A 55,902-nucleotide genomic window follows, 5' to 3' on the forward strand; every position below is an offset into this window, starting at 1 on the left:
CCGCCGACGGAGCCGCCGCTCCGGCCGATGGCGCAGCGCCCGCCGATGGCGCGGCCCCCGCGGACAATAACTGATCCCGCATTTCAAATGGCCTTGCGGCCTCCCGCGAAAGCCCGGCCTGTCCGGGCTTTTCTTTTGACGGTTTGCGGCCTACCTGTCTGACACATTTCTGAAGCTTGGGAGCCGCGTCATGGCCGGTTACGACTACGATCTTTTCGTCATCGGCGGCGGTTCGGGCGGGGTCAGGGCGGCGCGTGTCGCCGCGGCTCTCGGCAAGCGTGTCGGCATCGCCGAGGAATACCGCTATGGGGGCACCTGCGTCATCCGCGGCTGCGTGCCGAAAAAGCTCTATGTCTATGCCTCGCAATTTCCCGAGCACTTTGCCGACGCCGCCGGCTATGGCTGGACGGTGCCGGAAGCCAGTTTCGACTGGCAGACGCTGGTCGCCAACAAGGATCGCGAGATCAGCCGGCTGGAGGCGATCTACGTCAGGAACGTCGAGGGCGCCGGCGGCGAGACCTTCCACTCGCGCGCCATGATCGTCGATCCGCATGTCGTGCATCTCCTGGGTGAGGATCGCACCGTCACAGCAGACCAGATCCTGATTGCCACGGGCGGCCGCCCGGCGCCGCATCCGGCGCTGCCCGGCCATGAACATTGCATCTTTTCCAACGAGGCTTTCGACCTCAAGGAATTGCCCAAGGCGATCATGATCGAGGGCGGCGGCTACATCGCTGTCGAGTTCGCCAACATTTTTCACGGTCTCGGCGTCGACACCACGCTGGTCTATCGCGGCAAGGAGATCCTCAGCCGGTTCGACATGGACCTGCGGCGCATGCTGCACGAAACGATGGAAAAGAAGGGGATAAGAATCCTCTGCCATTCCGTGTCCGAATGGATCCGCAAGCGGCCGGACGGCCGGCTCGACGCGCTCGTCAGCGGCGGCGAGGTGCTGACCGTCGACCAGGTGATGCTGGCCATCGGCCGCATTCCCAACACCGAGAATATGGGCCTGGAAGGAATCGGACTGGAGATGACCAAGACCGGCGCCATCGCCGTCGACCAATATTCCCGCACCAACATCGACAGCATCTGGGCGATCGGCGACGTCACCAACCGCGTGCAACTGACGCCGGTGGCGATCCACGAGGCGATGTGTTTTATTGAAACCGCCTTCAAGGGAAATCCAACCGCGCCCGATCACGAGACGATCGCGACCGCCGTCTTTTCACAGCCGGAGATCGGCACTGTCGGCGTGTCGGAGGACGACGCCGTCAAACGCTTCCCCGACATCGAGATCTACCGCGCGACATTCCGGCCGATGCGGCACACCCTGTCCGGGCGGGATGAGAAGATGCTGATAAAGCTGGTGGTCAACGGCGCGTCGAAGAAAGTGCTTGGCGCCCACATATTGGGGCCGGACGCCGGCGAGATGGCGCAGCTTCTCGGCATCCCGGTGAAGGCAGGCCTGACCAAGGACGATTTCGACCGCACGATGGCCGTGCATCCGACAGCGGCGGAAGAACTGGTCACCATGTACAAGCCGACCTACCGCGTGAAGGACGGCGCGCGGGTGGATTGACGGCAAAGCCGGACTGCGGGACTCCGCCGCAGCAAGGTATTTGCCACGGCGGAGATAAGGAAGCGGCTACAGCAGCGTGCCGCGCAGGATCACCAGCGCCACCGAGAAGTAGATCACCAGCCCGGTGACATCGACCAGCGTGGCGACGAACGGCGCCGATGCGCTGGCAGGGTCGAAGCCGATACGTTTCAAGGCGAACGGCAGCATCGACCCCGACAGCGAACCGAAGGTGACGATGCCGACGAGGGCCGCGCCCACCGTCGTGGCGATCAGCGGCCAGTGCGGGCCATAGTCGTAGAAGCCCATATATTGCCACAGCGCAATGCGGCAGACGCCGACCACGCCGAGCATGGCGCCCAGCACGAGACCGGTGGGCAGCTCGCGCAGCGCCACCCGCCACCAGTCGCCAAGACCGATCTCGCGCAGCGCCAGCGCACGGATGACCAGCGAGGTCGCCTGCGAGCCGGAATTGCCGCCCGAGCTCATGATCAGCGGGATGAACAGCGTCAGCACGATCGCCTTCTCCAGCTCGCCCTCATAGCTCTGCATCGCGTTGGCCGTCAGCATCTCCGAGATGAACAGCGCGCACAGCCAGCCGCCACGTTTCTTGATCATGGCGAGGAAGCTCATCTTCATGTACGGCTCGTCCAGCGCCTCCATGCCGCCGAAACGGTGCACATCCTCGGTCGTCTCCGCGATCATCGTGTCGATGATGTCGTCGATGGTGACGATACCGAGGATCTTGCCATGGTCGACGACCGGAACGGCGAGCAGATCGTATTTGGAGATCGTCTGCGCCAGGGTTTCGCGATCGGTCAGCGGTCCGACCGTCACCGGAAGATGATCCGGCGCCACCGTTATGATCGAATCGCCGGGCTCCCCGGTGATCAGCCGGCGCAGACCCGTCGAGCGTACAAGCAGGTGCGTCTGCGGATCGACGATATAGATCGCATAAACGGTCTCGCGCGTCCGCTCCACCTTGCGGATGTAGTCTAGCGTTTGCCCGACGGTCCAGTCCGAGGGCACGCTGACGAACTCCGTCGTCATGATCGATGCGGCGCTGCCTTCGGGATAGCCGAGGATGGAGAGCAGCGTTGCGCGCAGCGGCGGCGCAAGCCCGCCAAGCAGCTCGGAACGGGCGGGCTCTTCCAGCTCGCGCAGGATGTCGGCGGCACGGTCGACCGACATCGCGGTGAGCAGCTTGCCCGCCTTGGCGCGCGGCAGCGCCTCCATGAGTTCGGACGCGCCGTCGAGTTCCGGCTGGTCGAAGATCTCGACCAGACGCTCGAACGTCACTTCACAAAGCAGTTCCGTCGCGGTCTCTCGAGGCTCCCTGTTCAGGGCCTCGACAATGTCGGCGACGTGATCGTTGGCTAGGATACGGGCAATCGCGACGGCCTCGTCGCTGGCTACGGCGGTAAATTCGTTCATGGCTCACTCCTTGCCGTCCGGCAGGACATGAACCATGTGAGGTCACGTCAGGGCGGACGGCTGTTGCGTTCGACTGTGACTGTCGCCAGGCATGGCGCGGTGACCTTTCCGCTTGCGGGTTCGCGTTTTTACTGTCTGCAAGCGGGCGCAACATAGGAGCGCGCCTTGCCGTGTCAATCGCGATGAGGAGGGAAAACGCCGGCGCGCGGCCAAGATCGCGAGACTGTGATCGCCGGCCGCCGTGCGACTACGCAGACCGGGGTGGAATAACCGTTATTTCTGCTTCAGCCGGCGCGAGAAGCGCAGCCACTTGTCCTCGACCGGCCTTGGGGCCGGCCTTGGCTGCACGAGAATGGTGGTGAGCTCGACGGGCAAGGTCGGAACCAGCGGCTTCTTGGTGGCGACGCCGTCGGCGATCGCGACGATGCTGTGATAGAATTCGCTGCCCGTCATCGATCTTGGCGCAACCGCCTCGTGCATGACGCTGATCACCGTGACATCGGGGCAGTTGTCCTTGATGGCCTGGTGGAAGGCGACCTTGCCGTCGGGGTCGAGCGCCCCGGTCGCCTCGTCGAGGAACAGCAGCCCCGGCTGCTGCAGCACGATGCGGGCCACCACCAGCTTCTGTTTCTGGCCGCCCGACAGCACCTGGTCCCAGCTTTTGCCTTCGCGGCTTTCGTCGGCCATATGCTCGATAAAGTCGCCGAGCCCCGCCTTGTGCAGCGCCGACGCGACCTGCGCGTCGCCATGGTCGCGCTCGGAGCCCGGAAGGCAGACCAGTTGCTTCAGCGTCACCTGCTGCAGCTTGACCTCCTGGGCGGCATAGAAACTCTTGACGCCCTCGGGGAAGACGATGGTGCCGCGGCCATAGGGCCACAGGCCGTTGATCGCCTTGATCAGCGAAGTCTTGCCGCAGCCGGACTCGCCCTTCAGGAAAGTCCATTCGCCGCGCCGGAAGCGCAGATTGGCGGCGCTGAGGAAGGGCGTCGCATCCTCGCCTTGATGCGCCAGTTCGAGCTTCTGGATGGTCAGGCCAAAAACCGGGTTCTGGCTGGTGTAGTGGAAATCGGAGCGGCCGGTCTGGCTGTAGAATTCCTGCGGATGCTGGACATTCTCGATCGCCTGCGCCAATTCGATGACGCGCTGGCTGTTGGCGCGCAACGTTGCGATGTTCGGCATGACGTGGATGAACCAGGAGCATTGACTGATCAGCGAATTGACCAGCTCGGAGCCGGTTATGTAGCCCTTGAGATCGAAACCGTTGTGGATGAACGGCACCAGGCCAGGTCCATAGGCGACAATGCGGGCGCCAATGAAATTATAGATCAGCTCGAACGAATTGTAGCCTGTGTTGACGATATTCAGCCGCGCCCAAGTGCGGTCGATGTCGACATAAAGTCGATTGTGCATCGTCTTCTGCACATCCTCGCCTTGCGAGGCCGCGACATGGAAGCTGCGACGCAGGAAAGTGGTCAACTCGCCGCGATAGCTGCCTTCGGATTGCTGCATCCTGACGTTGAGCCGTTCCAGCAGACGACCCAGTTTGACCGCGATCCAAGTGTTCAGCGGCACGTAGGTGGCGACCGCCAGGAAAGCCAAAACCGCACTGCCGTAGCTGCCGAGAAATTCCAGCCCTTTCACTTCCGCCGAGTTTTCAAGCAATTTCTGGCCGACGAAATAAAGCGATGTGGCAACACCCAGGACGCCCATGGCGAGGCCGATGGCTCCGCCGGTCATGTCCTTGATCGATTCCTGGACGCGCTGATCGATGTTGTCGGGAGCGGCATTGCCGGACGAACCATGCTGGGCGTGGAAATGCGTATGATTGGTGTCGAGCAGCGCTTCGTTGAAGCGGCTGTCCAGCCAGCCGCGCCATTTGCGGTGCAATGTCGCTGACACGAGACTGCGGATGCCGGTGAAGCCGGCGTCCTTGAGCACGACCAGCAGCACCAGGACGCCGGCATTGACCAGCAGCGAGCGAAGCGGCGTGGCGTTGGCGGCGTCATGGAAGAAGGCGATCGAGTTGACCAGTTCGCCGGAGGCTTCGGCGAACCAAACACCGGCCTTGCTGGACAGCGCCGTGAGCAGTGCGATCACCAGCGTCAGCGTCCAGGCTTCCTTCCAGCGGTCGGAAACCCAGTAGGCCCGCATCAGGCCCCAGAAGCTGCGCATCGACGACACCGGCGTCAGAAGCGATCGCCCTGCGGCATCGCGAGGTGTTTTTTCCGGTACTGACTCTTGCGATGGTCTACCGACCCGAATCACGATCCCGCCCAAACCTTTTTTCTTTTGTTACAGATGGTAACACCAATTGATCATTTTCCATTAATTTAAAACCGGGCCGATTGGATTGCGCCGGCAGCCGTGGCCGTGAGGCAACAGATTACATGCTGAAATATAGCGACAACGATAGGCAAAAATCCGAATATTGCTTTTGATTTCAAATGCCTGATACATAGGGGCGTGACGTTAGCGCGGCTTCCCTTAGGGAAGGTTTTCACACGGTTTTGTGAACTCAAAATCGTCCGGACCGAGCGCTTTTCTCAAAGCAGGTTGACCCGAACACCCGAAAATTTGCCGTTCGCGACCTCGCCGGGCGTGCCGTTGTCGTCCTTGCCGGAGGCAGGAGGTGACCGGAGAATCGGCCGAGCGGCGCTTCCTTGTCGGATCGGCTGAGGGACTGTGTTTGACAATTCATCCGCTTGGGATTGAACCTTGCCTGGCATCGTCGACACTCATGCATGTTCGGTTCTCCAACAAGGAAGCTCCCAATGCTTGCACGCGCGGCCGCAATCCTGTCCCTCTTCGCCTGGCTGCCCCTCGTACCTTTGGCGCATGCCGGCCAGCAGAGCATCCCGGCCAGCGCCGAAGGCCAGATCGAGTTCAACACGCCGTCCGGCAACATCGGCTGCATCTACACACCCAAAGGCGGCACCGGCACCTATGAACCAAGGGATGGTGGCCCGGAGCTGAGCTGCTCGCGAGTCGAGCCAAGCTACGTCACGATTATCCTGGGTCCGAAGGGGCCAGCCACGCTGATCAAGAACCCCGGCGAGCAGGGCTGCTGCAGCGATGTCGACAAGCTTGGCTACGGCAACAGCTGGAGCGCCGGGCCGTTTTCGTGCCAGTCGTCAAGCAAGGGACTGTCCTGCACGGCCACGAACGGCCATGGATTTTTCATCAGCAAGGCCAAGGCGACGGTGAAGTAACGCTTGCTGCTGTCGCGGAGAGGAGAGGGCGGTCGGCTCAGCCGGCCTTTTCCAGTTCGCCGCGCGCCTTGGCGGCCGCCACCTGGCGAATGGCATCGGCCAGCGTGTCGGCATCCTGCGCGCCCATGACCGCGTATTTGTCCTCGAGCAGGAAGCACGGTACACCAGAAATGCCCATGCGCGACGCGGTGGCGATCTCGGTGCGCACCGCCTCGACATCGGCCTCGGTCGGCAAAAGCGTGGCGACCACGGACGCATCCATGCCGGCCTCGCGCGCCGCCTCGACCAGCACGGCATGATCGCCAATGTTGGCGCCTTCCTCGAAATTCAACTGGAACAGCCGGCGCACAAGCCTGTTCTGAATGGCTTCGCCGGCGGCACCTGCCCAGCGGATCAGCCGGTGCGCATCCAGCGTGTTCGGCGCCACCTTGATGGCGTCGAAGGCGAACGAGATGCCTTCGATTTCGCCCAGCGGCTCGATGCGGGCGTGAATCTCGCGGATGCGCTCGTCGCTGCCGAATTTTGCCAGCATGTATTCGCGGCGGTCCTTGCCATCAGACGGAATGGTTGGATCGAGCTGGAACGGCCGCCAGCGGACATGCACGTCGACATCGCCGACGGCGGCAATCGCCCTGTCGAGCCGCTTCTGGCCGATGAAGCACCAGGGGCAGACGACATCGGACACCACATCGACGGTGATGGCGCTCAATTCGCTCATCTCGACCTCCTGATCCCTCAGTTGGGCTTGCGCCACCATGTTGGCAGTTGATACCCGAATATGGGCGTCTTTTGCGGATGTTCCAGGTAGTTCCAGTAGGCGATCCATTGCTGCGTGTTGTACTGCATCGGCACCATGTAGTTGCCGGAGATCAGCAGCCGGTCGAGAACGCGAACTGCGGCAACATAATCCTCCTTGGAGCGGGCGCGCAGCATCGCCTCGATCGCCGCGTCCACAGCCGGATCGGCGACGCCGGCGAGATTGAACGAGCCTTCCGTCCTGGCCGCGGCGGAACTCCAGCGCCCGCTCTGCTCGATGCCGGGCGACAACGAATTGTTGAAGCCGCTCGATCCGACCAGGACCTCGAAGTCGAAGCGCTGCTTGCGCGACTGGATCTGATCGCCGTCGAGGCTGCGAATGGTGAGATCGATGCCGATCTTCTCCAGCGTGCGCTGGTAGATGCCGGCAAGGCGCTCCTCGTCCTGCGACGCGGTCAGGATTTCGAAGCTGAAGGGTTTGCCTTCGGGATCGAGCATCGTTCCATTCTGCACGTGGTAGCCGACACTTTTCAAAAGATCGAAGGCTGCCTTCAGCACGCGGCGGTCCTGGCCCGATCCGTCGGTCACCGGCGGCCGCCATGTACCGTCCATGACATCGGCCGGCACGCGGCCGGGGTAGGGCGCCAGAAGCGCTTTCTCCTTGTCGTCCGCTGGATGGCCGAGCGCGGAAAGCTCGGAGTTTTGCCAATAGCTCATTGTCCGCGCGTACTTGCCGCCGAACAGGTTCTTGTTGGCCCATTCGAAGTCATAAAGCATACCGAGCGCGCGCCGCACGACCGGGTTGGCGAATTTCGGCAACCGCGTGTTGAACAGGAAACCAGTCACCACGGGCGGAATGCCGGTGTCGAAGGTCTGCGCGACCACATCGCCCTTGTGGAAGGCCGGAAAATCGAGATCGCGCTCGCGCTTCACCGGATCGCTATCGTCGTCGATGGCGCAAAGGCCTTTCTTGAACGCTTCGAGCTTGGCGTTAGCGTTGAGGAAATACTCGATAGTGATCTGGTCGTAATTGTCGAAACCGCGCTTGGCCGGGACGTCCTTGCCCCAGTAATCCGGGTTGCGCTTGAACACGATGCGCTGGCCGGGCTGCACCTGCGCGATCGTATAGGGGCCACTGCCGATCACCGGCTTGAGCGTCGTCCTGTCGAAAGTCTCCTTGTCGAAGGCATGCTTCGGGATGATTGGGGTCAGCGCGATGATCAGCGGGAATTCGCGATCGGCCTTGTCGTTGAAGGTGAAGCGCACGCTGTGATCGCCGGTCTTTTCGAGCTTGGCGACCCTGGCCATGCGGTCGCTGTAGGGCGGTCGCCCTTTCTCGGTGTAGACATCGTAGCTGAACAGCACATCTTCCGGCGTCACTGGCTGGCCGTCCGACCATTTGGCCTTCGGGTTGAGATGGAATTCGATGCTCTTGCGCTCCGGGTCCATGTCGGCGCTGTCGGCCAACAAACCGTAAAGCGTGAAAGCCTCGTCGGCATTGCGCTGCATCAACGGCTCGAAGACCAGATTGCCGAAGATCGTGTCCATCATGCCGCGCGCCGTCGTGCGCAGGCTCTTGAGGATGAAAGGGTTGAGGTTGTCGAAGCTGCCGACGACGCAATACGTGATCGAGCCACCCTTCGGCGCATCGGGATTGACGTAATCGAAATGCGTATAGCCGGGCGGCAGCGCCGGCTCGCCCTGCATGGCGATAGCGTGCTTCGGCTCCGATGCGGCCGGCTGATGCGAAAGGGCGAGAAACGATATCCCGGTAATCAGCCAAACAACAACGCGGCCCATGACCGTCTCCTTATTGGGTCGGCTTGATGATTCGGTGTGCACCCTAGCATGGGGCGGCTGCGCGCCGGCCAACCGCGCGTTCAACAATTGCTGACGCCGGGCTGGATTCGGCCTCGCTTGCAGTGTAACACGCCCTCCGAAGTCATTCTGTTGCCTCATTTCGGCAACAGGTAGCTGGACCACACGGCACGAAGAAGCCGGTCCCGGGATCATTTGAGAGGAAGTGCACGACATGACGAGCCTGAACAGCAACGCGTACCGCCTCTCGGTCATGGCCGCTGGCGTGGTCGGCTTTCTCGGCGCAGGACTTCCCGCCGCTTCCGCACAGCAGCAACAGCAGATTCCGCAAGGCTGGTTCAAGGCCTGCACCAAGCAGGAAGACGTCGACATCTGCAATGTCCAGAACATCACCACCGCCGGCAACGGCCAACTGGTCACCGGCGTCAGCCTGATCGAGCTGAAGGGCAAGGTGAACCGCAAGGTGTTCCAGGTGACGGTGCCGACCGGCCGTCTGGTGCCTCCCGGAATCGGCCTGCAGATCGACACCGGCAAGGCGCAGAAGCTCGATTATGTGATCTGCTTCCCGGATCGTTGCGTGGCCGAAGTGCCGCTGACCGATCAACTCGTCGCGGCATTCAAGAAAGGCCAGGCGATCACGCTGACTTCCGTCAATTTCCAGAACCAGCCCAATCCGATCAAGATCGCCCTGCAGGGCTTCAGCGGCGCCTATGACGGCCCGGCGCTGCAGCAGTCGGACATCGAGGACCGGCAGAAGAAGCTTCAGGACTTCGTCGCCAAGAACAACCAGGATTTCGCCAAGAAGCTCAAGGAAGAGCAGGACAAGGCGAAGACCGCCAACTGATCGGCCGATATCGTCCGGCCAACAAAGAAGCGGGGTCATGCCCCGCTTTTTTTGTGCCCGTCTCTCCGCGGGTTAGTGCCTTGACTGCCGTTTCGGCTGGTAGCCGCCGTCCGGCCTCTTGTCGAACATCTCCTTGATCTGCGGATGCCGGACTGGCTCACCCGACTGATCCTCAAGCAGATTCTGCTCGGAGACGTAGGCGATGTATTCGGTCTCCGAATTCTCGGCGAGCAGATGATAGAAAGGCTGATCCTTGCGCGGCCGAACGTCGGCGGGGATGGCTTCGTACCATTCGTCGGTGTTGGCGAATTGCGGGTCGACGTCGAAAATAATGCCCCTGAATGGAAACAGCCGGTGGCGAACCACCTGTCCGATTGCGAATTTGGCTGTTTTCATCGTACTCACCACTGAATTCCTTGGGCTTATTTGGCGCAGACCGCGCATCAATTCAATCCCGAGGCGCTTGACGCCCTATCAAGCAACGGGCTAGCCCGGCGCCAGGGTTTCGGACCAGCATAAAAATGTCTGACGTCATCGGTCTTGTTCTTCCGTTCTTCGGCTTGATTTTTGTCGGGTTTCTCGTGGCGCGCATCACCAGGCAGCCGCTGGAGGCGCTCGGCTGGATGAACACGTTCATCGTCTATGTCGCGCTGCCCGCACTTTTCTTCCAACTGCTTGCCAAGACGCCGTTCGAAGACCTGACGGAATGGCGCTTCATCTTCGGCTCGGTCGTCTCGACCTTCATGATATTTTCCTTGATGTTCATGGGGTCGGTGCTGACCTCGCGCGGCGAGATAGCGCAATCGACCATCAAGGCGCTCGCGGCCGCCTATGGCAATATCGGCTATATGGGGCCGGGCCTGGCATTGCTGGCCTTCGACGAGGAGGCGGCAGTGCCGGTCGCCCTGATCTTCTGTTTCGAGAACATCATGCATTTCGCCATCGCGCCCATGATGATGGCGCTGTCGGGCGACGAGAAGACCACTCCTCTCCGGCTTGCGCTGGGTGTCGTGCGCAAGATCGTGCTGCACCCGTTCATCATCGCAACCGCCCTGGGTGTCGGCGCCGCCTATATCGGCTTTCGACCGCCCGTGCCGGTGGAGCGACTTCTGGAACATCTTTCCCGGGCGGCCGCACCTTGCGCGCTGTTTGCCATGGGCGTCACCCTGGCGCTCAGGCCGCTCAATCGCGTCCCGCATGAGATGGTTCCGATTGCGGCGCTGAAACTGATCCTGCACCCGTTGCTCTGCTATGTCGTGCTGAGCTGGATCGGCAATTTTTCTGAGACATGGGTCTTCTCGGCGGTGCTTCTGGCGGCATTGCCGACCGCCACCAACGTCTTCGTCATCGCCCAGCAGTATGGCGTCTGGGTACAGCGCGCGTCGGCCAGTGTGCTGATCACAACCTGCCTGTCGGTCGTGACCGTCACCGGGCTGCTCTACCTGATCCGGCACAATATCCTAGCGCCGGACCTGTTTCCCTAACCCGCCAGCAAGCGCGGCAAAACCGCTGCCGGGACGAAGTCCCTCGCGCATGAAAAAAGCCCGAAGCGGCGCGAAGCCTCCGAGCACACCGAGCCCGGCAACGCGGGCCATCTGCGCCGGCAGCATGTCGGAAAGCAGCGACATGTTGAGCAGGTTGACCACGCTGCTGCGCGCCAGAATATCGGGGCGGCGCTTGAAATCGTAGGCTGCAAGCGCCTTGGCTGCACCTGGATCGGCTCTATTTTCACGAGCGATTCCAATTAGATCGTCGACGTCCCTGATGCCGAGATTGAGGCCTTGCGCACCAATCGGGGGAAACACATGGGCGGCTTCGCCGACCAGCGCCACCCGATCTCGGGCGAAACGCAGTGGCGTCACCGCCGAAAGCGGATAGATCTGCCTGCCCGGCTCGACCGTTACCCGGCCCAGCATCGACTGCATCTGCTGTTCGACCCGCTGAGAAAGCGTCGCATCGTCCAGTGCGGCGAGGTCGGTCGCGGTCTGGGGCTTGACCACCCAGACCAGGCTGGAGCGATTGCCGGGCAGCGGGACCTGCGTGAACGGACCGGTCTCGGTGTGGAATTCGGTCGAGGTGAAGGCATGGTCGCCGCCATGGCCGAAATTGAGGACGAGAGCTGCCTGCGGGTAGGACCGGGCCGAGGTCGAGATGCCGGCCGCCTGGCGCGCCGGTGACAACCGCCCATCGGCGGCGACCGCCAGCGCTGCGTCGACCGTGCTGCCGTCGGACAGGACGGCACGGGCGCGCTCGGCATCGAGATGCCAGTTCGCCACCATCGGCATCCGCCGGTCGATGCCGGCATGCGCGGCAACGGCGCTGGCGAGTGCCGGGTTGAGCACGCTGTTGGGAAGGTTCAGCCCGAACTGGTCCTCGTCGATCTCGCTGGCACGGAAGGTGACGACCGGGCTGCGGATCAGCCGGCTGGTGGCGTCGACGATGCGCATCACTTTCAGGGCCGCCGCCTTGGATTTGACGGCTTCGAGCACGCCAAGCCGGTCGAGCACTTTCAAGGCAGGGTTCATCAGGGCCGTCGTGCGGCCATCGGGGGCGGTGGCCTCCGGCCCGACCAGTGTCACCGGGAAACCCTCGGCGGCAAAACCGAGCGCCGCGATCAGTCCTGCCGGCCCCGTGCCGGCAACCAGTATCCGCGCAGTTTGCTGATGCTCCAAGATCGGCTTCCGGCTTGCAATGCGAGGCGGTCCACCCGACCTGCCGTTCGATGAGCATATAGGTCAGATCATGCCGCTTGATCAACGCGGCGATTCGGCCCATTCGGATGTCATGACCGGCCAGCAGGACGACTTCAGGCATCTCGACCGCGCCGGCCGCGCCATGGCCGGCATCGCGCGCAGTCCTCGCGTCACGGTAAACGTCGTTGTCGGCGCTTGCATCCTGCTTGCCTGGCTGACCCTTGCCGCGATGGCAATCCGCGGCGCCGAAGGCGGGATTGCAGGCGTCAGCGCCCCCGGCGACACGATCCTGCGCAGCCTGCCGCAACTGCCGCTGCCCGATTTCTTGGAACGGTTCTTTGTGCTGTGCCTCTCACCGGTGCCTTTGGACACAAGTCTCGGCTTGCAGGCCGGCGCGCTCGTTTTCATGTGGTTCCTGATGGCGATCGCGACGATGCTGCCTTCGGCGGCGCCGATGATCCGCACCTATTGCGAAATCACTGACACGGCTCGCATCAAGGGCGAACCGGTCGTTCACCCGCTGGTGCTGGTCGCCGGCTACCTCAGCGTCTGGCTCGCCGCTTCAATGATGTTCGCGGCGCTGACCCTGGCCGCCCATGCATTCGCCTCGTCAGCCGGGATGCTGGATCCGGTCGTCGGCGTTGCCGGTGCGCTCGCTCTCCTGATTGCCGGCCTCTACCAGTTCAGCGGCCTGAAGGAGGCTTGCCTGAAGAAATGCAAGAACCCGTTCTCGGTCCTGTTTTCGAACTGGAGCGCGAGGCCCCTTAACATCTTTCGGCTCGGTGTCGCGCAAGGTCTGTGGTGTCTCGGCTGCTGCTGGGCCTTGATGCTGGTGATGTTCGCCGTTGGCGTCATGAACATTTTCTGGATGGCGTTGATCGGGCTGTTCACCCTGATCGAAAAACAAACCGCCAGCAGGGTTCCAACCCGGCTGGCCGGTGCGATACTGCTTGTCTGGGCAGCCGCGCTGCTAGTAGTCTCGCTGTGAGTGGGGGAAAATCGATGGCAGACCAGAGCTGGGCGATGAAGGGAGAGCTCGTACTCTCCTGCAATTGCACGGTTTTTTGCCCCTGCGTGCTGTCGCTTGGCAATCATCCGCCGACCGAAGGCTATTGCCAGACCTGGGCGGGATTTCGCATCGATGCCGGCCATTTCGGTGAAGTAGATCTGTCCGGCCTCAATCTCGGGCTGGTCATGGAAATTCCCGGCTACATGAGCCGCGGCAACTGGACCGCGGGCCTGTTCATCGACAGCCGCGCCTCTGTCTACGCGGTCAAGGCGCTGACAAAGATCTTCACGGGCAAGGCAGGCGGAACCACATCGCTGCTCTCCATCCTGGTCGGCAAATTCCTCGGCGTCGAACAAGTGCCGATCACCTATGAGACGCGTGACAAGACGCGTATCTTCCAGATACCGAGGATCATCGACGGGGCGGTGACACCCATCCCCGGCAAGGATCGCGACAAGGATACGGTGATCAGCAATTCGGAATACTGGATCGCGCCTGAGATCATCGTGGCAAGGTCCGACAAGAGCAAGATGCGGGCTTTCGGCCGCAACTGGAATTTCGCCGGCCGTTCGGCCGAAATCTGCAAGCTGGATTGGCGGGGCCCGTGAGCAAGAACACAACGGCCCGAAAAGCCGCCAAAAAGATCACGGACCGGATTCCGCGCCCGAAAAAGAAGGTCACCTGGCCACAGGCGAGGGCGTTCTCCGTCCACCTCTTGACCGCCTCGGGGTCGTTCCTGGCCTTCCTGTCGCTGGTAGCGGCAAGCGAAGAGCGCTGGACGGCGATGTTCTGGTGGCTCGGGCTGGCATTGTTCGTCGACGGCATCGATGGGCCGATCGCGCGGAAGCTCGAGGTCAAGGAAATCCTGCCGACTTGGTCGGGCGAACTGCTCGACAACATCATCGACTACGTGACCTACGTGCTGATCCCGGCCTTCGCGCTCTATCAGCGCGGCTTCATGGGCGAGGGCCTGTCATTCCTGTCTGCGGCGATCATCGTCGTCTCCAGCGCCATCTACTATGCCGACACCGGCATGAAGACGAAGGAGAATTTCTTCAAGGGGTTCCCCGTGGTCTGGAACATGGTGGTGTTCACCCTGTTCGTCATCGAGCCCGGACAATGGGTTTCGTTTGCGGTGGTAGTGGTGGCCGGCGTCCTGACTTTCGTACCGATCAACTTCATCCACCCGGTGCGGGTGGTGCGGCTGCGGCGCATCAACCTTGGGATGACTCTCTTGTGGTGCGCTTTCGGCGCGCTTGCCCTGGCCCAGGCGGCACTCGCTGCCTTCTACGATCAGATCGGCGTGCTGGGCGAGCAGGTCAGCACCTTCACCAAGATCGGCATCACCATCACCGGGCTTTACCTTGCCTGCATCGGTGGCATCATGCAGTTCTTTCCCAATCTCGGTGCCAAAAAGGCCTGATCAGCCACTCCCACAGAGAGCCTAGCCCCACAGGAAGCCTAGCAATGTCCAAAGCGATCCGCATTCACGCCAACGGCGGCCCGGAAGTCCTGACCTACGAGGACGCCGACCTCGGTCAGCCGGGATCCGGGCAGATCCTGGTCCGGCACACCGCGATCGGCCTCAATTTCATCGATGTCTATCATCGCTCTGGCCTCTATCCGCCGCCCGGCGGCTTCCCGCTCGTGCCAGGCAGCGAAGCCGCCGGCATGGTGCTGGAGGTCGGCCAGGGCGTCGACTGGCTGAATCCGGGCGATCGCATCGCCTATGCGGTGACGACGGGGGCTTATGCGCAAGAGCGCGTCATCGATGCCAGCCGGGTCGTCAAGGTTCCGGATGGCATCAGCGACGAACAGGCCGCCGCGATGATGCTGAAGGGCATGACGGCGGAATATCTGCTGCGCCGGACGTTCAAGGTGAAGGCAGGCGACACGATCCTGTTCCACGCCGCGGCCGGCGGCGTCGGGCTGATCCTCGGCCAATGGGCAAAACACCTCGGCGCGACCGTCATCGGCACCGCCAGCTCGTCCGACAAGATCGAGCTCGCCAGGGCGCATGGTTTCGACCATGTCATCAACTACAAGGAACAGGATTTCGTTGCCGCCGTCGCCGCCATCACCGGCGGCAAAAAATGCGATGTCGTCTACGATTCGGTCGGCAACGACACATTTCCGGCTTCACTCGACTGCCTGCGGCCGCTTGGCATGTTCGTCAGCTTTGGCCAGTCATCGGGACCCATACCGCCGTTCAGCATGTCATTGCTGGCCCAGAAGGGCTCGCTGTTCGCAACAAGGCCGACACTGTTCGTCTACAACGCAAAACGCGAGGACCTCGATGCTTCTGCCGCCGCTCTGTTCGAGGTCGTGCTCAGCGGCGCGGTCGAAATCAAGATCAACCAGCGCTACTCGCTCAAGGATGCCGGCAAGGCGCATTCCGACCTCGAGGGCCGCAGGACGACAGGGACGACCATTCTCATCCCTTAGTCCGTTCTGCCTTGCTATCCCTTGAATTTCCGCTGAAATTCTTGAAGCTCTTTCAAGACGCGTGCCGCTTTCCGATGAGAGCCGGCCGCGCCTACCATGCCTGCGGGAACACAGAACATGTCTGGCTAACCAGATGGGAGGCACTGTGAGTGCAAATCAGGACGGCACGAACCTGCTCGAGGTGCGTAGCCTCACCAAGATATTCGGCACGCTGACGGCGTGCGATCACATCGATCTCGACATCGCCAGAGGTGAAATCCACGCTTTGCTCGGCGAAAACGGCGCCGGTAAGTCGACACTGGTCAAGATGCTGTTCGGCTCGCTGGAGCCCAATTCCGGAGAGATCTTCTGGAACGGCCAGGCGGTCAGGATTTCCAACCCCGGCGCCGCGAAAAAACTCGGCATCGGCATGGTGTTCCAGCATTTTTCGCTGTTCGAGGCGCTGACCGCGGCCGAAAACATCGCGCTATCGCTGGACGACGGCTCGCCGATCAGCAGCATCGCGGCCAAGGCGAGGGCGCTTTCCTTCAGCTATGGCCTGCCGCTCGATCCTGAATCGCTTGTCGGCGACCTGTCGGTGGGTGAGCGCCAGCGCATCGAGATCATCCGCTGCCTGCTGCAGACGCCGCAGCTCATCATCCTCGACGAGCCGACCTCGGTGCTGACGCCGCAGGAAGCCGACAAGCTGTTCGAGACGCTGGAGCGTTTGCGCTCGGAAGGCAAATCCATCCTCTACATCTCGCACCGGCTCGAGGAGGTCAAACGCATCTGCGACCGCGCCACGGTGCTGCGTCACGGCAAGGTGGTCGGCCACTGCAATCCGCGTGAGGAAACAGCCTCTTCGCTGGCTCGCATGATGGTCGGCAACGAGGTGCAGGCCGTGGTGCGCGCGCCGGTCGAGGGCATCGACAAGGCGCCACCGCTGCTCGAAATCCGCAATCTCAATCGCAAACCGGCAACACCGTTCTCGATACCGCTCAAGGGCATCAACCTGAACGTCCGCGCTGGCGAGGTGATCGGCATCGCCGGCGTCGCCGGCAACGGCCAGGGCGAGTTCTTCGAATCCGTTTCAGGCGAAGTGCTGCAGCAGAATGCCGCCTCGGTGCGCATTCGTGGCAAGGATGCGGGAGGCCTCAGCATCACCGGACGCCGACTGCTGGGCGCCGCCTTCGTGCCGGAGGAGCGCCTCGGCCACGGTGCGGCACCGCGCATGAAGCTTTCTGAAAACCTGCTGCTGTCGCGCCATGCCACCGACGGCAAGGCGTTCGTCGGTTCCGGCGGGATGGTGAAGAGCGGTGCCATCCAAGCCGCCTCCCAGCGCATCATCGAGGCGATGGATGTGCGCAAGAGTGCGCCGGATCCGGAGGCTGCGGCCCTTTCGGGTGGCAATCTGCAGAAATTCATCGTCGGCCGTGAACTCGACCGCCGGCCAAGCGTCATGGTGGTGAACCAGCCGACCTGGGGCGTCGACGCGGGCGCTGCCGCCCACATCCGCCAGGCCTTGATCGAGCTGTCGCGCAGCGGATCGGCGGTGCTGGTGATCAGCCAGGATCTCGACGAGCTGTTCGAGATATCGGATGCGATCGCGGTCATGCACAATGGCGAGCTGTCGAAGCCGATGCCGATCGCCGAGGCAACCTTCGAAAAGGTAGGTTTGCTGATGGGCGGCGCCGAACCAGGCCACGCCGAACACTCGCTGGAGACGGCATGATGCGCCTCGAACTCGTCAAACGCCCGCAGCGTTCCATGCTGTTTTCGGCCCTGTCGCCGTTCATCGCCTTCGCGCTGACCATCATTGCCGGCGCCGTCATGTTCGCGCTGCTCGGCGTCAATCCGCTGACCGCGTTCAATATCTATTTCATCGAGCCGATCAGCCAGGTCTGGCAGTTGCATGAGCTGGCGATCAAGGCAACGCCGCTCATCCTGATCGCTGTCGGCCTGTCGGTCTGCTACAAGGCCAACATTTGGAACATCGGCGCCGAAGGCCAGTTCATCCTCGGCGGCATTGCCGGTTCGATGATTCCGGTGCTGTTTCCGCAGTTCGAAGGTCCGCTGGTGCTACCGCTGATGCTTTTGCTCGGCATGGTCGGCGGCGCGGCCTATGCGGCGATCCCTGCTCTGCTCAAGACTCGCTTCGGCACCAACGAGATACTGACCAGCCTGATGCTGGTCTATGTCGCGCAGCTCTTCCTCGACTGGCTGGTGCGCGGACCCTGGCGCGATCCGCAGGGTCATGGTTTCCCGCAGACCATCCAGTTCAACGATTCGGCCGTGTTGCCGGAGCTGATGCCGGATGCCGGGCGGGCAAACTGGGGTTTTGTCTTCGCGCTGATCGCCGCGGTGCTGGTCTGGATCCTGATGAGCCGCATGCTGAAGGGTTTTGAGGTGCGCGTGCTGGGCTCAAGCCCGCGGGCAGGGCGCTTCGCCGGCTTCGGCCTCAACCGCATGGTGTTTTTCGCCTTCCTGCTGTCGGGTGCCCTGGCGGGTCTTGCCGGCATCTCCGAGGTCTCGGGCGCCATCGGGCAGTTGCAGCCTGTCATTTCGCCCGGCTATGGCTTCACCGCCATCATCGTGGCTTTCCTTGGCCGCCTCAACCCGCTCGGCATCGTTGCCGCCGGTCTGGTGCTGGCGCTGACCTATCTCGGCGGCGAAGCGGTGCAGAGCGCGCTCGGCATCTCCGACAAGGTGGCGCGGGTGTTCCAGGGCATGCTGCTGTTCTTCGTGCTCGGCTGCGACACGCTCATCCACTACCGCATTCGCCTGGTCGGCCTGGCGCTGACCAGACCGGAAGGTGCCGCGAAACGCGAAGCCGCACCGAAGCTGAAGGAAGCCCGTTGATGGACATCACCGTAAACATCCTTCTGACCATCGCCACCGCGGCGACGCCGCTGTTGATCGCGGCAATCGGCGAACTGGTGGTCGAGCGCTCCGGCGTGCTCAATCTCGGCGTCGAAGGCATGATGATCATGGGCGCCGTCGGCGGCTTCGGCGCAACCTATCTCACCGGATCACCCTGGATCGGCCTTCTGGCGGCCATCGCCATGGGCGCGGTGTTCTCGCTGCTGTTTGCCGTCATGACGCTGTCGCTGGCCACCAACCAGGTGGCGACCGGCCTGTCGCTGACGCTGCTCGGCCTCGGCCTGTCCGGCATGATGGGCACCAGCTTCGTCGGCCAGCCCGGCGAAAGGCTGCCCAACCTCTACATTCCCGGCCTGACGGAAATCCCTGTGGTCGGCAGGCTGCTGTTCGGGCAGGATCCGATCTTCTACATCTCGATTGCGCTCACCGCGGCCGTCATGTGGTTCCTGTTCAAGACAAGGACCGGACTGACGCTGCGTTCGATCGGCGACAGCCACACCTCGGCGCATGCGCTTGGCATCAAGGTGATCCGCTATCGCTACCTCGCGGTCATCTTCGGCGGCGCCTGTGCCGGTCTCGCCGGCGGCCATCTCTCACTGGTCTACACGCCGCAATGGGTGGAGAACATGAGTGCCGGCCGCGGCTGGATCGCGCTGGCGCTGGTGGTGTTCGCCTCCTGGCGGCCATGGCGGGTGCTGGCCGGCGCCTACATCTTCGGCGCGGTGTGGATCGGCCAGCTTCATGCACAGGCTTTTGGCATTCCAGTGCCCTCGCAGTTCCTTTCTTCGCTGCCCTATCTGGCAACCGTCGTGGTTCTCGTTCTAATCTCGCGCAACAAGCGTCTGACGATGATGAACACGCCGGCTTCCTTGGGGCAGCCATTCGTTCCGGATCGTTGACAATAAAAACAAACGGGAAGCTCCAAGGCTTAACTCAGAGAGGTAACACGATGAAAAAACTGCTTATTGCCCTGATGACCACGACCGCCGCCATGTCGCTGGCAGCGACGGCCGAGGCCGCGGACAAGCTGAAGGCCTGCTGGGTCTACACCGGCCCGATCGGCGACTTCGGCTACTCCTACCAGCACGACCAGGGCCGTCTCGAGGTGGAGAAGGCGCTCGGTGACAAGGTCGAGACCGCCTATCTCGAAAACGTCTCGGAAGGCCCCGATGCCGACCGTGCTTTCGAGCGCCTGGCACGCGAAGGCTGCAAGATCATCTTCGGCACCTCCTTCGGCTTCATGGACCCGGAAGTGAAGGTCGCCAAGAAATTCCCGAAAGTGATGTTCGAGCACGCCACCGGTTACAAGACCGCTGACAATCTCGGCATCTACAATGCGCGCTTCTACGAAGGCCGCTACATTCTTGGCCAGATCGCCGCCAAGGAATCGAAGGCAGGGGTCGCCGGCTATATCGTTTCCTTCCCGATCCCCGAAGTGGTGATGGGCATCAACTCCTTCATGCTCGGCGCGCAGTCGATCAACCCGAATTTCAAGGCCAAGATCGTCTGGGTGAACTCCTGGTTCGATCCGGGCAAGGAAGCCGACGCTGCCAAGGCGCTGTTCGACCAGGGCGCCGACATCATCGTCCAGCACACCGATTCCACCGCTGCCCTGCAGGTGGCCGAGGAGCGCAAGCTGAAAGGCTTCGGCCAGTCCTCAGACATGATCAAGTTCGCGCCGAACGCGCAGTTGACCTCGCTCACCGACGAATGGGGTCCCTATTACATCAGCCGCGTCCAGGCCGCGCTCGACGGCACCTGGAAGCCGGACAATGTCTGGCTCGGCATCAAGGACGGCGCCGTCAAGATGTCGGCCTACACCAACATGCCCGACGACGTGAAGGCGATGGCCGAAGCCACCGAAAAGAAGATCGCCGGCGGCTGGAATCCCTTCACCGGACCGGTTGCCAAGCAGGACGGCACGCCGTGGCTGAAGGATGGTGAAGTCGCCGACGACGGCACGCTGCTCGGCATGAATTTTTATGTGAAAGGCGTCGACGACAAGCTGCCGAAATAAGCAGCGCGAGACATGAGACGGAGGGGCGCCGCGAGGCGCCCTTCTTCATTCAGCGGGCTGTGCGCCGGCAGAGGGGCGACGAAACCGCGTTCGTCCGGCATCGACCGCGCGGCCGAGCCAAAACCTGAGCAACCGCTGTACCGGTTGTTCGCAGGTGCGCCAGATCGCCCACGAAATGAAAAGCATGAGCACGACGCAACCAAGAGCGGCAATCCATTTGCCGACAAGGGGCGTTGCCGCATTGATGGCGAGATAGCCGATCTCCTGATGCAGCAGATAGAGCGGATAGGTCAGCCCGCCCAGCGCCAGGGTGAGCGCCGATGCCCTGACACGGTGGCGCAGCAGCACCGCGCCGATCAGGGCCGCGTGCATGACGGCATTGGCGACGACGAGATTGGCCGAGGAGACGGCAATGCCGTAGTGGTCGAGCATCCAGCGCTGCGTCACCGACAGCGTGCCGCAGGAGATCAGGAACGCGGCGGCAAGCAGCAGCAGGGCCGGCACAGAACGGCCATGCGAATGGATTTGGTGGACCAGCACGCCGGCGGCGAAGAACGGGCCGAACTCGGTGAGGAACAGCAGCCTGGCTCCGCCGCTGCCGATGAAGAACTCGTTCAAGGCCGAGATCGCCAGCCAGATGAAGATCAGCTCCAGCTTGCGTTTCTGGAAGAGCCCGGTGAACAGGGCCAGCGTGATCCATCCGTAGAACACCAGTTCAAGCACGATCGACCAGTAGACGCCGTCCATGAAGGGCTGGCCGAAGGCCGGCGCGAACATCGACAGATTGGCGGCATACTGAACGAAAGAGGCCGAAAGCAGCGGCGACCCGGCAAGGAAGACAATCGCGAAGGTGATCGTCATGCAGAGCAGGAAGCCCGGATAGAGGCGAACGAACCGCGCGATCGCAAACTGATCCCAGCTCCGGTTTTCCGCCGACCAGGCAATGACGAAACCGCTGATCAGGAAGAACAGATTGACGCCGAGATAGCCGTAGAGGGCGAATGGTGCGGCAAGCCGATAGCCTTGCGCAAGGTAGCCTTCGGCGGCAGCGCCGCGAAAGAAATAGTGGAAGAACACGACGGCAAGTGCTGCCGCCAGCCTGAGCAGGTCCAGCGTCGCGATGTAATTTTGTTCCGCAGGTCTGGTGTTCATCCGCATTCCCGCATCTACGGTTCGCAAACCATAGAGCGGATCGCGGCTGCGCGGGTTAAGACGGCTGAATTATCGCCAGATGTAGTAAATACGGACCGTCAGACCGCCGAACCATAGAGGTCATAGGCATCGGCACGGTCGATCTTGACGGTGACGATGTCGCCTTGGCGCAGCGGGCGGCGCGACTGGATGTGCACCGAGCCGTCGATCTCGGGCGCGTCGTATTTGGTGCGGCCCTTTGCCGACGTGCCGTGCGCCTCGTCGATCAGCACCGGCAGGCGCTTGCCGACCTTCCTGGCCAGCTGTGTCGCCGAAATCTTCTGCTGGCGCTGCATGAAGCGGTGCCAGCGCGCGTCCTTGATCTCTTGGGGAACCTGTTCGAGACCGAGATCGTTGGAGCGGGCGCCCCGGACCGGCTCGTATTTGAAGCAGCCGGCGCGATCGATCTTGGCCTCGTCGAGCCAGTCGAGCAGCATCTCGAAATCGTCGTCCGTCTCGCCGGGGAAGCCGACGATGAAGGTCGAGCGGATGGCCAGATCCGGGCAGACCTCACGCCAGCCGCGAATGCGATCGAGCGTCTTTTCGCCGTGTGCCGGCCGGCGCATGTTCTTCAACACCTGCGGCGAAGCGTGCTGGAAGGGGATATCCAGGTAAGGGAGGATCTTGCCCTCTGCCATCAGCGGGATGACGTCGGCGACATGCGGGTAGGGGTAGACATAGTGCATGCGCACCCAGATGCCGAGCTTGCCCAGTTCCTCGGACAGATCGAGGAATTTTGCGCGCACCTCACGGTCGCCGAACATCGACGTCTGGTACTTGATGTCGATGCCGTAGGCGCTGGTGTCCTGCGAGATGACCAGAAGTTCCTTGACCCCGGCCTTGGCCAGTTTCTCGGCCTCGCGCAGCACATCGGCCGCCGGCCGCGAGACGAGGTCGCCACGCAGTGCCGGAATGATGCAGAAGGTACAGCGGTTGTTGCAGCCTTCGGAAATTTTCAGATAGGCGTAGTGGCGCGGCGTCAGCTTGACACCCTGCGGCGGCAAAAGATCGACATAAGGGTCGTGCGAAGGCGGCGCAGCCTCATGCACGGCAGCCATCACGCTCTCATAGGCCTGCGGCCCGGTGATCGCCAGCACATTGGGGTGCTTTTCGCGAATGACGTCCGGCTCGGCACCCAGGCAACCGGTGACGATCACCCGGCCGTTTTCCGAAAGCGCGGAGCCGATGGCGTTGAGCGACTCGTCGCGAGCGGAATCGAGAAAGCCGCAAGTGTTGACGACGACAAGGTCGGCGCCGTCATGCTTGCGGGCGATTTCGTAACCTTCGGCGCGCAGGCGCGTGATGATGCGCTCCGAATCCACAAGGGCCTTCGGGCATCCAAGACTGACAAAACTCACGCGTGGAGCGGACATAGAGCGTTTCCGGGCTTTTCAGGATTGCCGGCGCAGTACCACACTTATTGCGGCATTGGTATGGGCAGACCCGCGATGCGGCAAAACGCACGGCGGTCTTGCTTCCACTGAGTGAAGATGCCGATGTCCGCCAGCCTCAGCCGACCGCACCGTTTACATGCGGCCAGACCTCCACCGCGCCACGATAGACCATGTCCACAGCCACATAGAAAATGATCAGCAGGCCGACATAGGCAATCCAGCGGTGGCGATGCAGCAGCTTGGCAATGAAAGTCGCGGCCAGCCCCATCAGGGCGATCGACAACACAAGGCCGATGACCAGCACCGGAAAATGATCGCGCGCCGCTCCAGCCACCGCCAGCACGTTGTCGAGCGACATCGACACGTCGGCGACGACAATCTGCAAGGCAGCCTGGCCAAGTGTCTTGCGCTTCGTCTTGCCGGCGACCGCCTGGTCGCTGTTGAGGTCCGAATTCGACAGTGCCTCGGTCGCTTCCAACTCGTCGGCATGCGACGTGCGCAGCTCGCGATACATCTTCCAGCAGACCCACAGCAGCAGGATGCCGCCGGCCAGCAGCAGGCCGACGATCGCCAGCAGCTTGACGGTAATTGCGGCAAACCCGATGCGCAGCACCGTTGCCGCCACCACGCCGAGAAGAATCGCCTTCTTGCGTTGTTCGGCAGGCAGGCCGGCCGCGGCGAGGCCGATGACGATCGCATTGTCTCCGGCCAGCACGAGGTCGATGGCGATGACCTGCAGCAGGGCGGTCAGACTGGCAGCGCTGAAAAAAATGTCCATCGACAGGAAGCCCTTGCTGATTTTGCCGAGTGTTCGTCGATTATCCAGAGGCCCTAACTTGGTGGTCCCTTGGCGTCAAGGGTGACGCGTGGCGACATCACCGAAGCATCGTTGCGTCAAGCCGGATCCAAGGCTCGCGGCACTCGCCAACAGCCAGGCAAAACCAGTGGCCGATCGCAAATCAATCGTAGAGATTATACTTTGCCCAGTCGGCTTCCGGAATCTCGTCCCCGATCCGGTAGCGGAGCTGCAAGACTTCCATATGGTCGGGCGCCGTCTGGCACTTGAATTTCAGCCTGTACCACTGCCCCTTGCTGCGAAACGCAGCACCCGGGCTCTTGATGGCATCGGCACCCATCTCGGGCGTCGCAAAGGCGTAGGCGACGACGCGATCGGCTTTGAACTTGCGATCGTCATGGGTAATGCGGTCGAGCACTTCGGCGTCGCAACGCTGTTCAAGACGGGTTTGGGGATCGAGTTTCATCAGACCGGCGCGCAATGCATTGTCCATTGCGCTGGCTGGAAAACTCAGTGTCACTGACGCCAAGGCGGTCATGCAGAGCTTCTTCATGGGCGGGACAAGCAACACATTTTGTCGGAGAAATCAACCGAGCGGACCGCCGCGAGCGCCGCCGGCATCTTCAATCATATGGCCGGTGCGTTCAAAATTGCGTGTCGGGAGTCGTCGTGCGATGCCTGCGGCCAACGGACCAAAGAGGCACGGCCTGCATCGGTGAGATCGTAAAGGCCGCGGTCGACGCGCGCGAACCAGCCATAAACATTGTGCTGTAGGATTTTCGGCGCCATCGGCGTCACCGCCTTCAGATCTCGCGGCCGCCTGGGTCCGTCCACCATGGCCGCAGCGCAGGCGAGGGCGCTTTGACGATAGGCCGTCATGATCGGATTGCGCGATCCTCCTCCGGCAACGGGATCGCCGCGACGGCGCTGGTGCTCGTCAACCAGACGAGAGCGCCGGCGGGCATTCTTGCGCGGCGCCAGCGCGATCGGGCTGAGAAGCACCTCGACCCGGTCCGTCGCGGTCACACCGAGCAGGCCGAAGCCAAGACGGCGGCAGAGATTGCGAAATCTGGCGTCGCTTTCGCGGCCCTTGCCGCGGGCCGACATGCGCGCGGCCAGCCACACCTCGTCGCAGGCCGCCGCGCGATCGACACCTTGCAGCACCAGTTCGAGATTGAACTGCAGCTTCAACTCGCAGATGACGACAACCGGCGGCTCCCCCTCGCGCAATGCAACAACATCGCAGCCGCCGATCTCGCCTTTGACGACGAAGTCGAGGCTTTCGAGGAACCGCTTCACCGGCGCATAGAGAGACGTCTCGTTCATGCCTCAGGGTTTAGCCGATTCGACGCGAAAAGCCTTCCCGTGGTTCGGCGTTCTACGGCCCGAAAGCGGATCGGGGTGGATACCGCACCGTCGGGCCAGCTGTCAGGCTTCGGTGTTCGGCACTGCTCGGTTCAGCTTCCTGCGGCGCAGGAGCGGATAGCCGATCTGACCGAAATAGGTGGAAGGGATCGGATCGTCGACGCCGTACTTGTCCGGCACCTTGTCGCCGGTGGGATTGTAGGTGCCGAACAGCATGTCGAGGAAAGGCAACTGCCCGGCGAAGTTCTTGTCATAGGCTTCGCGCTGGTTGGCATGGTGCCAGCGATGGAACTGCGGGCTGGCGATCAGCCACTTCAAAGGGCCGAACGGAATCCGCACGTTTGAATGCACAAGCAGCGTGTGTCCAAGGTAGATGGTCGAAAAGACGGCGATCGAGGCTTCCGAGAAGCCGAGGAAAAAGATCGGTGTCAGCGATATCGCCTTTGTGACGATGGCGTCGACGGGGTGATTGTGGAAGGCCCCAAGCCAGTCGAGTTCCTCAATGCCGTGGTGAACGGCATGGAACTTCCAAAGCGCGGGGATTTTGTGGAAGGCCCGATGTGTCCAGTAGACGCCGATATCGGTGATCACGATGATTTCGGCAACCTGCAGCCAGACGGGCTGGCCGCTGACGGCCTGCGTTATCGCCGGCGAGACCAGGAGCGCAGCGGCACCGAGCGCGCCTGCCGCCATCATGACGATGGCCAGCTTTATGATGAAGCCGTTGAACAGCAGATAGATCAGATCGACAGCGAAGCCCTTGCGGAAGATCTTCTGCGGCCGCTCGGCAAACAGATGTTCGAACGGAATGAAGATCAGCGCGCAGATCAACAGTGCCTTGATGCCGAAGATATCCATCGATTCGCCTCTGCTGCCGGCGCGCAGCCTGCTCACTCAAGAAGAAGCACATCTCCCTTTCCAAAGGCTAAAGGCTCTTCCTTTTGCGTAGGGCGCCGACGCGCGGAACGTGCGAGCAATGTCGCCGAACGCGACGGCTCGGCGTAATAGGACCGTCGAACGCGGTTCTTTGACACGGCTTCGAACCGTTCGTGTCCTAGCCGTCAAGACCCCAAAGATCCGGGTTGCGTTTGAAATACTCAATCAGCATCTCGGTGAGCACGCGCACTTTCCGCGTAGGATGCTGCCCCGGCGGGCGTACGACATACGCAGCTCCCGGAGGTACCGGATAGCGTGTCATGATCGGGACCAGCGCGCCGGAGGCTACATATTCATGTGTAATGCAATCGGGGAGCCAGGCGATGCCGAGACCTGCCGCCGCCGTCGCGGCAAGCGCCGTGGCGCTGTCGGCCTTGAACCTGCCCTGCGGCTGGACCGTAACAATCTTGTCGCCATCCATGAACTGCCAGGCTTCCGTTCCCTGCATGAGGGCCTGATGGGTGACGAGTTCGTCCGGAGTCTCGGGTGACGCGTGCGCTTTGATGTAATCCGGGCTCGCGACAAGCTTTCCATGGATAGGCCCGACGCGCTTCGCGATCAGGTTGGAGTCCTGAAGGTAGGCGCCCCGGATCGCGCAATCGAAACCCTCTGCGATGAGATCGACGAAGCGATCGCTATAAGAAGTATGGATGTGAAGCTTCGGGTGCAGACGCGCCATTTCCGCGAGCACGGGAGCAAAATGGGTCGCGCCGAAAGTAAGCGGCATGGCAACCCTCAGGCGGCCGCGCAACTCACCGGTGGGGAGGATCGCTTCCCTGGCCGTATCAATCTCGGCGCTGGCTCGGGCCGCATGGTCTCTGAACGTGATGCCCGCTTCTGTAAGCGAGGCGCCGCGGGTCGTTCGTGCAAGCAGCTGGACGCCAAGTTCTGCTTCAACCCGAAAGAGCCGCCGACTGACAATTGACTTGGAGACGCCGAGCCGGCGCGCGGCGGCCGATACGCCCCCGGCATCGGCCACTACGACGAATGTCTGTAGATCCTCGATATCCAATTCTGCGTTCCTCGTTTCGCGACACAGCTTGCCTGATTATGGCACTATCGCATCACCAAAAGGAACAGCAAATTGCGTTCAGGCAACGTCGCCCGCTGGCGCATGTCTCCCGGAAAACCCACGCCGTCCAGGCGGCAGAGAGAGGAAGTTCTTATGACCTTTCGTAACGGCCTTGATTCACTTCTTCGCCCCGAGGATTCGGTCCTCGTTCTGATCGACCACCAGCCCTACCAGCTCTCGAACCTGAACAGCCACGATCCGCATGCAGTGGTCAACAACTCGACGGCCTTGGCAAAGGTCGCAAAGGCCTTCGGCGTTCCCACCATCCTGACCAGCGTCGTTGCCGATCGGGCGGCCTGATCTTCCCCCACATCACCGACGTATTTCCCGGCCAGGAGGTCATCGACCGGACGTTCATCAACACCTGGGAAGACAGGAAGGTCGTGAACGCGGTCAAGGCGACCGGCCGCAGGCAGCTCATCATCGCCGGCCTGTGGACCGAGATCTGCGTCGCCATGCCGGTTATCCAGGCGTTGGGCGAAGGCTGGGACGCCACGGTCATCGCCGACGCCTCGGGCGGCACGTCGGTCGAAGCGCACGAGGTCGCCATCCAACGCATGATCGCGGCCGGCGCAAACATGATGACCTGGCTGGCGCTGGCATCGGAGTGGCAACGCGACTGGGCGCGTACCGAGCACGTCGGCGAGCTGACGGAAGTGCTCAAGCAGCACGCCGCTGGCAGCGGCATCGCGTACCTCTGGGAGCAGCAACTTCTCAACACGCCTGTGCCGAGCACCGCCGGCTGAACTGGGCGGGGTGACGAAAGCGTTGAGCGATCCAGCGCCAACATGCTGAGCCGGGTCACCCCCGCCCACAAGACGAGCCGCCTGAATGCAGGGCGGCCGGCCGTCATCAACGATCACTTCCTCCATCCATTGGCCGCGACTACAGTCGGCGCAGCCTGGCTATCTATCGCCTCATTGAAAGGACCATGGAGATGTTCGGCGGAGCGCTTCCGAGAGGAAATGGACGTCATCTATCCGAACTTCAAAGTCAGCCTGACGCAACAGGGCGCTCGTGATCGATGACCTCGCAGTTCGGATATATCGACTTGGAACAGAGGACCTTGCAACCAATCGACAACCCGCTGGGCACGAGGTTGTCATCATGTCTTAGGTACAAACCGCTACCCATGTCTCCGGGCTGGACAATTCGACGTCTGGCGGAGGAAGTGGGATTCGATTCTTGCTTCCGATCCAAGCAAATCAAGAAATCTAAGAATCGATTGTTACACAGCATGTTACGCGCCAGTCAGACGGTGCGGACACGAGCGCGGCCCTTCCCGAAAATGCTAGTGGTGAATCTGTCTAGCGAGGCAACGGAGCAGTGCACGGTGCCGTTTGCGAAGGCCCTGAGGGAATGATCGTGGAGAAAGGCCGCCTTCAGGATCAGCTAGACGCGCTCAAGGCTCCGCTTCTCGGCAAGCGATATGGATGAGCAACGAACGAGTGCCGGTTCCAGCACCTAAGCTGATTTGCGGCTATTGGCCTTTGGCCGATCTTGGCCGATCCCTTCCTTGGCGAGGCTCTTTCGAAGAACTGAGGCCAAGTCGACCACGTTCTCCTTGGGTTTCGGTACCGGTTTCGGGGGTTTTTTGCCCTTGCGCTTGGCGTCAATCATGGCAATCAACGCGTCCTCGTAGGTGTCCTCGAATTTCGAAGGATCGAACTTTGTCACCTTCTTGTCGATGAGAAGCCCCGCGATTTCGAGCAAATCCGAATCATATTTTGCGCTCTTCACATCGTCGAAGACGGTGTCTTCCGATGTCATCTCATTGTGGGTCCGTAGCTCGGTCAGCAACATCCCTTTTCCAAGGGGCTGTATCAACACTTCGCGCCCGCGCTGATAGAGTACGACGCAGGAGCGTGCCGCAACGCGTTTCTTGGCCATCGCATCGCGCAGGACGGCAAAGGCCTCCAGGGAGGCGCCGTCTGCCGGGATCAAGTAGTATGGTTTCTCGAGATAACGTGTGTCGATCTCGGCAACCGGAACGAAGGAATCGACGTCAAGTGTATGCTGTGACGTCAGCTTCAGTTTCTTTAACTCGTCCGGCTCGACGTGGATGAAATCATCCTTGTCCGCCTCATACCCTTTGATCTGATCCTCGGCTTTGACAACGTCGCCAGTCTCTTCATCGACATAGGCGCTTTTAACGGGTAAACCGTCCTTGCGGTTCAAAATCTTGAAGTCGATCTTGGTTGCCTCGCTTGTGGCACCCACTATCTTTACCCCGCATGACACGGAACCGACCCTCAGAAAGCCCTTCCAGACCGCGCGTGGCGCCACCATGCCGTTTCTCCTAGACGTCGATCCGGCACAACGTCAGGCACACGGTTCTGTTCCTCAACGTTGGCAGTACCCTCGCCAATGTTAGTTATTCTTCACGGTAGTCCAGCAGCTTTGCGTGGCGCAGTTTTTCTTCGCCCTTCAGAAAAACTTGACCCGGCCGACCAAGCCTGGCTTGATCCTCTCGGCCTTGTCTTTCTTTAAGCCCTTCGGCACGGGACGCCGATCTTGCCCTGCACGCGCTCCGACAGGCTGTTGAATATGCCCAGCAGCAGGTTGATAGGCCGGCTCGATGTAGGTCCAGTTTTGGGCTTATGCGAATGTCCGCAAAGCGCCCTCATTCCTGTCGTTTGGGTTGTGTGTTTGCCGGCCTGGAAGCGGACATCGATTTTGTCAGAAATGGCGGACGCGCCGAACCGCGAAGCAGGTCTTTCTTTTGGTTGGCTCAAGCTACGTGGAAGGGGCGCCTTGTCGGCCTTGTGCCTGTCTCGAGATCCAATTCACTGGATTACAGTGGCCTCCATGCCGATGAAATGAAACGCCAACCCCAAAGTCCCATAAGGCGTTACTAATTTAAATTGTTGTTGTGGGCGGGTGGCGAGCTGTTCGTTCTGAACGGCTTCGGTCTGATTTGGGATGAGATATCGTTTCGCGCGCCGGCGGAGCAATGCGCTGTTTTTGTCATTTCGCAATCCATGTCGGGCAAGTGGCCGCCTTACCGGCTCTTGTCAGTGCGTAGGCGCGCGATAGTTTTTGTGGGGAAGGGACTTCGATCAAAAGGAGCCGACGATGGAACACCAAACTCTAAGTCAATTGCAGACAATTGCAGAAGTAGAACCCCTCTCGACATACCCGATCATGACCCGGCAACAGCGTATTGAGCGCTGGGCAGAGTTGCTGGCACAACATCCCGAGCGACGCCTGAGAGCCCTTACCGGCACTGAGTATCTGAAGCGGGAAGCCCGCGACGCAGCACGCGGTGAGGGCTCGCCAATTACAGTGGCCTTCGAGGACCCGCTACTGCGTGCGTTAGGCCTGAAGGATGACACTTATGGGGAAGCAAAGCGCTTCTTCGAACTGTCTGACGGTGAGTTGCATGACATCGTCTGCAGTTGCCATGTCGGAACCACGTTCAGAGGGCAGTGGGCTGCCGCTAGAGTCCGCCGGTCGATTGGAGGGAACAGGTTTCTTAAGTGGCTTAGAGAGAGAATGTGGCACTGAGATCGCCAAGGACGGCGATTGAAGCTCGTTTCAAGCGAGGTGGATGAACGATTGGGCGCCAGTGGCGCGCCGCCGGGGTGACGACGGGGGTCGGCGCCTGTCCCAAAGGTTGTGACGGCTGTGCAGACGGGTGGGGCGCTCCTCGGTCCGGTTTACTCGCGGTGCGTTCCAGGCAAGGCTGCAATACCCCAGGGGCAGGATTTCTGGATTCCTGTTTGCGGCTAGCATCACCACGTAAAGACGTCGATCGTTCGACCATCTGCTGCGCTAACCTCGGCGGCGCCGCCTGGCCTGTATGGCAGCAAAAGTGACTGGGCGAAAATCCCAGGCGTCTACGCCGACGTCGTGCTGGCGCGTCATCGGCTTCAGCCGGCCATGAGAATGGCCGTGCAGGTTTATCGATTTCTTGCCGATCTGGTTCCAGGTGCGGAACGGGTAGTGGCAAAGAACCAAGAAACGGCCCTCGACAGTCAGCTCCTTGTAGTGTTGCACGCTAGCCCAAGCCGAAGCGCGGAGCGTTACCACGCCGTCGTTGTTGCCGATGATGAGGTGCTTGGTGCCGTGGAGGCAGGACAGCAGCGAAGACACTGTCTCGGCCGATCCCCTGGCAAAGTCGCCGAGGTGCCAAACCTCGTCGCTTGGAGCAATAGTCTCGTTCCAAAGTTCAGTCAGTGCCTGGTCATGCGCCGCCAATGAACTGAAGGGGCGGGGGTCGAGCCGCAGAATGCGGGGATCGTTGAAATGCGTGTCGGAGGTGAAGAAGATCATGCGCCGCCGCTGGCTGAGACGAGCGCTCGACGAACGCTTCTAGGTTCGCTTGCCGGAGCGCCTTTTGGGTCCATCATCGATCCTGATTTGGGCTTCCCTGACATCTTGAGTGCCTCTTCCTTGGTGAGGCCGCACTTGCGCGCAAAGTAGAGCGCTTCGATCGCCTTTTCACGATCCGCCGTGGCTTCTGTGTGCTGTTTGGGCTTTTTACCCATCGTTCTCTATCACCTTTGATGCCACCGAACCATCACCGTGCCGGGTTGTTCCCATCCATCGAATCTGCTGACCTGCCGAGCGCGGCAGCCTGATGTCGTCGATAAAACGAGATCCCGAGACCTTAGCAGGCATCAGCTTGGTCGTTTCTATATGGCTCTATATGGCCCATCTGGGAGGCACAGTCGGAGCTCTAAAGTTGCCGAACGCCTTGCAGACGGTTGCTTTTGGCTAGAGCGGGACGCGGCTGGCATCTTCTGCCGAAGGCGGCTCGCGCTCGCGGAGGAACCATGTAACGCGCTTGTTGAATCGTAGTCTGAAGACCAAACCTCGATCACCTCGTGCACCCGACGGTACTGCCATGGCGATCCGGAACCTCGAGGCATGTGGAGAGTTGTCCAGCAGCCCAGCGGAGATCCAAGCCATGGCGCCACCAGATGCCAATCCCGGCGCCGCCGCGCAGCCAAAACGCTCTGGCAAGCGACAACCCCATCACCGGCACGGCACAAGGCCTCCGGAGCAGGATTATCTATCGACGGGCTTCCAACGATATGAAGGACATGGCCCATGAACGTCGCCAACCTGCAATTGGAAGGTTTGCTCATGGCGGTCGCGGCCGTCAATAACGCCTTGGTCCGCAGAGGCCTTCTCTCGGTCGATGATATCGACACGGCGTTGAAAAACGCCGAAGCCTCGTTCACGGTTGATGAGCGCCTCTTCGAGGATATGTCGCCTGCTAACCGCGACGCAGTGTGTTTCCCTTTGCGTCTTTTGCGGCTGGCTAACACCAAGCAGTTCGAAGCGAGTGTGCCACCGTTTTCCGAGCTGGCCAGGCAGGTGGGGATCACCAAGCAGCCTAACAACGACCAGATGTGAGGGAGGAAGGTCGACCTGCGCGGCTGGCCTCGAAAGACTTGATGAACGATGACCCTGTAGATTCGCTCGCCAACGCAATTCGCCATCGCAGCGCAATTCTGTTTGTTGGGGCAGGGGTGTCGATCAGTGTTGGACTACCCTCCTGGGAGAAGCTGATAGAGCGAATGGCAAAGGAGCTCGGCGTCGACGACGAATTTTCCACGCGACGCGATCGCTTTCAAACCCTGGCCGAGTACTATCGGATCAAGCATGGCAGCATCGGGCCACTTCGCAGTTGGATGGACAGAAACTGGTCCGTCCCCAAGGACCGGATCGAGAAATCCGAGTTGCATCGTCTCATCGTGAGGCTCGACTTCCCTGTCATCTACACAACTAATTATGACCGGAACCTAGAACTGGCTTATGAGATATACGGCCGGGACTACGTGAAAGTGGCCAATGCACGTGATGTAGCGCAGGCCCGCCAAGGCGTTACCCACATCGTCAAGTTCCATGGTGATTTCGACGAGGATTCGTCCCTCGTCCTCACCGAAACGGACTACCTCGATCGCCTGTCCTTCAATTCTCCGCTGGACGTGCGTTTTCGCTCGGATGCACTCGGCAGCACGATCCTCTTCATTGGCTATAGCCTTTCCGACCCAAATATTCGGTTGCTGTTGCACCGTCTCTGGCAGACGTGGCATCGGTCCGGCTATGAGAAAGATCGCCCGCCCTCGTTCATCCTCATGACCAGCCGAAACCCTGTGGAGGAGGCCGTTCTTGGGCGTTGGGGCATTTCGGTCGTCGTCGGCGAAATCGACGAGCCGCAAGCTGCTTTGATGGACTTCCTCAGCCGGCTGGCGGAGATGGTTGGGGATGGGGAAGTGTCGCAAAACAGCGAGCAATAGGAACTATCGGGGTAAACGGCAGTTCGGCGAGCTCTCAAGAAACGGCCGCATAGCAGAGAGCTCCGTCCGGAATTTCAATGTTCAATTCCGGCCCTCAACATCTTGCCGCACATGACGTGCTTCGCCTGGCTCTTGAGTTAGATGGAGATGTCCTTGGCTCGACCTGCATGTCGGGATGCTAAATCGCGGCACGGAGAAACTGAAAACTGCCTTTCCTTCGAAGTGCCTTTCACACCGGTAACGCCTCAACCTCAATGCGCGTTGCGCCGAGCTCGGCGCAACGCGCGATCGCTTATTCGGCAAATGACCGACCGATCAACGCTTGGCGTTCTCACTCTCCGAGTCGGTCCGCGCGAGGAACTGTTCGGTTGTCGCTGGAATATGGCTTTTCAGCCAGTCCGCCATCGCGACTTCCTCACGCAGGTTCTCTTCGCAGACCTGGGCGACCTCTGCTTCACCTAGCGATTTGGCAGCGGCGATAAGGATCGTGTAGGAGGCGATTTCCATGTGCTCGAACGTGTAGCTTGCAAGCGATCCTTTCATCACTTCGTCACCGGCGAAGACCCCACTGAGCGACTGCGCCATTGCCGTCAGCTTGCCGCCGGCATCCTTCAATGTGGAAGATCCTTGTCCGATGCGGTCGAGACAAGTTTCCAGCCGAGCAGCCTGCTGTCTGGTCTCCTGAACGTGCTGGCGAATCCGGTCGCTGAGCTCAGGATAGTTCTCAATTCGGTTCAGCTGCCCATTCAACATGGTCTCGGCCTGCTCCTCCATAGCGTGAGCATCCCTAAGCCATTGGACAAGCCATTCGCGCGATTCTGACATTTTTCATTCTCCTTCACGGGTCGGCCAGAACTTTCAAAGGGAGATATTGTTCCTCATCGGTTGAGCTGCGGCCTCGGCCTGTATCGCGAGCCTTTTGCTGGTCGGCGCTGGATTCAGCCTCCTGGACCTCGGGCGATGGGAATTGCCGCGGCGCGCTGAAACGCATTATGCAGAATGACCGAAGCTGCTGCCGTCACCGCGTTCGGCGATGGGTATCTCTACGAGTTTCGTGTCGGCTCGTATTCTGCTGCCACGCTGCCATGTGTCAGGCTAAGCTGGGTCTTGCCCGAGATGGCCGGCATTTACCGTTTGTCTTGCGAAAACAGCCCGTTGGCTCAGCGAGGCCCCGGGTTCACCAGCGGAGTTCTTGTTTTCACGAACGAATTGCAATGGAACGTCACGGCGTTTCGCAGGTTGGTAATGGAATTTCGCAACCAAGGAAACGAGCCATGACTTCTTCAGACAATTCTTCAGTTGGCATATCACCCCGTCCCGAAAAATCGGGTGGCAGGAGCCCGCCAAAGCAGGCGACACCTTCACCGGCCGCAGAGAAAACCTCTGGAGCAGGTCCTGCGATGGCCGAGCATTCGAAAGACGCCAAGGCGCCCAAAGGCGGTCGTCAGCCTGGGGCTTATGTCAAGGATTAGACGGCCGAGCTGCGTTGAGTTTCGGCTGGCCGCCATAGTCGAAGCACGAGGAGGTTCTTATGCAGATGATGGAAATTGTCGTCAGCCGAGACCAGGCTCCGGTCGTGGAATTCCGCGGGGAGGGCGGCGAGTGGATTACAGTCACCCTGCAGGCCGGGCATAGTCTTCCCGACGACGAACTCATCGCAAAGGCCAAGGCTATGATGATTCAAGTCGCTCAGTTCGGGATGGACCAGACCAACAGTGCAGCGATGTCTGACCGGTTGTCGGCTGATGAGGTGATACAATCCGGAATGTCGGGATAGAATAGCGGGAAGGCGAACAACGACCGCCGGGGCAGCCTTGCGCAACGGAGCGGGCAATAGTTCCATGCAGACCGATCGAAGATGGGAGCATGCGGATCGACGAGCGCTCGGTGGGCGCAAACTGGCATCCGGCGGCCTTGCTCCGATACGCAGATGGGGATGGCTGGAGCCATTATCGCGATCATCAGCCAAGCCCACCATGAGCATATCCCCTTGCTGATTGGGAAAGTGACGACATTGCGGAACTTCGGATCGCCGCCGCGCTTAATCCGGCGGAGGAGTTATCCGATGAACGCGACCAAAGTGTTTTTTGAAACCTGGCTGCAGGAGAATGTCGGCACTCTTGCTGGCAAAGAGGAAGTGAGCTTCGCCGTGCTTGTCCAGCAATTCGAGCAGGATGCCGAAGCGGCCGGTTATGGTCGCGAGGTGCGTGAGGACGAGCTCGGTAACATTGAAGATGCGATCGAACAAGCGCTAAAGAACGCCCGAACTAGGGTGCATGGTGACGCCGATGGCGAACCCACCGATGTGGCAGCCCTCATGGATGCGCTGGAGGTCGAAGATGCCAAAAGCGGGCCGTAGGCCTTACCAGATTAGCTCTATTCGTTTGTCGAAGTTGCCGGGGTAGCCCTATGGAGCAGTTTCGCAAGGACATGGCCGCCTTGGCAGAGCCGGCTTTCTGGGTGACGATTGGTTTGCTTCTGGTCCCGTATGCGCTTGGAACGGTGCTGCTCGTTTGGACCTGCGGCTGCCTGTAGTTTGCTACTGACACACCCGTAGCGGTTCAATGGCTCTAACGCCCGAATTCCCTACAATACCGAGCTGATGCGCTTGCGGGGGCCCTGTGCTGCAGCAAAGTCTGAACGATCTCGTCGCGAGAAAAGTTCTCGTCGACACTAGGCTCCTTTGCTCCCGGTAACAATATCGCGTTGACAGCTTTTTGCGAGAGGGGGGAAGGCCGCCGTTCAGTTCAGGCGCCGACGCTATCTGCGCTCTCATAGTTCCAGCTACGGCCCCCAACACCATGCTCCGATCACGCGCCTGAGCATCCGCGCGTGTCCCTACATCGAAAATAGCCCTGCAGCTTGCGAGTTGCCTTGGAACACTTGTGTCATAGGAGAACCAAGATGGCCATCGCACAAGCCGCCAACGACAACCACCAGCCGGGCGAGAAACCGGAACATGCAACCGAAATCTCACTCAAAGCGGCGATAGACCAGTTTAGGGCGGGACGCAGGTGCAAAATGGCACCACGGGCAACGAGAATCGGGGCGAGGCACTGAGATGCCGCGGATCAATGATGACGGTCGCAACGAGAATACCACATCGGCTGCAGCACTCATTGTCGACAAGGAACGTGCTGAGCGCGCCGCCAAGACGGCGCGGTTGAAGGAGCCTCGCCTCGCACAAGCCATCACGCCCGGTCCCAGCCAACGCAAGCCGCGTGTCACCAAAAGGTTCGCAGGATTTTTGTTGCTGGCTAGGAGGTGTCCGTGACTCGCAATCACGACAAGGAAAGATACGACCGCGCCAAACGTATCAGCCAAGAGATGCTGGACGCTGAACGAGCGGAACGAGCCGAGAAGACGGCGCGGCTGAGACAAGCAAGGCTTGCACAGCATCTGGTGGAGACGTCGCCGGCGCAACCGCAAATTCATCGCAAATCCATCCAGGCTCTCAAAAAGAGAAGCCGTAAAGTGATTGAAGTATTTTAGGCTCTCCACATCCGTGCAGAACCACGGCGCGGCGTTTAAATTCGACCAAGAGCGTCTATCAATACCAATGGCGAGCAATCGCGGGGACTTTGCATCTCCGCACCTCGCCATTAAAGCTGCGAGCGAAGCCTGCTCGCAAAGTAGTCGGTGACCTTTTCGCTTAGCGGACGAGCTTGCCATTCTTCCACACTGACCTGCCTTGATCGTTTCAAGTCCTCGTTGAAAACGTCTATTTGCGTCCGCGCGAATTCCATGCCGTAGACATTCAGAGTGGCCTCATCGTTGAGGCGCAAGGAACGCTCATCCAAATTAGCCGAGCCAAAGCTCACCCAGACATCGTCGACGATCAAAAGCTTCGGATGGTACATTGTGGGTTGGAACTCAAAGATGCGCACACCGGCCTTGAGCAATTCGCCCCAGAAGTAACGTGAACCCTTTCGCACTATAGGCACGTCCGTCAGCCAATTGGGAACGATGACATCGACCGAGACGCCTCGCCTCCTTGCATCACGAATCTGCTGCAGGGCTATGTCGTCCGGCACGAAGTAGGCCATGCCGATGCGCAGATGATCCTTGGCCGCGGCTATTGCCGCCAACATCATCAACTCCATGTTCTCCGAGCCGTTTGGCTGCGAAGAAAGTATTAGCTGGGCATCGAGCCCACCAGCGGGCGCAACTGCAGGGTAGAACTTCGCGCCCTGCAATGTCTCGCCGGTCGTCTCAAGCCAGTTTTCGGCGAACGCCGCCTGGAATGCGGCCACGGCGGGTCCTTCGATCCGGTAATGCGTGTCGCGCCATTCATTAGAGTTGCGTGCGTTCCCGCGCCAATTATCGGCAATGCCGACCCCGCCAGTGAAAGCGACCCGGCCATCGACGATCAGCAGCTTGCGATGAGTTCGGTTGTTTACACGGCCCAACGTATACCAGCGTAGCGGCCGATAGCGTTCGAACCTCACACCGGCCGTGGTCATGATGTGGATCAAGTCCTCGTCGAAGGGAAGGCTGCCAACCCCGTCGACGTTCACGCGGACTTCGACGCCTTCGCTGGCCTTGGTTGCCAATGCGATCGCGAACTCGTAGCCGATGGCTCCCGACCAATAAATATATGTCTCGATGTCGACGCTGGATCGAGCCGCCCCGATTGCTTGCAGCATTGACGGAAATATTTCGTCCCCGTTGATGAGAGTTTGGACCGCATTGGAACCGAACATCTGCCCTTGCGAATAGCTGCTCATCGTCTTGGAAAATTGGGGATCCGTAGCGTCAAACCGGTGGGGAACGATTGATCGTAAAACGCGCGACTCTGGAGTGAGATTTATGATCAACACCGTGAGCAGGCTGGCGATAGCGGCAATGGCCAGATAGATGAGCACCTTTCGCCAGAACTCAATGCCGGAGGTCTTCTTGCGGGCGCCTGACGCAACGGAACCGAAAGGCTGCACGTCAATCGCCCCGCTGCTGGCGATGGCGATGTTTCTCGATCTCCTCGGGCTCTTCATCGTCGATCCGCGTGATGTTTGAAGCCGCGTGATCTGACCGCAGAATCTCGTCAAGCTTGGCGTGGATCGCTTGAGTGTCGCGGTGCTCCGCGCGCTGGATGAACAGCGTCATCGCCCAAGTAAACAATGTAGCGGCTCCATGCCAATCTAAGCTCTGTCGCTCGAAAATCATCCAAAGGATTGCATAGGCCAGCAACACCAGGAACGCTGCAGGACGGGAAGTCAATGTGCCGATTGAGGTAAGGGCGCTCGTGACCGGATGATTTGCCATTCCAAAGAACTCGGGGCAGTGCCCCTGGTTCCCGCGGTGCATTATATCGCCCCGCCATGAATCAACAAAAGGTACAGTTGAGCAGCGCGCGCTTTCCAGGTGTCCTGCGTCGGCCTCCACATGCCGTCCGGCATCGAGAACGGTCTCGATTTGGATAGTCTCGCCAAGCGTTCGGTTCAGCAAACGCTCATATCGGCGACGAGGCGATTTGGACAGCCGCTTCGGCACCTGCGGTTGCGCTTGGTAAATTCTCTGCACGTTGTGCCCCATCATCGCGCCGTGAAGAGTTATAGTCGCTGGAGTATAGCGCTTCGCCGTCTACACCTTGCGCGAAGGTTAAGCGATGAATGGGCCGTGGAGCATCTTCACGCATGAACAACGGCCGAGTGCATCATAGTTTAATGACAGCTGGTGGGCTGTCCCGCATAAAGCCGTGGTCAGCGGCTGTGTAACGGGTTTCGCTGCTTGGGAGCGACTGTCCCACTCTCGCCATTTGGAGGAGCCTGATGCTTAACCGACCCATCCGCGTGAACACAGAAGCTCTCTACCCCAGTGACCTGAACATCCTTCGCGCGGCATTTGACGCGCTGTGCCAGGAATTTGCTATTTTGCCTGACACGGCGGCGGCCTATGCCGTCGCAAGAGAGTTGATCAGGCTGTTCCAAACAGGAATGACGGAAGCGGCCACGCTGATGATTGCCGTGCGCGCACGTTGGCGGGACGATTGGGAGATGGGACGCAGCAACGCTGCCTGACGTTGGATGGTCATGCGAACACCACCCGCTGCATCCTTTTCGACACCGCCGCGTTGACCGTCAAACCTGCCAGAAATGGCCGATCCGCTGGCACACCGACTGGAGCAACCGATGCCGAAATTTCGCTTCGAGTTTATCGAAGGCATGTCGCAGCCTGCAATCTTCGCCGATATGGCTGATCGAGATGAGGCTGTCAGGGAGGCGAAGCGCGCTGCCAAAGAGGCCATGCTCGACGGAATTGTCGACGGCGTGGACCCGACCAGTTGGGTGACGAAGGTTTACGATGAGGCAGGCTATCTCGTCGCCACTGTCGGATTCCAGGATCTGGTCGCTGCGCCCAAGGATACGGAAGAGTTCAAGGAAACAGAGGAGCCTGGCGTCTTGCGGTCGGGTTGAAGCCTGGTGTCTCTACGCTGTCGCCATCGAGCCGGATGTCCCGAACACCGCCCTTGGAACATCGTACGAACCAAATCGTTCGCCGGTGATGCGCCGAACCATGCACGATAGCCACGTCAGTCGACCGGCCGCCGAGACCGAAGATGTCCTGATCGTCGGAGGCGGGCCGGCAGGACTCACCGCCGCTCAATATCTGGCCCGTTTTCGCCATCGCGTGCTGGTGATCGATGCCGGCGATCCTCGCGCCGCCTTGATCCCAACGAGCCATAACTGTCCTGGCTTTCCCGAAGGGATAAGTGGAGCCGATATTCTGGATCGCCTTCGACGTCACGCCACCTTGTATGGAGCCACTCTGGTTGGAGGGCAGGTCTATTCCCTCGCCCCTGCCTATGGGGGGTTCGTCACTGAGACCTCGATTGGCGCAATCCGGACACGCAAGGTGTTTTTGGCGACAGGGATCACCGACACGACACCCGTCATTCCGCGTCTACGCGAGGCAATTGCCGCAGGTGTCATTCGACTCTGCCCGGTATGCGATGGGTATGAGGCGATCGACCAGAAGATTGCGGTCGTCGGGCACGACGTGAGAGCCTTGAAAGAGGCCATTTTTCTCAGTCGGTTTACACCGCTCATAACGATGCTTGGGAGCGACGCATCCGACTTTTCGATCAGCACTCGTCGTGCGGCGAGCGCCAGAGGCATAGTCGTCGGTGACGCTCTCGACACGCTCTGTCCGGCAGCAGACGGCTGCGAGGCGATTTTGAAAGATGGGACGTCATACCGCTTCGATGCCATTTATCTGGCACTGGGATGCAAGGTTCGTTCTCAACTCGCCGAGGCCGTTGGCGCAAGATGTTGTAAAGACGGCTATGTCACAGTCGACGAGCATCAGCAGAGTTCCATCCACGGCATGTACGCCATCGGTGACGTTGTCAAAGCGTTGAACCAGATAGCCGTCGCTTTTGGACAGGCTGCCATTGCCGCGTCGCATGCCCATATAGAGCTGGAGAGCGCCGAGCGGGCTGGATTTGCAGATCAGCCTTCTCAATGAACATGAGACCACGCGGCTGATCGGGATGTCGGCCGCTTGACGGCGCGTCGAAACGTCTCGAGCCCGGCCGACAAGAAGTTGCCGCGCCCTGCAATCGCAGCAGATGATCCCGCCAACAGTTACAGCCGCGGAACATTCACTGCGGCACGAGGTTTTGGCTGCAGGCCTACAATCCTCCCTCAGTGTCTGGGCCTTGAGGCTGCCGAAGCAGCTTCGGCCCGTCTCGGCTTTGTCCGGGGCGGGCTTTCCATCTAAGAAAACACGTGGAACATTCTTTCTCGTCCAGCGTTAGCGCGCGCCGGACGACCTGTTCTGCGATTCTTGCTGGCCGGCATCAGAGGTTGCAACCATAGCTTCAGCCCGCCTCGGCCCCTCTCGAGACGGGCGGCGCGCGGAGTTGAGATGCGATGCATAGAGACGCCTTCACGCCATCAGAAGTTGCCCTACTCAGTCGCGTCTTCGCACGCAGCAAAATCAAAAACGAAACCGCAACCGAGAGGGAACGCCGCGCATCACGTATTCTGGCCTACTACCAAGCGGGGATCACGGATGAGGATGAGCTAGAACAGCTTTCTCGCCAACCGCTGGGAAGGTGACGATTAGTCTTCCTTCTTCAGAGCTTCCGCCTCATCTTTGAGCTTCGGCCAATCGGCGCCGTGCTTGCGAAGCAGCGTTCGGGCCTGCTTGGGATCAATGTCCGTGAGCTCGACCAGATGTTCGACCTCAAGTTCCTGGCCTTTCGCTACCCGGCTTGCTTCGTTCGCTTTTCGTTGCACTTCGACACCCACTGCTGAGACAACATGAACGAGCGCCGAAAGTGCGCGTTCCAGAACTTCATCAAAAAATGCGCGACACCGATTAAATCGCTCGGGTTGGGCCAAGTAGGGGACGGGCCATGGCCTTCTGCTGTGCCTTGCCGATTTCTTCCCTGTGGGGAACCGAAGCTTGCCTGTCGGTCGCAAATGGCGGCGGCATCTTCGTGCGACTGTGCGATCACGCGGCGTTCGGGTTTCCTCGCCGTTCATGCCATTCGATGTGCCGTCGCTCGGCAGCTTTCTGACGCGGCAAGTCCGGTGCGCACTTCACCTCATCAACTTGATCTGAAGCGAGATGCTCAGCCTCAGAATCCTGTCGCCGTTTTCGTTCCGCACTTCAACAAACACCTGCTGCCCGTCCACCTCAGCGAGTGCATCTCTCGTAAGGTCGATAAGGCCCTCGAAGCCCACGCGGCGCACCTCCTCCAAGCCGGCACATTCGATGCCGATTTGGTCCTTGATGACCACATCGTGTTCGCCACTATCAAAGAAAAACCGTGCCATCCGAGAGCTTCCGTCACCACTAAACTGCAGGGTTCCTTTGGTGCAGGTAAGTCGTGTCGAAATCACCTGCATGAGTGAGGCCAAGCCAATCCAGAACATGCACTCTTGATCCTGTGGTGGCGATGAGGCCTCTACGTCGAAGTTCCTGAAGCATTCGGTTGACGTGGACTGTGGACAAGCCCAATGCATCGCCAAGGGCTGCCTGGGTAATGGGAAGATCCGCGACGTGATCCTGGATGCGTCCAACCGAGCGCAAGCGAAAAATCAGTTCGCACAATATGTGAGCCATGCGCGTGTATGCCTCACGTCTTCCCACATTAGTGACCCATTCCCTGTAAATCGCTGCATCGATCAGGGTCGACCGCCAAAAAGCCGTCGCGATTCGAGGATGCTGTTCGCAAATGGCGCGAAGAGCGTCATGCCGTATGAAGCCCATTCTGGCCGGCGTGAGGGTCGAAAAGTTACAATCCATGACCGACAGATGCAGGCCGTGCAGATCCGGAATGTCACCAGCCACAAAGAAGGATGTGATCTGCCGTTTCCCGTCGCCGGTATGTTTGGTGGAACCGAGCAGGCCATCCAAAACGACAAACGAACTGACAGGACGGTCCCCCTCACGCACCAAGTCATAGTTGGCCAAAAAATCCTTCTCCTGGATCGGGATGCTCTTCAAAACGTCGATGTCGGTCTGTCGAACATCCGAGATGCTCAGGAGTTTGCGGATAAGTACATCCGAGGATGAGGTGGGAGACAAATTGGCTACCTAGCTTATGTTATTTATCGAACTTGCAATCGCGCTGAAAGTTCCGTGACATTACAGAGCGGCGGCGGAGAACGGGCCCGGTTCGGCGGGTGATTGGACCGCCGCACAATCGAACCCGCAGTTATGCCGCCCATAGGGGAGCCTGCGGAGCCACGCATTAACCTATGACATGGGCTGTGTTCGAAATTGTCGCTGAGATAACCATTGGCGCCAATTCGGCAAGGCTTTGACGTCCGCAACGGAACATATGCCCCAACTGGCGCTACGAGGTTGTTCCGCCGAGACAATCTGCAAGCACCTTGGAGCGGCAATACAGCTCCTGGCGCTCCGCTAAGCTCCGCTATTTGAAACAGTGGCTGGCTCACGCACGAACTTCATCCGCGGCGGCACGGCGAATGCCGTGAACCGCTCAGCCAGTCTGTCGAGGGCTTGGCGCATGCCAACTCCCGCAGCTGGCGCTCCGTGTCCGCTGATCACCATCTGCGGCTTCAGCGCAGCCAGTTGTTTCACGGATTTTTCCGCCGCATCCCAATCCGGTGTGAAGTAGCGCGGTGGACCATGCATCTCCAAGTCCTGAACGGCGACTTCATAGACCGACTCCTGACCCGTGGTGATGAAGGCGTCCCCAGCGATCAGCGAGCGGTCTTCTTCGCGCCAGAGAGAGACATGCCCCGGCGCATGCCCGGGCGTGTGCAGCCAGCGCCATCCGGGCATGCCGGGGACCGATCCGTCGGCCGGCAAGAGTTGCAGGCGATCTCCGAGATCGATTGGGCCACGAGGAAAGAGTGGCGAAAGCAGCGCTATCAGGCCGCCCCCCCCCCAAGGATCAGGCGGTGGATAGGACCCGGTTCCGTCCAAATAGGGACGCTCGAGCGGGTGCGCGAAAACGGGCGCATCCCATGTGCCGGCCAGATCCACAACCGCTCCCACATGGTCGAAATGGCCATGGGTCAAGATGATCGCGGCGGGCCGCGCGCCGGCTCCAAAGCGCTTTTCAGCGACCGCCAGGATGCTGCTTCGCGACGTCGGCAAACCCGTATCGATCAGGACCCAGTTTCGATCTCCGCTGCCGGGAGCGCCGAAGAACACGACATTCACGATTGTCAGCCGCAAATAGGCCAAATCCGGCGCGATGCTCCAGACGCCGTCGCCACGATCCTCGCGCCTGGCATGGTCGATGTCGGAAAGTCGAATCTGAACGGTCATGCTGTTCCCTGCCTCCGTTGTAACCGCTGGACAATCGATGACGGCTCGGTCCCGAACTTGCCTCGGCGCACCTTGTTCCCTGGCTCCTGTCTGCTCCACCGGCTCGGTGGGCTCGATCGGGGAACAAAGGCTCGACCATCCGGGTTTGGCCCTGAGTAATACACTGGACGATGGTGCAGCATGGCAAATGAGAAGGGGTTGCCGCATGAGCGAAGCAGCACAAAGCGATAGCGATGGCTTGACTTCGATTGCGGGCACGTCGGCGTTCGCCAGTTTTTTCATGGCTGGCTTTGAGTGCTCGTCGCACCGGCGCAAGGACGGCGTTCGCCTCGATCTTATCCGCGCGACGTCGCATTATTTGCATGCCCTGGGCGACTACCGCGGTTGCGCCGAACTCGGTCTTCGTACCATCCGCGACGGTTTGCGCTGGCACCTCATCGAAACCGCTCCTGGGACCTATGACTGGTCAAGCTGGACGCCGATGGTCGAAGCAGCGCAATCGGCAGGTGTCCAGGTCATCTGGGACATTTTCCACTACGGATCTCCAGACCACGTTGAACAGGGGTCGATGCATTTCATCGATGCCTATGCCTCGTTCGCTGCGGAAGCTGTGAGGGTCCATCGTTCAATCGCCGGTACAGCGCCTCTGTTGTGCCCAATCAACGAAATTTCGTTTTTCGCCTGGGCTGTTGAGGTCGGGTATTTCCCGCGCGTCGGCCCGAAGAAGCAGGGATGGTTCAAGCGGCACCTCGTGAAAGCTGCAATAGCTGGCGTTCGGGCAATGCGGGAGGTCGATCCCGCTTGCAGATTTGTCTGGGCCGAGCCGCTTATCCACATTGCTCCTCGCGACCGAACGCGGACCGAATGGCGCCGGGCCGAAAATGCCCGTCTCGGACAGTTCGAAGCTTACGACATGCTGCTGGGCCGGGCAGAACCAGAGTTGGGGGGCAGCGAAGATGTTGTCGATGTCGTTGGCCTGAATTTCTACCCACACAATCAGTGGTACCTAAACGGGCCGACGATTCCGATGGGGCATCACGAGTACCGTGCCCTATCGGAGATGCTGATTGAGGTCGCGCGTCGATACGGCAAGCCGATGTTCATCGCCGAGACCGGCTCCGAAGGATCGGGCGGGGCGGCTTGGCTCCATTATGTCTGCGACGAGGTGCGTGCCGCAATCGGTCTCGAAGCGCCGATCGAAGGTATTTGCCTATACCCGATAACCGCCTATCCGGGCTGGGACAATTCGCGGCATGCGGAAGTGGGATTGTTTTCGGTCATCCAGGCGAACGGCAGCCGACATGTCCGCACGCCCATCGCGGATGAATTGGCCCGCCAGCAAACTTTGTTCGCGGCGAACCCGACGCGTTAAATACATCAGCGGCACGAGGACTGTTGCGAGCGCCTGTTGGCGCCGCGTTGCCAGGTCCGATGCTCCCAAGTACGTCTAGGTGGGGAGCTACAGCGCCCCTTCGGCCAACGACGCCTTCCCCGCGCTCGCCCATTCCGGGACGCTCTTTTGGATGCGGGCGAAGGTTGCCAGGGCCTGCCCGACCACTTGATCCATGTTGTAGTAGCGGTAGGTTGCCAGGCGGCCGACAAACCACACGTCGGGACAGGTTGCGCCGAGCGCTTCGTAACGCTTGTAGAGTTCTTCGTTTTCGGCCCGCGGCACCGGATAGTACGGGTCCCCGATATCGGTGGGATATTCGTAGGTCAGGCTGGTCCGCGCGTTCTGCTGGCCGGTCAGATGTTTGTACTCGGTGATGCGGGTGTAATCTTCCGTCTGGGGGTAGTTGACGACGGCAACCGGCTGAAACTGCTCTTGGTCGAGGGTGACGTGCTCGAAACGGAGCGAGCGATAAGGAAGACGCCCGAGCTGCCAGCCGAAGTATTCGTCGATCGGGCCGGTATAGATCAGGCGGTTGAATGGTATCTCGTCACGAATTTCGCGGAAGTCGGTCTGCAACATGACCTTGATGTTCGGATGGTCGAGCATGCGTTCGAACATTCTCGTGTACCCGCCGGCCGGCATCTTCTGGAAGCTGTCGCTAAAATAGCGGTCATCACGGTTGGTTCTGGTCGGCACTCGTGCCGTCACTGATTTGCTCAGTTGGCTAGGATCGACGCCCCATTGCTTCCTGGTGTAGCCACGGAAGAATTTCTCATAGAGTTCGCGTCCCACTGTGCTGACGACGACGTCCTCGGCCGTTCGTACGTTCTCTACGGTTTCGCGCCGCGACGCGAAGAACTCCTCCAATTGTGCGGAATTCAGATCAAGACCATAAAGCCGATTCACCGTGTCGAGATTGATCGGGATGGGAAGCAGTTTCTCATCCACGGCCGCCAGCACCCTATGCTCGTATGTGCGCCATTCCGTGAACTGCGAGAGGTAGTCCACGATCGAATGGCTGTTGGTGTGAAAAATATGTGGCCCATAACGATGGATGAGGATGCCGGCTTCATTATAGCAATCATAGGCGTTGCCGCCGACATGGCTGCGGCGGTCGACCAGGAGAACACTTTCGTGGCGCTGGGAGGCTATCCTTTCAGCAAGCACGCTGCCGGCAAATCCCGCGCCGACGATCAGCCAATCGAACATGGCTATGCACTCCTGCGGAGAGGGATGACCTTCTTACCTCGATAGGCACGCTCGATGTGAGCGGTCATGCCACTCCATGTCTTTTGCCAAGACATGTCCGCAAGATAGGCGTCGACTTGCGGCAGGAACGTCTCACGAGGTCGCAATAGAATGGAGCGCAGCTTGATTTCCAGATCGTCACTGTCGGCGATTTCCACCAGTCCAGCAGCGCCGTAGCTGCGCACAACGTCAACGATTGCCGTCGAGATCACCGGGAGACCGGCCGCTAGGAACTCTGGCGTCTTGGTCGGACTGATGAAGCGGGTCGCTTCGTTGAGTGCAAACGGCATCCAACCGGCATCCCAATGGCGCATATAGTGGGGCAGGTCGCAGTAGGCCTTCGCGCCCAACCAATGCAGGTTTTCGGCTCTGGGCAGGGTTGCGGGGTCGATCTTGACGACCGGGCCAAGCATCACGAAATGCACGTCCGACATAGTCTCCGCCGCCTGCGCTACGAGCTCGACGTCCAGCCGCTCGTCGATAACTCCGAAATATCCGACCCTCGGATGAGGAATGCCGGCCTGGTCGGTTGGCTCCTTTCCTGGGCGTCTCGCAGTGTGAAAGTGCTTCACATCGATGCTGCTAGGAAAAGGGAAGATCGCGTGATGCAGGTGACGCTTGGTCTCGAACAGGCTTAGGCCTCCGGTGAAAACGAGATCGGCGCGGCGCAGCAGGGCCTTTTCCATCTGCCCCAGCTCGGGCGGCGCATTCTTGAATGCGGAGAGTTCGTCCATGCAGTCATAGATGCATATGTCTGGGTCGAGGTGCTCGGTGAAGCGCAGAGCCATCGGCGTGTAGTACCAAGCGATCAACCGGCTGTGCGGCATTGAAGCTATGATCTGCTGGACAAATCTCCGCTGGACGGCATCTGCTTTCGCGGCCGACATGCCGAGCGGAAGCACTGGCGTCACAATTAGAATGCTTGGCGCTGCCTCGCTCGTCCGCATCAGCGGCTGTGGCAGGTCTTCGAAAACAGGCTCTTCGAAGTAGACCACTCTCTGCTGCATGGAGGCGAGACTGAGGATATGTTGCGGGCGTTGATGAACGAAATTCCACCGCAAATGGGAGAAGCAAACCAGTAGATTTTCCCTGCCAGCGCGGTTACTGGCGACTGCCCCACCCAAGGCTGCTTCCATTGAAGATTTCCTTCCTTTAGTCTGTCGTTTATGTTCCGACTAACATTTGTTAGTCGCGGACGGGAGAGAACTAAACTTCGTTCCCGTCTCCTAACTTTCAACGAGGTGAGTTGTTCCAAGGTGAAATGGAGCGCCTTCAGTCGCCGCTCGATAGACGAAAGCGAGATCCGCTCGCTGAGTCGAGAACGGCTGTCGTGTGTCGGCGGCTTTGAGGCGCGGGGCGACTGGGGAATGCTTGTGGAGAACGGCATTGCCGTATTTGCGTTGAACTTGTCGGCTATAAAATGTGCAGAACATCACGTTGATTCGCCTGCATGACTGGCGACTCGGTTTTGGCAGGGCAGGATTCCGGGGCTGATATGAAGATCGACTTTGCGACCAATGTTTTTCCGTTGTTTCATCCGCAGAGCGTGGATGATCTCAAAGACCCGTGCCCTGTCTTCGATGGCAGTCTGTGGCACGTCTTCGGCTCAGGTGGCACGGTGACCACCGAGACGTGGAGGATCCTTCATGCCACGGCGCCCGACCTCTATGGACCGTGGACCGAGCATCCGCCGATCGAACTTCCTATCAACGGGAGTGGTGTTGCGGCGCCCGGTGTTATCCACGAGAGCGGCGTCTTTCATATGTTCATCCAGACCGAGTTCATGAAGTCTGGCGGCCGGTGCGAGCACGCGGTTTCCAATGACGGATTCCAGTGGGTGGTTCTCAGCCCGGCGATCCTTGCCATCCCGGACACCGAGGAGGACGGCATTTACGATCCGCATCCCGCAGTCATTGGCGGCAAGCGCTATCTCGTCTATTCAGCCATGCCAAAATTCACCAGGGTGCCGCAACCCGACATCTACCTCGCACGGAGCCAATCCGACTCGTGGTTCGGTCCCTGGAAGCGGATCGGCAAGATACTCGACCATAATGATGTTCCTCACCACAATACGAGAGAGGATCCCGACTATGAATGGGGCATAGAAGGCGCACAGCTGGTCGAGTTGCCGGACGGTCGGGTGCTTCTCAATGCCACTTGCTTTCTGCCGAATGGACTTCGGGGAAACCGGCAACGCGTGTTCTTCGCCATCGCTGATGACGTTGCTGGACCTTACGTATCGATCGGCCCGGTGCTGGAGCCAGGCCAGCCGGGAGAGAACGGCCACTCGACGGTGATGATCGAAGGCAGCCAACTATCGTTGTTTTACCAAAGCCGGGTCGCCACGACCGATCATCGGTGGCGCTACGGCCTGGCCAGATGCGACGTCGCCCTGTTTTCCAAGGTCGCATGATCCCCGGTGCCAATGGGCACCCACGGCGTAGACCGACTGGACGGCTCGCATTGCGCAATGAGCTTCCGTAGCTCGAGACGTTCCGTCGGGAAGCCTGCCGGAATTAAACGTTCCTCCTACGGAACAATGCGTCCGAGCTGAGGTTCGGCTGACTTCAAACCAGGAGTCAGCCATGTATTACACCGACAAGAAATTGCAGTACCCGGTTCGTGTGGAAACGCCGAATCCAGTCTTTGCCCGCGCGTTGCAGCAGGCCATAGGTGGAGTAGAAGGCGAGATCCGCGTCGCCTTGCAGTATTTCTTCCAGGCATGGGGATGCCGCGGACCGGCCAAATACCGCGACCTGTTGTTGAACACGGCGACCGAGGAACTCGGCCATATCGAAATGCTGGCGACTGCGGTCGCCCTCAATCTAGAGGGTGCACCACTTTCGCTGCAGGAGGACATCTCGTCGGACACGGTCGGCGGCTCGGTCCTCAACGGGATGAACTTCCGCCATATCTTGTCGACCGGCCTGGCCGCACTGCCTGAAAACGCCAACGGCGTTCCCTTCAATGCTTCGCATGTCTATGCCAGCGGCAATCTTGCCGCGGATATGGTCGCAAACGTCACCGCGGAAGGAAGCGGCCGCGTACTGGCTACCCGCCTGTACAACATGACCAACGATCCCGGCATGAAGGACATGCTGTCCTTCCTTATTGCGCGCGACACCATGCATCAACAGCAGTGGCTCGCGGCGATCGAAGACATGGGCGGATTGAACGCGTCTCTGCCGGTCCCCAACTCCTTTCCGCAGGAGAAGGAGCATCAGGAGGTATCCTATGCCTTCATCAATTGCTTCGTCGAAGGTGTCGAACCAGCGCGGGGACGTTGGAGCGAAGGACCGTCGATAGACGGAAGGGGCGAGTTCTCCCTTGTTGCCGCTGCGCCAATGGGCGAGGAGCCCATGCTTTCGCCGCCAAGGCCAAGTTCAGGCGCCCAGAGCGAGCAGTTGATCGACAGGCAGGCAGCCGAATAGGCTGTCTTAGCAATACCGAAGGCTGCCGGCACTGGCTGTCTCCCCCTTGGCGCTTCTCGCTGACTCGGCCGCACCCGGTTATATCGGCCAATTGGCGCTGTGTACGAGAGACAGCGCAGCTCATTCGTGTTGGTGTGTGCCTGACGAGCTCTCCATTTTCAGCTTAGCTATAAATGCTTCACCTAATGGAACATCGGAGGTTCCACGAAGTTGGGAGCCACGGAGGACGTGCACATGAACAGTGTTATCTATCTTATCGGCCTTATCGTTGTCGTGCTCGCGGTCCTCTCCTTCCTCGGTCTTCACTAGGTGGCCCATGCAGCGTGAGAACGATCAGGGCGGACAGCCCACCGATTTTGACAAGGCGAAAAGCGACGTTTCCGACAGGCTTCGCCTGGAACAAGAACGTGCCAGCGAGTTGCTCCACGACGCGCGTGACACGGTGACCCGTAAGGCTGGCGACTATGCATCTGAGGCCAGGGATGTCATTTCCGACAAGGCGGAGGAAGCTCAGCGCGACATCGGATCGAGTCTGGCGGCGCTGGGCGGCGCACTGCGCGCAGCCAGTGACCACCTGGCCAACAACGATGAAAGGAACGCATCGAAGTTCGCATTGGATGCCGCCGGTGGCTTGGAGCGGCTTTCATCGTCATTGAAACAGAAGCCGTTCGGCCAGGTCCTGGAGGACGTGCAGTCCTTTGGCCGGCAAAATCCCGGTGTCTTGCTTGCCGGATCGGTATTGGCCGGATTGGCTTTCGGGCGGTTCATCAAGGCTTCTCCGCCGGCGGGTCCTGAAGCAGATCAGGGAGCGTCGGGAGACATCACGTCCAGCCAGGCCGCCGATTGGTCCGCCGACAGTTCCCAGAATTTCGACCTTCTAGGCGAGGATCCGGCCACTCAGAATGCGGAGCAAGACAGATGAGCACACAGGACAATACCAGCCTTGCCGGGCTGGTGACGGACCTGGCCCAGAACGTCACCACGCTGGTGCAAACCGAAGCCAGGCTGTTTCGGGCAGAGCTCTCTGAAAAGCTTACCAAAGCCGGAGCAGGTGCCGCGGAAGTACTGGGCGGCGCGATCTGCCTGCTCGCCGCGCTAGTGGTGTTGCTGCAGGCACTCGTTATCGCACTGACGCGGGCAGGGCTTGGCGCGGGGTGGTCTTCCCTGCTGGTCGGTGTGGTCGTGGCGGTCCTCGGCGTCATCCTGCTGCGGACCGGGATGGCCAGCATGGCGCCTTCGGAACTTACCCCCGACCGGACCCAGGAACAGCTCAAGCGCGATGCGAGCGTGATCAAGGAACAGGTGAGATGAAAGAGAAATCCGCAGCCGAACTTGAACGCGAGGCNCAAGCGCGATGCGAGCGTGATCAAGGAACAGGTGAGATGAAAGAGAAATCCGCAGCCGAACTTGAACGCGAGGCAGAGGCAGCCCGCGCCCGGGTGATGGAGACCGCCGAATCCATTCGAGGCAAGATGACGCCGGGACAATTGCTGGATGAGTTCACCGGGCTGTTTTCGGGAGGGGAGAGCTCGGCCATGCTCAGCAATCTCAGAACACAGGTCCGAGACAATCCTTTGCCGGTCACCATGGTGGGCGCGGGTCTGGCTTGGCTAATGTTCGGCAGCGGTACCTCAAACATGGCCCACGGTTCGGCTGGCTACCCATTGCCTCCAGCGCCGGGACGACATGATGAAGGGGAGCGCGGCGGCTTCGGCGGCACGCTCTCCGATGCCGCGGATTCGCTCTCATCGAGCGCTACCAGCGTCGGCGATACCATATCGAGCACCGCAAGGGCCGCTGCGGCGGGTCTGACGGGAAGCGCTGCCAATGCAAGCTCGATGACTGGTGACATGGCGGCGAAAGCCAGCCGCTCCGCGCAAGATCTGTTGGAAGACCAACCCTTGGCCGTAGCGGTCGTCGGTCTCGCTATCGGCGCCGCTATAGGTGCAATGCTGCCGCATACCACAACGGAGGATGAGCAACTAGGCGCCTTTGGTGACAAGCTTCGCGACACCGCCGGAACCATGCTGGACAGGGGTCTCGATGAGGCCAAGCAGGCCGCCGCCGACGCCTATGAAACCATCAAGCAGGAAGCTGGCCGGCAACATATGGAAGCAGACACGATGGCCGATCAGCTCGGCGAGATCGTGAAGTCCACAGCAGACGAGACCGAGCGTGCCGTGCGGGAACGGATTTCCGATCCGTCTCAGCGCCAAACTTAGCTTGATAATCCTGGATCAACGATAAGTCGGTCTCTTCGAGAAAGGGGTCGGCCTGTCCGTCGAACGGTGAACCGCTCGAGTCATTTCAGAGCGTAGAGGTAGGCCGCGATATCGCGCGCCTGCTGCTCCGTGATCCGTGTCGATGGCATGGCCGTGTGCGGATCGATTTCCCTGGCCGATCGTATCCAGCGGATCAGGTTCTCTGGATTGTTGGCTAGCCCGCCGCCGATAAAGACGCGGCCAGCAAGACTGGCATCCAGGCGAGGACCGACCTGCCCTTGCGCGCCCGGCACGCCCGTAATCGTATGGCAGCCGGAACAGCCATTCGCAGTCATGATCGGCAAGGCCCTCGCAGTGTCACCGCCCGTGGCCGCCTCCGCCTCGTGGCGGACGCGCGCGGCCCGATCGGACCACCAGGTCATTCCGGCCACGGCCGCGACGAGCAGCACTAGCGCGGCGATGACGGCGGCAAGCAGTTTAGACAAGCTCGTACGCATGCGCCGCCTCCCTCCTTCCGCTCGCCTTGATCCACAACGCGGCCAGCAGCAGCGCTGCGCCGCCATATATCAATCCAGCCGGAACCCACATCACCAGCCCGGCAAGTTGCTGGTCCTCCAGGGGGCTCAAATTCCACAGTGCCGCTCCCACGGCGTTCTCCGGGTACCAGAGGCGCGGCGAGAGCAACAGGAGGACGCCGAGCAGCCCGGTATGCAGCGAGGTGACAAAGAGGTGCATCACTGCGCTCCCGTAGGCATGCTGGCGGCCGGGACGCGGCAAGAGGACCCACCAGAACAGCAGCCCTGTTCCGAAGAAGCTCGCGTGCTGTGCATAGTGCAGCACGCCGCGTTCGAGCGCGGCCTCGAACAACACCGGAATGTGCCAGATCCATATAGCAATGCCGTGGATAATGGTCGCGCTGATCGGCCGCGTTGCGAAGGCCCAGACCATCCTCAGCCAATTGGCGTGTCCTGCAATTCCCAGAATGCGCCGGAACCGGATGGGTAGGCCCCACATCAAGGCCGCAGCCGGGCAGGCAGAGACCAACAGCGGCGCCGCCACGGCCATCAGCAGTTCATGCTCGATCATATGCGCCGCAAAGACCTGCTCGCCGAGCATATGAATCGGGCTGACCAATGCGGCTGTCAACACGCCCCATCCGGCCGTGAACAGCAGAGCCTGGCGCAGCCGCAACGTCCTGCCGCGGCTGCTGCGCCGCCAAAGCCGGCTCGCGCCAACGACATATATCAAGGCAAGCACGGCGAGTGGCAGGGTGATGGGCAGCGCGAACGTCCACCCGGCCCCGGGCGCGCCGGCGCCGTAGCAGATGGAAGTAGGGAACAGCGCGTCCAGGTTCATCGCAGGCACTCATCCAGGATCAGCGCCGCGCTGCCTTGCATGAGGATCACAAGCGCAAACAGCAACGCCGACAACATCCCGAGATCGGCGACGAAGCGCTCTGTGCCGCGCGTACGCTCCGGTTTGAATCCGGCACCGCCTCGCCGCTTCGCCCGCCACGACAGCGCCCCGCCGAGCAGCGACAACAAGACGAGCAGCAGCGCCACGGGAAGCACGACCGGCACCTGGTGGTTGCATTGCCAAGGCACCAGCGCATAATTCAGCTGTGTCGAGACCGCCCAGGCCAGCGGACCTGACAGAAGACCACCCCAAGACGTTCCCAACCGCAACGCTCGCATCTCAGCCTAGCCTCGGCGCCCAATAGATGAGCACGTAGATCGGGATCCAGGTCAGGACCACGAAATCCCAGTAGAAGACATTGTCGCCGACATCGCCGAAGCGCCGGCCGCTATAGCCGTGGCGCGTGAACATCAGCACCATCAGCACGATGGTGTCGCCGACATCGGTTATGAGGTGCGTGGTGTGCAGGCCAAGCAGCACCCAGAGCATCGATCCATAGGCGTTGGTGTCCCAATAGATGTTGAGGGCGGGGAATTCGAACCAGCGCACGACGAGCGGAGCGATGCCGAGCAGCGACATGACCACCAGGCCGATCCGCACCGGAATCATGGAGCATTGCTTGGCGTGGCGGTGGAGGACGTGGTTGGGCACAAGGCTGACGACAAACAAAATCATCACGATCGTTCCGGGCCAATGGTTCGGCTGCGGTGCGCTAAGCCGCCATGCTGGCCATGACAGCGCAAGGTAGAGATACGCGCCCGCCGCCAGCGCGAAACCGGTGCCTTCGAGCGCCATGAAGCCCAACGTGCCCCACCAGGTCGGGCTATGCGGACCATGCCCGAAGGTCGGCAGTCCTGAAAGATCGGCGGCAACTCGATGCTTCATTCCTGGTCCTCCGGATCGCCCTTCGGCCAGAACCAACCGATCAACGTGATGGCGATCGGCGCGGCGCCCCAGACGATGGCCCAAGGCGTAAAAATCGAATAGAGAAACGTACCACCGACGGCGAGCGCCGCGAAAAGAGGCCAGATCGACGGTGTGGCCGATTTCTCACGAATGTCGGGATGAGCTTCCGCCACGGTGGAGATGAGGAGCTCGCGCGCATCGACGCGGAGCCCGGTCGCTACAGGGAGCGTCTCGCGCTCGGCCCAGAGCGGCTCGATATGGGTGACGATGGGAATGCGTGCGAAATTATAGCTCGGCGGCGGCGAGGATGTTGCCCACTCCAAGGTTCCTGCGTCCCACGGATTGTTGCCGGCCGAGGTGCCTTTCAACGCGCCATGCACAAGATTGAAAGTAAACAGGACAAAGCTCAGGAAGAAGAGTAGCGCCCCTGCCGAGATGAAAAGGTTGATGTTGCCCCAGCCAAGCTCGGCCGGATAGGTGTAGACCCGTCGTGGCATGCCCCATAGGCCGACGAGATGCATCGGGAAAAAGGCCGCATTGAACCCGATGAAGGCCAGCCAGAAATGCCACCGCCCAAGGCGTTCGCTCATCATGCGGCCGGTGATCTTCGGGAACCAGAAATAAGCCGCGCCAAGCAGCGGGAACACCGAGCCGCCGATCAGCACGTAATGGAAATGCGCGACGACGAAATAGGTGTCGTGCACCTGAAGATCCAGTGGCACCGAGGCGAGCATGACGCCGGTTAGCCCGCCGATGACGAAGATGAAGAAGAAGCCGAAGACAAACAGCAACGGGGTCCGGATTACCGGTCTGCCATCCCATAATGTTGCCAGCCAGCAGAAGATCTGCACGCCGTTCGGAATGGC

General features: G+C 60.5%; 59 protein-coding genes and 2 pseudogenes (1 of these 61 only partly in view). 31 read left to right on the forward strand and 30 right to left on the reverse strand.

The features are described from left to right. Window positions 1–190 precede the first annotated feature (190 nt). A complete protein-coding gene (gene gor, locus X735_RS148210; protein ID WP_023811873.1) occupies window positions 191–1,582 on the forward strand; it encodes a glutathione-disulfide reductase in 1,392 nt (463 codons plus the stop codon). 66 nt (window positions 1,583–1,648) lie between these two features. Here gor and mgtE read toward each other — a convergent pair whose 3' ends face one another. After that, on the reverse strand, window positions 1,649–3,013 hold the full coding sequence (mgtE, locus tag X735_RS148205; protein ID WP_023811874.1) for a magnesium transporter: 1,365 nt from the start codon (window positions 3,011–3,013) through the stop codon (window positions 1,649–1,651). 273 nt (window positions 3,014–3,286) lie between these two features. Then, window positions 3,287–5,185, reverse strand: coding sequence for an ABC transporter ATP-binding protein/permease (locus X735_RS148200; RefSeq protein ID WP_023811875.1), 1,899 nt, complete (start codon window positions 5,183–5,185; stop codon window positions 3,287–3,289). A 599-nt stretch (window positions 5,186–5,784) separates the two neighbouring features. Here X735_RS148200 and X735_RS1000000169830 point away from each other — a divergent pair. Next, entirely contained in the window at window positions 5,785–6,222 is a 438-nt protein-coding gene (locus X735_RS1000000169830; RefSeq protein ID WP_023811876.1) for a hypothetical protein, read from the forward strand. Window positions 6,223–6,259: 37 nt separating this feature from the next. Here X735_RS1000000169830 and X735_RS148190 read toward each other — a convergent pair whose 3' ends face one another. Both X735_RS148190 and X735_RS148185 read right to left on the reverse strand, forming a co-directional pair. Then, window positions 6,260–6,940 carry a DsbA family protein gene (locus tag X735_RS148190; protein WP_023811877.1) on the reverse strand — a complete coding sequence of 227 codons (681 nt, stop codon included), beginning with the start codon at window positions 6,938–6,940 and terminating at the stop codon, window positions 6,260–6,262. Between the two features lie 17 nt (window positions 6,941–6,957). After that, a complete protein-coding gene (locus X735_RS148185) occupies window positions 6,958–8,778 on the reverse strand; it encodes an extracellular solute-binding protein (RefSeq protein WP_023811878.1) in 1,821 nt (606 codons plus the stop codon). Between the two features lie 232 nt (window positions 8,779–9,010). On the opposite strand from X735_RS148185, the gene X735_RS148180 reads away from it, so the two are divergent. Continuing rightward, on the forward strand, window positions 9,011–9,640 hold the full coding sequence (locus tag X735_RS148180; protein ID WP_013531658.1) for an invasion associated locus B family protein: 630 nt from the start codon (window positions 9,011–9,013) through the stop codon (window positions 9,638–9,640). Window positions 9,641–9,712: 72 nt separating this feature from the next. Here the strand turns inward: X735_RS148180 and hspQ are convergent, their stop codons facing one another. Beyond that, the gene (gene hspQ, locus X735_RS148175) at window positions 9,713–10,036 is read right to left on the reverse strand and encodes a heat shock protein HspQ (protein ID WP_023811879.1); all 324 of its coding nucleotides are present in this window, start codon (window positions 10,034–10,036) and stop codon (window positions 9,713–9,715) included. A 125-nt stretch (window positions 10,037–10,161) separates the two neighbouring features. On the opposite strand from hspQ, the gene X735_RS148170 reads away from it, so the two are divergent. Beyond that, a complete protein-coding gene (locus tag X735_RS148170; protein WP_023811880.1) occupies window positions 10,162–11,124 on the forward strand; it encodes an AEC family transporter in 963 nt (320 codons plus the stop codon). Here X735_RS148170 and X735_RS148165 read toward each other — a convergent pair. After that, complete coding sequence (locus X735_RS148165) at window positions 11,101–12,312, reverse strand: UbiH/UbiF family hydroxylase (protein WP_023811881.1); 1,212 nt, start codon at window positions 12,310–12,312, stop codon at window positions 11,101–11,103. The two genes, X735_RS148170 and X735_RS148165, sit on opposite strands and share 24 nt — an antisense overlap. Before the next feature lie 70 nt (window positions 12,313–12,382). Between X735_RS148165 and X735_RS148160 the strand changes: the two genes are divergently transcribed. From X735_RS148160 to X735_RS148125, 8 genes are all read left to right on the forward strand, one after another. Further along, window positions 12,383–13,321 (forward strand): DUF2182 domain-containing protein, encoded by a 939-nt coding sequence (locus X735_RS148160; RefSeq protein WP_023811882.1) that lies wholly within the window; start codon window positions 12,383–12,385, stop codon window positions 13,319–13,321. 14 nt (window positions 13,322–13,335) lie between these two features. Continuing rightward, complete coding sequence (locus X735_RS148155; protein ID WP_023811883.1) at window positions 13,336–13,950, forward strand: DUF1326 domain-containing protein; 615 nt, start codon at window positions 13,336–13,338, stop codon at window positions 13,948–13,950. Beyond that, entirely contained in the window at window positions 13,947–14,765 is an 819-nt protein-coding gene (gene pcsA / locus X735_RS148150; protein ID WP_023811884.1) for a phosphatidylcholine synthase, read from the forward strand. Before X735_RS148155 ends, pcsA begins: the two co-directional genes overlap by 4 nt. A 44-nt stretch (window positions 14,766–14,809) precedes the next feature. Then, a complete protein-coding gene (locus tag X735_RS148145; RefSeq protein WP_023811885.1) occupies window positions 14,810–15,787 on the forward strand; it encodes a quinone oxidoreductase in 978 nt (325 codons plus the stop codon). 133 nt (window positions 15,788–15,920) lie between these two features. Then, entirely contained in the window at window positions 15,921–17,498 is a 1,578-nt protein-coding gene (locus X735_RS148140; RefSeq protein WP_023811886.1) for an ABC transporter ATP-binding protein, read from the forward strand. After that, window positions 17,495–18,625: an ABC transporter permease gene (locus tag X735_RS148135; protein WP_031213468.1), complete on the forward strand. Its 1,131-nt coding sequence runs from the start codon at window positions 17,495–17,497 to the stop codon at window positions 18,623–18,625. Before X735_RS148140 ends, X735_RS148135 begins: the two co-directional genes overlap by 4 nt. After that, window positions 18,625–19,545, forward strand: coding sequence for an ABC transporter permease (locus X735_RS148130; RefSeq protein ID WP_031213469.1), 921 nt, complete (start codon window positions 18,625–18,627; stop codon window positions 19,543–19,545). Before X735_RS148135 ends, X735_RS148130 begins: the two co-directional genes overlap by 1 nt. A 50-nt stretch (window positions 19,546–19,595) precedes the next feature. Beyond that, window positions 19,596–20,663 carry a BMP family ABC transporter substrate-binding protein gene (locus X735_RS148125; protein WP_023811889.1) on the forward strand — a complete coding sequence of 356 codons (1,068 nt, stop codon included), beginning with the start codon at window positions 19,596–19,598 and terminating at the stop codon, window positions 20,661–20,663. 45 nt (window positions 20,664–20,708) lie between these two features. Here X735_RS148125 and X735_RS148120 read toward each other — a convergent pair whose 3' ends face one another. The 7 genes from X735_RS148120 to X735_RS148090 all read right to left on the reverse strand — a co-directional run bounded on the left by X735_RS148120 (window position 20,709) and on the right by X735_RS148090 (window position 27,357). Then, a complete protein-coding gene (locus X735_RS148120) occupies window positions 20,709–21,815 on the reverse strand; it encodes an acyltransferase (protein ID WP_023811890.1) in 1,107 nt (368 codons plus the stop codon). A 98-nt stretch (window positions 21,816–21,913) separates the two neighbouring features. Further along, complete coding sequence (rimO, locus tag X735_RS148115) at window positions 21,914–23,227, reverse strand: 30S ribosomal protein S12 methylthiotransferase RimO (RefSeq protein WP_023811891.1); 1,314 nt, start codon at window positions 23,225–23,227, stop codon at window positions 21,914–21,916. Between the two features lie 136 nt (window positions 23,228–23,363). Beyond that, entirely contained in the window at window positions 23,364–24,026 is a 663-nt protein-coding gene (locus tag X735_RS148110) for a TerC family protein (RefSeq protein ID WP_023811892.1), read from the reverse strand. Window positions 24,027–24,207: 181 nt separating this feature from the next. Further along, window positions 24,208–24,615, reverse strand: a complete 408-nt coding sequence (locus X735_RS148105) for a DUF930 domain-containing protein (RefSeq protein ID WP_032909322.1) — start codon at window positions 24,613–24,615, stop codon at window positions 24,208–24,210. Window positions 24,616–24,671: 56 nt separating this feature from the next. Then, entirely contained in the window at window positions 24,672–25,370 is a 699-nt protein-coding gene (locus X735_RS148100) for a DUF2161 domain-containing phosphodiesterase (protein ID WP_023811894.1), read from the reverse strand. Window positions 25,371–25,472: 102 nt separating this feature from the next. Continuing rightward, window positions 25,473–26,267, reverse strand: coding sequence for a sterol desaturase family protein (locus X735_RS148095; protein ID WP_023811895.1), 795 nt, complete (start codon window positions 26,265–26,267; stop codon window positions 25,473–25,475). A gap of 196 nt (window positions 26,268–26,463) precedes the next feature. After that, the gene (locus X735_RS148090; RefSeq protein ID WP_023811896.1) at window positions 26,464–27,357 is read right to left on the reverse strand and encodes a LysR family transcriptional regulator; all 894 of its coding nucleotides are present in this window, start codon (window positions 27,355–27,357) and stop codon (window positions 26,464–26,466) included. A 153-nt stretch (window positions 27,358–27,510) separates the two neighbouring features. Between X735_RS148090 and X735_RS01000000165965 the strand changes: the two are divergent. Beyond that, a pseudogene (locus tag X735_RS01000000165965) lies at window positions 27,511–28,163 on the forward strand (hydrolase). A 718-nt stretch (window positions 28,164–28,881) separates the two neighbouring features. Here the strand turns inward: X735_RS01000000165965 and X735_RS148085 are convergent. Continuing rightward, window positions 28,882–29,706, reverse strand: a complete 825-nt coding sequence (locus X735_RS148085) for a Ku protein (RefSeq protein WP_023811897.1) — start codon at window positions 29,704–29,706, stop codon at window positions 28,882–28,884. Between the two features lie 786 nt (window positions 29,707–30,492). Here X735_RS148085 and X735_RS1000000169835 point away from each other — a divergent pair. Further along, entirely contained in the window at window positions 30,493–30,924 is a 432-nt protein-coding gene (locus X735_RS1000000169835) for a hypothetical protein (RefSeq protein WP_023811898.1), read from the forward strand. Between the two features lie 267 nt (window positions 30,925–31,191). On the opposite strand, the gene X735_RS148075 is transcribed toward X735_RS1000000169835, so the two are convergent. Then, window positions 31,192–31,692 (reverse strand): metallophosphoesterase family protein, encoded by a 501-nt coding sequence (locus X735_RS148075; RefSeq protein ID WP_023811899.1) that lies wholly within the window; start codon window positions 31,690–31,692, stop codon window positions 31,192–31,194. Then, window positions 31,689–31,907 carry a hypothetical protein gene (locus tag X735_RS1000000167640; protein ID WP_196815334.1) on the reverse strand — a complete coding sequence of 73 codons (219 nt, stop codon included), beginning with the start codon at window positions 31,905–31,907 and terminating at the stop codon, window positions 31,689–31,691. The genes X735_RS148075 and X735_RS1000000167640 overlap by 4 nt, the downstream gene beginning before the upstream one ends. Window positions 31,908–32,472: 565 nt before the next feature. Here X735_RS1000000167640 and X735_RS148070 point away from each other — a divergent pair. The 3 genes and pseudogenes from X735_RS148070 to X735_RS1000000169290 all read left to right on the forward strand — a co-directional run. Then, window positions 32,473–32,781: a hypothetical protein gene (locus X735_RS148070; protein WP_023811900.1), complete on the forward strand. Its 309-nt coding sequence runs from the start codon at window positions 32,473–32,475 to the stop codon at window positions 32,779–32,781. Between the two features lie 41 nt (window positions 32,782–32,822). After that, on the forward strand, window positions 32,823–33,668 hold the full coding sequence (locus X735_RS148065) for an SIR2 family protein (protein ID WP_050592710.1): 846 nt from the start codon (window positions 32,823–32,825) through the stop codon (window positions 33,666–33,668). Between the two features lie 49 nt (window positions 33,669–33,717). Further along, window positions 33,718–33,870 (forward strand): annotated as a pseudogene (locus X735_RS1000000169290) (NADH-quinone oxidoreductase subunit D); the annotation flags it as partial. A gap of 113 nt (window positions 33,871–33,983) precedes the next feature. On the opposite strand, the gene X735_RS148060 reads toward X735_RS1000000169290, so the two are convergent. Further along, window positions 33,984–34,493: a DUF892 family protein gene (locus X735_RS148060; protein WP_023811902.1), complete on the reverse strand. Its 510-nt coding sequence runs from the start codon at window positions 34,491–34,493 to the stop codon at window positions 33,984–33,986. A 174-nt stretch (window positions 34,494–34,667) separates the two neighbouring features. Here X735_RS148060 and X735_RS148055 point away from each other — a divergent pair, with 174 nt between their 5' ends. The 5 genes from X735_RS148055 to X735_RS0134390 all read left to right on the forward strand — a co-directional run bounded on the left by X735_RS148055 (window position 34,668) and on the right by X735_RS0134390 (window position 37,160). Next, window positions 34,668–34,946, forward strand: coding sequence for a hypothetical protein (locus X735_RS148055; RefSeq protein WP_023811903.1), 279 nt, complete (start codon window positions 34,668–34,670; stop codon window positions 34,944–34,946). 253 nt (window positions 34,947–35,199) lie between these two features. Further along, entirely contained in the window at window positions 35,200–35,445 is a 246-nt protein-coding gene (locus tag X735_RS148050; RefSeq protein ID WP_023811904.1) for a hypothetical protein, read from the forward strand. Between the two features lie 288 nt (window positions 35,446–35,733). Then, window positions 35,734–36,027, forward strand: coding sequence for a hypothetical protein (locus X735_RS148045; protein ID WP_023811905.1), 294 nt, complete (start codon window positions 35,734–35,736; stop codon window positions 36,025–36,027). A 50-nt stretch (window positions 36,028–36,077) separates the two neighbouring features. Then, complete coding sequence (locus X735_RS1000000170265; protein WP_023811906.1) at window positions 36,078–36,203, forward strand: hypothetical protein; 126 nt, start codon at window positions 36,078–36,080, stop codon at window positions 36,201–36,203. A gap of 735 nt (window positions 36,204–36,938) precedes the next feature. After that, window positions 36,939–37,160: a hypothetical protein gene (locus X735_RS0134390; protein WP_081734899.1), complete on the forward strand. Its 222-nt coding sequence runs from the start codon at window positions 36,939–36,941 to the stop codon at window positions 37,158–37,160. 110 nt (window positions 37,161–37,270) lie between these two features. On the opposite strand, the gene X735_RS148040 is transcribed toward X735_RS0134390, so the two are convergent. Both X735_RS148040 and X735_RS1000000170410 read right to left on the reverse strand, forming a co-directional pair. Beyond that, window positions 37,271–38,659, reverse strand: a complete 1,389-nt coding sequence (locus tag X735_RS148040) for a phospholipase D-like domain-containing protein (protein ID WP_023811907.1) — start codon at window positions 38,657–38,659, stop codon at window positions 37,271–37,273. Next, window positions 38,604–39,188, reverse strand: coding sequence for a low affinity iron permease family protein (locus tag X735_RS1000000170410; RefSeq protein ID WP_348625594.1), 585 nt, complete (start codon window positions 39,186–39,188; stop codon window positions 38,604–38,606). The genes X735_RS148040 and X735_RS1000000170410 overlap by 56 nt, the downstream gene beginning before the upstream one ends. Before the next feature lie 248 nt (window positions 39,189–39,436). On the opposite strand from X735_RS1000000170410, the gene X735_RS148030 reads away from it, so the two are divergent. The 3 genes from X735_RS148030 (at window position 39,437) to X735_RS148020 (ending at window position 41,132) form a co-directional block, all read left to right on the forward strand. Continuing rightward, entirely contained in the window at window positions 39,437–39,685 is a 249-nt protein-coding gene (locus X735_RS148030) for a hypothetical protein (RefSeq protein ID WP_023811909.1), read from the forward strand. 111 nt (window positions 39,686–39,796) lie between these two features. Continuing rightward, a complete protein-coding gene (locus X735_RS148025; RefSeq protein ID WP_023811910.1) occupies window positions 39,797–40,081 on the forward strand; it encodes a hypothetical protein in 285 nt (94 codons plus the stop codon). A 100-nt stretch (window positions 40,082–40,181) separates the two neighbouring features. Then, entirely contained in the window at window positions 40,182–41,132 is a 951-nt protein-coding gene (locus X735_RS148020; protein WP_245273233.1) for an NAD(P)/FAD-dependent oxidoreductase, read from the forward strand. A 599-nt stretch (window positions 41,133–41,731) separates the two neighbouring features. Here X735_RS148020 and X735_RS1000000169295 read toward each other — a convergent pair. The 4 genes from X735_RS1000000169295 to X735_RS148005 all read right to left on the reverse strand — a co-directional run bounded on the left by X735_RS1000000169295 (window position 41,732) and on the right by X735_RS148005 (window position 44,420). Next, window positions 41,732–42,013 (reverse strand): hypothetical protein, encoded by a 282-nt coding sequence (locus X735_RS1000000169295; RefSeq protein ID WP_164893089.1) that lies wholly within the window; start codon window positions 42,011–42,013, stop codon window positions 41,732–41,734. Between the two features lie 201 nt (window positions 42,014–42,214). After that, a complete protein-coding gene (locus X735_RS148015; protein WP_023811913.1) occupies window positions 42,215–42,451 on the reverse strand; it encodes a hypothetical protein in 237 nt (78 codons plus the stop codon). 19 nt (window positions 42,452–42,470) lie between these two features. Then, entirely contained in the window at window positions 42,471–43,205 is a 735-nt protein-coding gene (locus tag X735_RS148010; RefSeq protein ID WP_023811914.1) for a Crp/Fnr family transcriptional regulator, read from the reverse strand. A gap of 339 nt (window positions 43,206–43,544) precedes the next feature. Beyond that, window positions 43,545–44,420 (reverse strand): MBL fold metallo-hydrolase, encoded by an 876-nt coding sequence (locus X735_RS148005; protein ID WP_023811915.1) that lies wholly within the window; start codon window positions 44,418–44,420, stop codon window positions 43,545–43,547. A 205-nt stretch (window positions 44,421–44,625) separates the two neighbouring features. Between X735_RS148005 and X735_RS148000 the strand changes: the two genes are divergently transcribed. Continuing rightward, window positions 44,626–45,792 (forward strand): hypothetical protein, encoded by a 1,167-nt coding sequence (locus tag X735_RS148000; protein ID WP_023811916.1) that lies wholly within the window; start codon window positions 44,626–44,628, stop codon window positions 45,790–45,792. 87 nt (window positions 45,793–45,879) lie between these two features. Here the strand turns inward: X735_RS148000 and glf are convergent, their stop codons facing one another. After that, window positions 45,880–47,022 (reverse strand): UDP-galactopyranose mutase, encoded by a 1,143-nt coding sequence (glf, locus tag X735_RS147995; RefSeq protein WP_023811917.1) that lies wholly within the window; start codon window positions 47,020–47,022, stop codon window positions 45,880–45,882. 2 nt (window positions 47,023–47,024) lie between these two features. Then, window positions 47,025–48,197 carry a glycosyltransferase gene (locus X735_RS147990; RefSeq protein ID WP_023811918.1) on the reverse strand — a complete coding sequence of 391 codons (1,173 nt, stop codon included), beginning with the start codon at window positions 48,195–48,197 and terminating at the stop codon, window positions 47,025–47,027. A 359-nt stretch (window positions 48,198–48,556) separates the two neighbouring features. Between X735_RS147990 and X735_RS147985 the strand changes: the two genes are divergently transcribed. The 5 genes from X735_RS147985 (at window position 48,557) to X735_RS147960 (ending at window position 52,714) form a co-directional block, all read left to right on the forward strand. Continuing rightward, a complete protein-coding gene (locus X735_RS147985) occupies window positions 48,557–49,474 on the forward strand; it encodes a hypothetical protein (protein ID WP_023811919.1) in 918 nt (305 codons plus the stop codon). A 172-nt stretch (window positions 49,475–49,646) separates the two neighbouring features. Continuing rightward, a complete protein-coding gene (locus X735_RS147980) occupies window positions 49,647–50,492 on the forward strand; it encodes a manganese catalase family protein (RefSeq protein WP_023811920.1) in 846 nt (281 codons plus the stop codon). Window positions 50,493–50,808: 316 nt separating this feature from the next. Continuing rightward, window positions 50,809–51,414, forward strand: a complete 606-nt coding sequence (locus X735_RS147970) for a hypothetical protein (protein ID WP_023811922.1) — start codon at window positions 50,809–50,811, stop codon at window positions 51,412–51,414. Continuing rightward, window positions 51,411–51,803, forward strand: coding sequence for a phage holin family protein (locus X735_RS147965; RefSeq protein WP_023811923.1), 393 nt, complete (start codon window positions 51,411–51,413; stop codon window positions 51,801–51,803). Before X735_RS147970 ends, X735_RS147965 begins: the two co-directional genes overlap by 4 nt. Next, a complete protein-coding gene (locus X735_RS147960; RefSeq protein ID WP_245273234.1) occupies window positions 51,800–52,714 on the forward strand; it encodes a hypothetical protein in 915 nt (304 codons plus the stop codon). Before X735_RS147965 ends, X735_RS147960 begins: the two co-directional genes overlap by 4 nt. An 80-nt stretch (window positions 52,715–52,794) precedes the next feature. Here X735_RS147960 and X735_RS147955 read toward each other — a convergent pair whose 3' ends face one another. The 5 genes from X735_RS147955 to ctaD form a co-directional block, all read right to left on the reverse strand. Further along, the gene (locus X735_RS147955; protein ID WP_023811925.1) at window positions 52,795–53,211 is read right to left on the reverse strand and encodes a cytochrome c; all 417 of its coding nucleotides are present in this window, start codon (window positions 53,209–53,211) and stop codon (window positions 52,795–52,797) included. Then, entirely contained in the window at window positions 53,192–54,070 is an 879-nt protein-coding gene (locus tag X735_RS147950; RefSeq protein WP_023811926.1) for a cytochrome c oxidase assembly protein, read from the reverse strand. Before X735_RS147950 ends, X735_RS147955 begins: the two co-directional genes overlap by 20 nt. Next, window positions 54,067–54,276, reverse strand: a complete 210-nt coding sequence (locus tag X735_RS1000000169845) for a hypothetical protein (RefSeq protein WP_245273235.1) — start codon at window positions 54,274–54,276, stop codon at window positions 54,067–54,069. The genes X735_RS147950 and X735_RS1000000169845 overlap by 4 nt, the downstream gene beginning before the upstream one ends. A 133-nt stretch (window positions 54,277–54,409) precedes the next feature. Next, a complete protein-coding gene (locus X735_RS147940; protein ID WP_023811928.1) occupies window positions 54,410–55,015 on the reverse strand; it encodes a cytochrome c oxidase subunit 3 in 606 nt (201 codons plus the stop codon). After that, on the reverse strand, window positions 55,012–55,902 hold the 3' portion of the coding sequence (ctaD, locus tag X735_RS147935) for a cytochrome c oxidase subunit I (protein WP_023811929.1). It continues 1,080 nt past the right edge of the window; the window shows 891 of its 1,971 coding nt (coding positions 1,081–1,971); its start codon lies beyond the right edge, outside the window; it ends in the stop codon at window positions 55,012–55,014. Before ctaD ends, X735_RS147940 begins: the two co-directional genes overlap by 4 nt.

Source organism: Mesorhizobium sp. L2C084A000 (assembly GCF_000502875.1).
Classification (GTDB): Bacteria; Pseudomonadota; Alphaproteobacteria; order Rhizobiales; family Rhizobiaceae; genus Mesorhizobium.

Coding starts and splice junctions, on each gene's coding strand:
- X735_RS147985 (WP_023811919.1), top strand. CDS start 48,557: ATGAAGATCGACTTTGCGACCAATGTTTTTCCGTTGTTTCATCCGCAG.
- X735_RS148135 (WP_031213468.1), top strand. CDS start 17,495: ATGATGCGCCTCGAACTCGTCAAACGCCCGCAGCGTTCCATGCTGTTT.
- X735_RS148140 (WP_023811886.1), top strand. CDS start 15,921: ATGGGAGGCACTGTGAGTGCAAATCAGGACGGCACGAACCTGCTCGAG.
- X735_RS148065 (WP_050592710.1), top strand. CDS start 32,823: ATGAACGATGACCCTGTAGATTCGCTCGCCAACGCAATTCGCCATCGC.
- X735_RS147940 (WP_023811928.1), bottom strand. CDS start 55,015: ATGAAGCATCGAGTTGCCGCCGATCTTTCAGGACTGCCGACCTTCGGG.
- X735_RS148100 (WP_023811894.1), bottom strand. CDS start 25,370: ATGAACGAGACGTCTCTCTATGCGCCGGTGAAGCGGTTCCTCGAAAGC.
- glf (WP_023811917.1), bottom strand. CDS start 47,022: ATGTTCGATTGGCTGATCGTCGGCGCGGGATTTGCCGGCAGCGTGCTT.
- X735_RS148180 (WP_013531658.1), top strand. CDS start 9,011: ATGACGAGCCTGAACAGCAACGCGTACCGCCTCTCGGTCATGGCCGCT.
- X735_RS147970 (WP_023811922.1), top strand. CDS start 50,809: ATGCAGCGTGAGAACGATCAGGGCGGACAGCCCACCGATTTTGACAAG.
- mgtE (WP_023811874.1), bottom strand. CDS start 3,013: ATGAACGAATTTACCGCCGTAGCCAGCGACGAGGCCGTCGCGATTGCC.
- X735_RS148160 (WP_023811882.1), top strand. CDS start 12,383: ATGCCGCTTGATCAACGCGGCGATTCGGCCCATTCGGATGTCATGACC.
- X735_RS148145 (WP_023811885.1), top strand. CDS start 14,810: ATGTCCAAAGCGATCCGCATTCACGCCAACGGCGGCCCGGAAGTCCTG.
- X735_RS148050 (WP_023811904.1), top strand. CDS start 35,200: ATGCAGATGATGGAAATTGTCGTCAGCCGAGACCAGGCTCCGGTCGTG.
- X735_RS148095 (WP_023811895.1), bottom strand. CDS start 26,267: ATGGATATCTTCGGCATCAAGGCACTGTTGATCTGCGCGCTGATCTTC.
- X735_RS148075 (WP_023811899.1), bottom strand. CDS start 31,692: ATGATCTTCTTCACCTCCGACACGCATTTCAACGATCCCCGCATTCTG.
- X735_RS148070 (WP_023811900.1), top strand. CDS start 32,473: ATGAACGTCGCCAACCTGCAATTGGAAGGTTTGCTCATGGCGGTCGCG.
- rimO (WP_023811891.1), bottom strand. CDS start 23,227: ATGTCCGCTCCACGCGTGAGTTTTGTCAGTCTTGGATGCCCGAAGGCC.
- X735_RS148020 (WP_245273233.1), top strand. CDS start 40,182: ATGCACGATAGCCACGTCAGTCGACCGGCCGCCGAGACCGAAGATGTC.
- X735_RS148040 (WP_023811907.1), bottom strand. CDS start 38,659: ATGAAGAGCCCGAGGAGATCGAGAAACATCGCCATCGCCAGCAGCGGG.
- X735_RS1000000169835 (WP_023811898.1), top strand. CDS start 30,493: ATGGAACACCAAACTCTAAGTCAATTGCAGACAATTGCAGAAGTAGAA.
- hspQ (WP_023811879.1), bottom strand. CDS start 10,036: ATGAAAACAGCCAAATTCGCAATCGGACAGGTGGTTCGCCACCGGCTG.
- X735_RS148045 (WP_023811905.1), top strand. CDS start 35,734: ATGAACGCGACCAAAGTGTTTTTTGAAACCTGGCTGCAGGAGAATGTC.
- X735_RS147990 (WP_023811918.1), bottom strand. CDS start 48,197: ATGGAAGCAGCCTTGGGTGGGGCAGTCGCCAGTAACCGCGCTGGCAGG.
- X735_RS148200 (WP_023811875.1), bottom strand. CDS start 5,185: ATGCGCAGCTTCTGGGGCCTGATGCGGGCCTACTGGGTTTCCGACCGC.
- X735_RS147955 (WP_023811925.1), bottom strand. CDS start 53,211: ATGCGTACGAGCTTGTCTAAACTGCTTGCCGCCGTCATCGCCGCGCTA.
- X735_RS148005 (WP_023811915.1), bottom strand. CDS start 44,420: ATGACCGTTCAGATTCGACTTTCCGACATCGACCATGCCAGGCGCGAG.
- X735_RS148155 (WP_023811883.1), top strand. CDS start 13,336: ATGGCAGACCAGAGCTGGGCGATGAAGGGAGAGCTCGTACTCTCCTGC.
- X735_RS148015 (WP_023811913.1), bottom strand. CDS start 42,451: ATGGCACGGTTTTTCTTTGATAGTGGCGAACACGATGTGGTCATCAAG.
- X735_RS1000000167640 (WP_196815334.1), bottom strand. CDS start 31,907: ATGGGTAAAAAGCCCAAACAGCACACAGAAGCCACGGCGGATCGTGAA.
- X735_RS147965 (WP_023811923.1), top strand. CDS start 51,411: ATGAGCACACAGGACAATACCAGCCTTGCCGGGCTGGTGACGGACCTG.
- X735_RS147980 (WP_023811920.1), top strand. CDS start 49,647: ATGTATTACACCGACAAGAAATTGCAGTACCCGGTTCGTGTGGAAACG.
- X735_RS148025 (WP_023811910.1), top strand. CDS start 39,797: ATGCCGAAATTTCGCTTCGAGTTTATCGAAGGCATGTCGCAGCCTGCA.
- X735_RS148125 (WP_023811889.1), top strand. CDS start 19,596: ATGAAAAAACTGCTTATTGCCCTGATGACCACGACCGCCGCCATGTCG.
- X735_RS148060 (WP_023811902.1), bottom strand. CDS start 34,493: ATGTCAGAATCGCGCGAATGGCTTGTCCAATGGCTTAGGGATGCTCAC.
- X735_RS148110 (WP_023811892.1), bottom strand. CDS start 24,026: ATGGACATTTTTTTCAGCGCTGCCAGTCTGACCGCCCTGCTGCAGGTC.
- X735_RS148120 (WP_023811890.1), bottom strand. CDS start 21,815: ATGAACACCAGACCTGCGGAACAAAATTACATCGCGACGCTGGACCTG.
- X735_RS148085 (WP_023811897.1), bottom strand. CDS start 29,706: ATGGTGGCGCCACGCGCGGTCTGGAAGGGCTTTCTGAGGGTCGGTTCC.
- X735_RS148055 (WP_023811903.1), top strand. CDS start 34,668: ATGACCGAAGCTGCTGCCGTCACCGCGTTCGGCGATGGGTATCTCTAC.
- X735_RS148000 (WP_023811916.1), top strand. CDS start 44,626: ATGAGCGAAGCAGCACAAAGCGATAGCGATGGCTTGACTTCGATTGCG.
- X735_RS148190 (WP_023811877.1), bottom strand. CDS start 6,940: ATGAGCGAATTGAGCGCCATCACCGTCGATGTGGTGTCCGATGTCGTC.
- X735_RS148030 (WP_023811909.1), top strand. CDS start 39,437: ATGCTTAACCGACCCATCCGCGTGAACACAGAAGCTCTCTACCCCAGT.
- X735_RS1000000169830 (WP_023811876.1), top strand. CDS start 5,785: ATGCTTGCACGCGCGGCCGCAATCCTGTCCCTCTTCGCCTGGCTGCCC.
- X735_RS147950 (WP_023811926.1), bottom strand. CDS start 54,070: ATGAACCTGGACGCGCTGTTCCCTACTTCCATCTGCTACGGCGCCGGC.
- X735_RS1000000170265 (WP_023811906.1), top strand. CDS start 36,078: ATGGAGCAGTTTCGCAAGGACATGGCCGCCTTGGCAGAGCCGGCTTTC.
- gor (WP_023811873.1), top strand. CDS start 191: ATGGCCGGTTACGACTACGATCTTTTCGTCATCGGCGGCGGTTCGGGC.
- X735_RS148185 (WP_023811878.1), bottom strand. CDS start 8,778: ATGGGCCGCGTTGTTGTTTGGCTGATTACCGGGATATCGTTTCTCGCC.
- X735_RS148170 (WP_023811880.1), top strand. CDS start 10,162: ATGTCTGACGTCATCGGTCTTGTTCTTCCGTTCTTCGGCTTGATTTTT.
- X735_RS148130 (WP_031213469.1), top strand. CDS start 18,625: ATGGACATCACCGTAAACATCCTTCTGACCATCGCCACCGCGGCGACG.